Origin of the sequence: Solibacillus sp. NPDC093137 (genome assembly GCF_050280445.1) — a bacterium.
GTDB lineage: Bacteria > Bacillota > Bacilli > Bacillales_A > Planococcaceae > Solibacillus > Solibacillus isronensis_B.
In genome coordinates this window covers 2,254,436-2,311,045 of the sequence record NZ_JBNNVH010000001.1, presented here as the reverse complement: position 1 = coordinate 2,311,045, position 56,610 = coordinate 2,254,436, and the positions used below count along the sequence as shown (strand labels likewise).

Genomic DNA, 56,610 nt, shown 5'->3' with positions numbered 1-56,610 from the left:
AAACAGTGGCGGCAATACCGCTCCAAACAATGAAACCCCGGCTGCACTCGTCACCAAGTTTCCTTCAAGAGGAAATACAGCAGGAATGTCCTTCATAAAGATAAGAAATACTAAAATCGTGGAACCTGTCACCATTAAAGATGTACGGGTTAATGGATGAACTTCAACAGCAACTTTCCCGCTGAAAAAGATAAAGGCAGCATATGTAAAGGCAGATAATATCCCCATAACAAATCCTTTAATCGGAAGGCCTTGCATATCGCCAGTTAAAATATTCGATGCGAAAAATACACCGATTAAAATAAGAACAATGGCCAATAGAGTAATCGGCGCGGGTTTAATTTTATTGAAAACCCATTCGAACAGAATGCCGATCCAAACGAACTGGAACATTAAAATGATGGCCAGTGAAGCAGGTAAATACTGCATCGCACCATAATAAAAAATACTTGTTAAACCGATAAAACATCCGGTAATCATAATTGGAATGATATTCTTTTTAGTCAGTCCTTTAATTCCGTCGCCTTTTAAGAAAGTGATTGACCACAAAAGCAAAAAGGAGATAATCATTTGGACAAGATTGATTTGTCCAAGTGAGTAACCGTGCCCAAACCCTAACTTAGCGAACACAGGTGTAAAACCAAAGCATCCTGCACCAAGCAGTACAAAGAATACGCCTTTATTTATCTTCATTTCTATAAACCTCCGATAGTGCTTGAGAATAACGATTTTATATTAACATATATAACTTACGGTGGCAGAGTTAACGGGTTTTGTAGGGAATAAAAAACTGGGAAAAAACCAAAAGAATGGGCTCTTTTGGTTTTCCTTTTCTTTACATTTAAACATTGTATAAAGCGCCGTCAATTGTGAACGAAGAAGAGCTTACATAAGAGGCTTCATCTGAAAGTAAGAAAGCAATAACATTTGCTACTTCTTCCGGTTCACCATAGCGTTTCATCGGTACAGCATCATTGTAGGCTGCTTGAGCTGCCTCAGCAGCGCCCGGCGCAACATTTGATTCAATTTTACGCATCATTTGTGTATTGATCACACCTGGATTTACCGTATTTACGCGAACATTATACGTTGCTGCTTCTAAAGCGGCTACCTTATTAAGACCCATTACAGCATGTTTAGAGGAATTATATAGTGCCATACTTGGAGAACCGATTAAACCGGCTACAGATGAAGTATTGACTATAGAACCGGATTTTTGCTCTTTCATTACCGGCAATACATATTTCAAACCGAACAGAACACCTTTTACATTAATGCCATATACAAAGTCGAATTCTTTTTCTGTAATTTCTTCAAGAGGTTTTGCTGGGCCTTCAACACCAGCGTTATTCACAAAGCCGTCGATCCGGCCGAATTTCGAAATCGTTTGATCCACATAGTTTTTTACATTGTCTTCTTTTGACACATCTGCTTTTACGATTAAGCTGTTTTCATCTGTAAGTGAGAGTTCTGTTTGAACGGATTTAATCGCGTCTTCGTTTAGATCGACCAATACAACTTTTGCTTTTTCATTAACCAGTTTTCTTACAACCTCTTTACCAATACCTCCTGCTGCGCCAGTGACAATGATGATTTTGTTTTCGAATTTCACTTTCTTCATCTCCTTTTTCTTTCAAATATTTTTTATAAATAATTTAATTCCTATAGAAAGTATGGACTTTCTACTACTTCTCAATCGACTAAAAGAAATGAAATTATTGACAACTAAATTTATAATATGGTAAATTTATCTCGAAATAAAGATACTTTAATTTGAAATAAATTACAAGGAAGAGGTAGCACAATATGAACTTTGAAGAATTAGTAAAATCTCGCCATTCCGCAATGAACTTTATTGAAAATGAACAAATGACAGAAGAGGATTTTAAAAATATATTTGAGCTGACAAAGCTGGCTCCAAGCGCATACAACCTTCAGTTTACGAATTACTTGGTTATTACAGATCAAGAGAAGAAAGAAAGAGTAAAAGAATTAAGCTACAACCAATATAAAATCCATACATCAAGCGGTGTTGTTATTGTTATGGGGAATAAAAACAGCATTGAAATGCCGGAAGTCGAAAAAATCTACAGTCCACTAAAAATGCTGAAAATGATGGATGAAGTGGAATATGATATGACGATGGAATTGATTAAAGGATATAGTGACGGGTTAAAAGACAATCCGCATGAATTAAATTTAGAATTGATGCGAAATGCAGGGATTCATGCCATGCTTTTTATGATGAGTGCCAAGCATTACGGATTTGATACATGTCCAATGCATGTCCATAATGTTGATGAATTAAGAAAAGAGTTCAATATTCCAGATCATTTAGAGCCGGTTATGATGATTACGATTGGAAAAAGCGTTGATAAAGTACGCGCACGAGGTTACCGTAAACCGGTTGGAGAATTTGTGAATTTCAATGGGTATTAGTTAATAAAAATTAGGCGACTGAACATTGATAAGGGATATTCAGTCGCCTTTTATATTGTCCGGATTTCATTCAGAACTCGGATTTATTCCTTCTATTAAATCCGAGTGAGGGCGCCCGATTGCGTAGCCTTGTGCATAATGAACGCCAACTGATTGGATGAATTCATATTCCGGCTTTGTTTCAATTCCTTCAGCAATTACTTTTGTCCCCGATTCGATCGCATAATTTAAAATAACTGTTAAAAGCTGCTGCTGTGCTTTATGCTGATCGATATTTTGAATAAGTGAGCGATCCAGCTTAATAAATTCCGGCTTTAAGTAAATTAATGTTTTTAAACTATTGTAGCCTGAACCGACATCATCAACCGCAATACGATAGCCTTGTGACCGGTAGTGGGAAAGGACCCGTGCAAATTCCTCGAAATCTCCGACAGCACTGCGTTCCGTCAGCTCAAATACAACTTGCTCAGGGGAAATATTCAATTTTTCCAGTAAAGCCCTTGTTTCGCCGCTATGATATTTTTTATCGAGCAAAACATTTGGATGGATATTGATAAACAAAGTGAAATCTTTCGTCGTATTGTAATTGAGCAATTTTTTGTGATAGCGCACGAGCGAAAGATTCCGGCAAAAGCATTCAAACAAAAATACTTTATCCGTTTGTCCAACAAATTCATAGAAAATATCGGCCGTTTGAAAAAGCTTCAGCGCAATAGGGCGGTTCAATGCTTCAAAACCAAATGTCGTATTGTATCTTACATCATAAATAGGCTGAAAATATGTACTCATTGCCTCCTGTGCAATAATATTTTTCAATGCTAATGACCGGGATAGATGACGGATTGTTTTACTCTTTAACAGAAACCGCTGCATCACTTCCTTGAAATCAATTAAATTGTTCGGCTTTGAATTTACGGATGTTTTCATGGAATGCTCCTACCTGTAGTAATGATTCTTAATTTTAAACGGAGATTGTTTCCATACTATAAAGGCAGTGTAAAGATTGGTTTTTTTATTATAGGTAATGGGTACTTGAATTGAAACTAACAGATAGTCCATTTTGTAGATTGAGAGAGCAGAGAAGGTTGGTAAGAAAGTTCTGAATATGAACAATCGGTGAATATCTTCTATATAAAAGCAGTATATGTTGGTATATTAATAAAAAATTAATGCAACTTTTACAAAAGGGGTGAAGAAGATGAAGATTAGTAGCTTGGCACGAAGATTTAGTCCAGAGTTAGATGATAGAAAACGCTCCCAGCTCCGCAAAGAGGCGGGCGAAGCATATAAAAAGCATGCACAGTATACGGATCCAAGTAAAAATCCACTGCTAAAAGTGCTGGAAAACCTCCTTTCCGGTAAAACAGAAAAAGATTTGCTAACACAGGATAATGCCAATCTGGCCGAAAATCTTGCAGTGGTAAATGACTTCACGTATAAACAAACACCAACATTGGATAATGTGCGTCCAGCATCAGCTGTCCCTTCATCTCAAGATTTACTTACAGCAGCAAATGTATCAACTTCCATTCCGCAAATGCCGGCAAACACTCAAAACCAACATTCAGAGCAAGTACAATCAGAGGAAGCAATCTCGTTGGCTAACGAAAATCTTTTCTTTACAATACCGGAAAAGTTCCAACAAGATTTTGCACGTAATCCAGACGAGCAAACAGTATTTGGTCGAGGGTTGGAAAAGCAGTTATTTCAGCGTTCATTCAATATAGCTGCAGAAAAGTATAACTCACATATTGCAATGGTGAATAACGGTTACCGTTTGACAGAGGAATCGGTTTTCTCCCAAATTGCATGACACTAAGCCCGCTCATATGGAGTGGGTTTTTTACATTTAAGTAAATTATAAAATTGCTTTGAAGCAGCACTTAGCAAATCATTCAGTGGTATAATATTTCCAAAGTTGAGAATATGGAGTGGTCTTTTTGGCGAAGAAGCAAGCAAAAACAAATGCAGTTCGTTTAATAGAGCAGAAAAAAATCGCACATGAAATTTTTGAGTATACGATTAACGACGGGGAATCGGTCGATGGATTGACCGTTGCCGGCAAAATAGGCCAGCCTGTCGAACACGTCTATAAAACATTGGTCGCGACTGCAGGAAAGGGCAATTATTTTGTTTTCGTCATTCCGGTTGATGCGGAATTAAATTTAAAGGCTGCAGCAAAAGTGGTAAGGCAAAAGAAAATCGAAATGCTCCCTGTTAAGGAGCTGCTTGGCTTAACCGGTTATATTCGCGGAGGCTGTTCGCCGATCGGGATGAAAAAGCTGTTTCCGACTATTATTGAGGAAGCGGCGACTGCACTAGATTATGTGATTGTCAGTGCAGGCAAAATCGGGATGCAGATCAAGCTTGCACCGGAAGATTTACAAAAGGCAACGAACGGGCAATTTGCATCGATTGTCTCATCATAGAAAGAAGGATTGTTGTGTCGAAGAAATTTAAATGGCAATGGGGAAGTTTTTTTGTAGGAATGATGATCATGGCGCTTGGTATTACAATGACGATTAAAGGGAATGTTGTCGGTACAGCTCCATGGGATGTTTTCCATATTGGTCTTTACAAGCAAATTGGATTGACGATCGGTTCTTGGTCCATTTTAACGGGTCTGACGATTATTATCGGGACATCGATTTATTTGAAACGCATTCCGAAGCTTGCCACGTTTTTAAATATGCTGTTTATCGGTTCATTTATTGATTTGTTCAACTGGCTCTTGCCAGAGACGAGTATTTTTGTACTGGAACTTGCGTATTTTACAGCAGGATTTTTTGTAATGAGCATTGGCTGTGCACTTTATATTGCGGCAAGTCTTGGCGAAGGGCCGCGTGATACGATTATGATGATTATTGCGAGTAAAGGCTATTCTGTGAAAACAGGGCGGCTCGTAATGGAGGTATTTGCGACAGGTGCCGGATGGCTGCTTGGTGGTCCTGTTGGTTTCGGGACGGTTATTTTAGCGCTCGGCACAGGTTATGTTATTCAGCCTTCCTTGTTTTTCTTTAAAAGAAAGCTTGAGGAAATAATCGGAGAGCCGCTTACATAAAATTTTCATTCTCTGTGCTAAAATATAGTGGAAATAGATATCGAAAGGATGAACGCGCATGTCAAACGTATTAAACACCTTTTTAGATGAAAACTTACTGGCACTACAAGCACAAGGTTTATACAACGAAATCGATCCGGTAGAAGGAGCAAACGGCCCGATCATTAAAGTTGGGGGCAAACAGCTTGTAAACCTGTCATCAAACAACTACTTAGGTTTGGCGACGAACGATGAGCTGAAAAAGATTGCTCAGGACACAATCGCCTCATATGGTGTTGGTGCAGGTGCTGTTCGTACAATTAACGGTACGCTCGATCTACACGTAAAACTGGAAGAAACATTAGCGAAATTTAAAGGTACAGAAGCAGCAATCAGCTATCAATCAGGCTTCAATTGTAATATGGCGGCAATTTCTGCTGTTATGGACAAAAATGATGCGATTTTATCGGATGCATTAAACCATGCTTCAATTATCGACGGCTGCCGTTTATCTAAAGCTAAAATTATTCCATTTGCGCATGCGGATATGGATGATTTACGTGCAAAAGCAAAAGACGCAAAAGAATCAGGCCTTTACAATAAAGTAATGGTTATTACAGACGGTGTTTTCTCGATGGATGGCGATATTGCCAAGCTTCCTGAAATCGTGGAAATCGCAAAAGAATTTGATTTAATTACGTATGTAGACGATGCACACGGTTCAGGCGTTACAGGTAAAGGTGCTGGAACAGTGAAGCATTTCGGTCTGCAACACGACATCGACTTCCAAATCGGTACATTGTCAAAAGCAATCGGTGTTGTCGGCGGCTATGTAGCAGGGAAGAAAAATCTGATCGACTGGCTAAAAGTTCGCTCTCGTCCGTTTTTATTCTCAACAGCATTACCACCAGGGGATGTTGCGGCGATTACACGTGCGGTAGAGATGATTATGGAATCAACAGAGCTGCATGACAAGCTTTGGGAAAACGGTCAGTATTTAAAAGATGGCCTAGCAAAACTTGGCTTTAATATCGGGGAATCGGAAACACCGATTACACCATGTATTATCGGCGAAGAAAAGCTGACACAACAATTCTCGAAACGTTTACTTGAAGAAGGTGTGTACGCAAAAGCAATCGTGTTCCCGACAGTACCAAAAGGAACAGGTCGCGTGCGCAATATGCCAACAGCGGCACATACGAAAGAAATGCTCGATGAAGCATTAGCGATTTACGAAAAAGTAGGCCGCGAGTTAGAAGTAATTAAATAAGCGACGTTAAGCTCAGCACTGATTTTGATGGTGCTGAGTTTTGTTATGTTGAGGATTATAAATAGTAAACTGAGGATTAAGTAAGGGTAAGTGAGGATTATTGAGATGAGTTTGAGGATTATTTAACTGAAATTGAGGATTAAATAAAAATGCGGCGAATAAAACACCGCATTTTCGATAGCAGAGCATTCAAAAGTCATTTCAAAACCGTCTGCGCAAACAGACCAAGCTTCGCGACACGCTGTATGGCTTCGCGCAAACGTTCTTCATCGACGAGCAGCCCGACACGAATATAGCCTTCGCCGTATTCACCAAAACCATTACCGGCTGCAACGGCAATATCCGCTCTTTCCAGTAAAAAGTCAGCAAACAGTTCACTCGTATATGGTGCAGGTACATGGAGCCATGCAAAGAACGAGCCTTTTGGTGCTGTGATTTCCCAGCCGATTTTATGGGCTTCTTCAACGAGTACATTGCGGCGGCGCTCATATAATGCACGCAATTCCTCTACACAAGATTGCTCTTCATTCAGTGCAACTGCGGCTGCATGCTGGATCGCAGGGAACTGGCTGCAAAACAGATGGTCCTGAATAATATTGATCGCTTCAATCATTTTTGCATTACCGACAGCAAAGCCGATACGCCAGCCTGCCATATTGTACGATTTGGACAATGTATAAAGCTCAATGCCGACTTCTTTTGCACCGGGTGCCTGAAGGAAGCTTGGCGGGCGTTCACCATCAAAGCCTAGTGCCCCGTAAGCGAAGTCATGGGCAACTGCAATGTTATTTTCTCTAGCGAACTGTACGGTCTGTTCAAAAAAATCATGCGTTGCGACACCGCCAGTCGGGTTGTTCGGATAATTTAAATACATCAATTTGGCCCGGTTTTTAATGTCTGTGGACAATGCTTCGTAGTCTGGCAAAAAGTGATTTTCCTCTTGAAGCGGCATCGTATCAAACTTTACATCTGCAAGTGCGACACCGGATAAGTAATCCGGATAACCCGGATCTGGGAGGAGCATATAATCGCCAGGATTCAAGAGTCCAAGCGGAAGTTCGACTAAACCGATTTTTGTTCCGCCTAAGACGGCCACTTCTGTAGAGGGATCAATGTCGACATTATATTCACGTTTATAGAAGTCCGCAGCTGCTTGCTTGAGCTCTGCAATACCACGGAACGGAGAATATTTATGTGTTTGTGGATCATTTGCCGCATTTTGCAGTGCTTCCACAATATGTGCCGGTGTTGGCTGATCCGGGTTTCCCTGACCTAAATTAATCACATCGCGCCCCTCAGCAAGCGCTTCATTTACTTTGTTTACAAGTGCTGCGAAAAACTGTTGTGGTAATTGCTGAAGCTTTTTCGAGAATTCAATCATTCTTTATCACCTCTGAAAAATAGTAAGGTTAATGTTAGTCTAAAACTTCACTTAAGTAAAGTGAAGATTTTGACAACTTGAAGTGAGATGTTACAATGAGTACGAATATGCGAAAATAGATTCGCACGGAATTTTTAAGGCGGTGGCAGTTATGAAAATCGGTTGTATTCAATTAAATGTTGGTTTTGGCAAGGTAGATGAAAACTATGAACGCGCGGAGAAATTTATTCGCGGAGCGGTAGCAGGCGGTGCTGAAATCGTTGTATTACCGGAAATGTGGAATACGGGCTATGCGCTCGAAAAACTGGAAGAGCTGGCGGACGAAAATGGAGAACGTACGAAATCATTTTTAAGCAATCTTTCAAAAGAATTGGCGGTACATATTGTAGGTGGATCGGTATCGGTGAAACGTGATGATAAGTTTTTCAATACGATGTACACATTCAATCGCGATGGTGAATTAGTCGGCGAGTACAGTAAAGTGCATTTATTCCGCTTAATGGATGAGCATTTGTATTTGGAATCCGGCAGTGATATGAACCGTTTCGCATTAGGTGAGCTCGAAGCGGGCGGAGCAATTTGCTATGATATTCGCTTCCCTGAATGGCTGCGTTCCCATGCGTTGGATGGTGCTAAGGTGCTGTTTGTACCAGCACAATGGCCGACACCACGTATCGATCACTGGAAAATATTACTGCAGGCGCGAGCGATTGAAAACCAGTGCTTCGTCGTTGCGGTAAATCGTATTGCCCGTAAAGTGGAAAATTTCAATGGTCAGTCAATGATTATCGGGCCATGGGGTGAAGTGCTTTGGACAGGTGCAGAGGATGAGGAACTGGCGATTATTGACGTTGATTTTTCAACAGTCGATGAAGTGCGCGGCCGCATTCCTGTATACGAAGATCGCCGTCCGGGTCTTTATGAAAAAGTAATAAAAGAATAAATTTTAAAAGCGTACCGGATGAATGCCGGTGCGCTTTTTTGCATTAAGCAGCAAATTAACTCACTGATACAATAAAAAAATCCCTCTCAACCAAAACAGCCACTACTTTCCACTTGCCATCTCACACGTCTCATTTTAATATAAGAACAAACGTTCGATATAAGGAGATGAGCTTTATGTATGAAAATGCGCCGGAACGTTCGATTATTTGTATTGATATGCGCAGTTTTTATGCAAGCTGTATTGCATCGGTTGAAAATTTAAATGTAATGGAAGTACCGATTGCGATTGTCGGAAATTTTCAGCAAAAGGGAAGTGTTGTACTTGCAGCGTCCCCTCCGATGAAAAAGCGCTTTAATATTCGCACAGGTTCACGATTATACGAAATCCCGCCACATCCGGATATTCGTCTTTTTGAGCCGCGGATGTCATTATTTATACGCATATCAATGGAAATTACACGTCTGTTCAACGAGTTCGTTCCAAAAGAGGCCATTCATGTATATAGCGTCGACGAAAGTTTTATCGATTTAACCGGAACCGAAAAATTATGGGGGCCGCCTGAAGAAACGGCAAAATACATTCAGCAGCTCGTTTACAACCAATTTGAAATTCCATGTGCAGTCGGTTTTGGCCCAAATATGCTGATGGCAAAACTGGCGCTCGACATCGAAGCAAAAAAGACGGGATTTGCGAAATGGACATATAATGATGTACCGGAAAAACTGTGGCCGATCATGCCGCTGTCCACGATGTGGGGAATCGGCAGCCGTACGGAAAGAACGCTGAATCATATGGGCATTTATTCTGTCTACGATTTGGCGCATGCCGATTTAGCGTTACTTGAAAAGCGCTTCGGAATTCTCGGCAATCAGCTGTATTACCATGCATGGGGAATCGATCATTCGACAGTCGGTGCGCCGATTATGCAAGGGCAAATCAGCTTCGGTAAAGGGCAGATGCTGATGCGCGATTATCGCAGTAGAAAGGAAATTTTAGTCGTATTGCTGGAAATGTGTGAAGACGTGGCAAGGCGGGCGCGGGAAGCGAAGAAAATCGGTCGGACGATTTCGTTAGGGCTTAGCTACAGTAAAGATGCCTTCGGGGGCGGATTTCATCGTTCACGTACAATCGATGAGCCGACAAACGATACACTGAAAATTTTCGAAGTGTGCAAGCAGCTGCTCGATGAATTTTATGCCGAACGGCCGGCACGCAAAATTACGATTACATTAAGCAATATTGAAAGTGAATATTCGATGCAGCTCAGCCTGTTCGATGAGATGCGTTGGCGTAACCGCAAGCTCGGAGAAACGATGGACCGTTTACGTACAAAATACGGTACAACAGCGATATTGCGTGCGGTTTCCTATACGGAAGCAGGTACTGCACTGACACGGGCTAAATTAGTAGGCGGGCATAAACAATAGGGAGTGAAGGCGATGAATAGAGATAGAGGAACAATTAAATGGAGCGCAATGATGTTGCCGGAGCATGTCCAACTATTGCGTGAATGGCAGGAAGAGGACGCAATTGTTACCCAACCCCAACTCGACGAAGCCCAGTTAGAACAAATTAACATCAATCTGCAGCGAGCCTACACAGAGCATTGCCCGATCCAACTAAAAGTATGGGAGCAAACTGGCCTCTATACAGTTTCCGGGGCAATCCAAAAAATCAATATCCACGAACAATATGTCAAGCTGGCAAACAGCGAAAGAATTCAGTTCCACCATATTTATGAAGCACTCTTGGATGAGTAGACTTTCCAGTTGTCCAATAAAAATATTGAAATGGGGGAGGCAACTTCAGCGGAAAGCGTCCGACCCGGAATGAAAATTGACCCAATGTTAGAAAGAGAAATTAAATTTCACTTGATTTTACAACCAGAGCCACTCGTATAAAAGTAATCTTTCTATTCGAATATTTCACACGTACAAATGTATTGCTGAAAAAGAATATTTTTAACATATTGTTTTTTAGAAAAGAACACCATATAATAAATTTCATGAAAATGTTTGAACATCAATATTTTTGGATGGTTATATGTATTTTCTACAAGGACATTTGTTTTAATAGATGAGAAATAATAGACGGTATATTCAGCGGTAACAGGCTGAAAACATGTCTTTTAAAGGATAGGGAGGCTTCAGATTGAAGAAAATTATGGTGACCGGTGCTTTAGGTCAAATTGGTTCGGAATTAGTAGAGAAATTACGCCATACGTATGGCACAGATAATGTATTGGCAACAGATATTCGAAAAATTGATCAGCATGAAGGTCCATTTGAAGTATTGGATGTAACAGATGGGAAACGCATGCACACACTTGCCCATGATTTTGGTGCAGACACGATGATACACATGGCTGCATTACTCTCGGCAACAGCAGAAAAAAATCCGGTATTCGCCTGGAATTTAAATATGGGCGGTTTAATGAATGCACTTGAAGTGGCACGTGAACTAGATATGCAGTTTTTCACGCCAAGTTCAATCGGCGCATTCGGTCCTTCTACTCCAAAGGACAATACACCACAAGATACATTACAGCGTCCAACAACGATGTACGGTGTCAATAAAGTAGCTGGCGAATTATTATGCGACTACTACTACACACGCTTTGGACTGGATACACGCGGTGTCCGTTTCCCGGGGCTGATTTCTTATGTAACGCCACCTGGTGGAGGAACGACGGACTATGCCGTAGATATTTATTATAAAGCTATTGCGGAAGGACGCTACACATCGTATATTGCAGAAGGTACGTATATGGATATGATGTATATGCCGGATGCACTGCAGGCCATTGTTGATTTAATGGAAGCAGATCCGGCAAAGCTTTTGCACCGCAATGCATTTAATATTTCGGCGATGAGCTTTGAGCCGTCACAAATCGCAGCCGAAATTAAAAAGCATATTCCAAGCTTCACAATGGATTATGATGTGGACCCGATCCGTCAGGCAATTGCCGACAGCTGGCCAAATGCAATCGACTCATCGGCAGCGATTGAAGAATGGGGCTTCAAAGCTAACTACGATCTGGAAAAAATGACGGTCGATATGCTGGAAAAACTAAAAGTACGATTAGCACAAAACGCGATTTAACTTATAGAAGCGAGTGAAACTGTTGAAAAGCAGTTCACTCGCTTTTTTATATAGGTGCCTGTGGAAAGCCTCGAGGTGGGAGACCCTAAAAGCAAAATTGTAATATTCGTTTCTCTAGTAAAATGAAATAGCTGCATTATTGACAAAATATTTTCATTTTTCAGTATATTATATTAGAATGGTATTGTGGGAGAAATTAGGAGGTGTTTTATTGGTAATGGGGATTGCCGGTAAAGATAATGCCTCATAAAAGGGGGAAATATATAATGATGATGCAAACACCACTCGTTTTAACAGATATGGTCAAGCGTGCAGAGACGTATTATGCACACAAAGAAATTATTTCACGTACAAGTGAAAAGAAGGTTCACCGCCTTACATACGGGCAATGGGTAAAGCGCACAAGAAAGTTAGCGCACGCATTAACAAAGCTGGGCATGGAGCGCGGCGACAAAATTGCGTCATTTGCCTGGAATCAGCACCGCCATTTAGAAGCCTATTTTGCGGTTCCATGTACAGGCGCAATTTTGCATATGGTCAATATCCGCCTGTCACCGGAACATATTGCGTACATTATTAATCATGCAGAAGATAAAATAATTTTAATAGATGAAGATTTAGTACCGCTCATTGAAGAAGTGCAGTCGGAACTGAAAACAATTGAACATTATATCATTATGGCGGATGGGGAACTGCCGGAAACAACATTACCGAACGTACTGTCATACGAGGCATTGCTGGAAGAAGCAGATGAAAACTTTGAGTTCCCGGAAGATTTGGATGAAAATGCGCCGGCAAGCATGTGCTATACAAGCGCAACAACGGGAAATCCAAAAGGGGTCGTGTATACACATCGTTCGCTTGTGCTGCACTCCATGTCAATCTCAATGGTGGATACGATGGCAATCTCGGAACGTGACACAATTTTACCGATTGTTCCGATGTTCCATGTTAACGCTTGGGGGATGCCGTTTGCAGCAGTGAATGTAGGGGCTACGCAAGTATTGATCGGTCCTCAGTTTACACCGGCATTAATATTGGATTTCATTGAGCAATACAATGTAACGAAAACGGCAGGCGTCCCGACAATCTGGCTCGGTGCATTGCAGGAGCAAGAAAAAAGAGCACGTAATTTATCGACATTACAGGAGATTTTCTGTGGAGGATCTGCTTCACCAAAAGGCCTTATTAAAAAGTACGAAGAAATGGGCGTCAACTATATTGTGGTATACGGCATGACGGAAACTTCACCGATTGTTTCGATGTCACGTGATATGTCACATATGAATGACTGGTCATTGGATGAAAAAATTGAAACACGCGCAATGCAAGGCTTAACGGTTCCAGGAATTGAATCGAGCATCGTCAATGAAAATGGTGAAGTAACTTGGGATGGTGAAACAATGGGCGAGCTGCGTCTGCGTGGTCCATGGATTGCGGCGGAATATTATAAAGATGAACGTACAGCGGAAGCCTTTTCTGATGGTTGGCTGTATACAGGGGATATAGCGGTTCGTTCAAAAGAGGGATTCATTAAAATAACAGACCGAACGAAAGATTTAATCAAATCCGGTGGTGAGTGGATATCATCCGTTGATTTGGAAAATGCGCTCATGTCGCATGAAGCGGTATTTGAAGCGGCAGTCATTGCCATTCCACACGCGAAATGGCAAGAGCGTCCGCTGGCATGTGTTGTTCTGAAAGAGGGAGCAAATGCAACTAAAGAAGAGCTGACGGCATTTTTGGAAGGACAATTTGCGAAGTGGTGGCTGCCGGACGATATCGTTTTCTTAAAGGAAATTCCAAAAACATCTGTCGGGAAATTCTTAAAGGCAAAGTTACGTGAAAATGTGAATGAAATTTATCCACAGCTTCAACTATAGTGTGGAATGAAATAAAAAACGGGGACGCATCGAATTACCGAGCGTTCCCGTTTTTCGTCGTCCCGCCTACGAAAAAGCGTTTCATAAGGGAGAGTCCTAAGTTGAAAAGGAAAATAATGAGTGCAACACGAAAGAATGCGACAAAGTATTGCCAAGTCGTTGTACTGTCTATGAACAGCTTTGGCATGCTATCTACTAATACATACGTAAAATAACCGGCAATCGCAATAAAAAACAAACCACCAAAAAAGTCCTTTACATTCATCTTGAACCCCCACTAAATAGATTTAATCAAAGGATACCATATAAAGGAAATATAATATATATAGAAGAAAGTGGGATGCAAAGGTACTGAAAGGAAGAGATGGGGTCCTCCAATTCTTCAAGTCGTTGCATCCTCTTAATAAGTAGTGATTAAATCGCGGCCGATTTCTTCGTTGCCTGTACAAGCGCTTCGATTGTTGCCCAGTCTTGCTCGACGAGTGCCGTAACAATTTTACTGCCGACAATTACTCCATCTGCGATATCGCCAAAGCTTTTTACATGTTCAGTCGTTGAAATACCGAAACCTGCTAACACGGGAATATTGCTCGCTGCTTTCAAGTTTGCAAAATGCCCGGCAAGTTCCGCGGCAAAGCTTGCACGTTCACCGGTAATGCCATTTACCGTTACAGCATAAACAAAGCCTTCACTTGCAGCGGCTAATTTCTTAATACGTTCAGGGGGACTCATCAATGATACGAGCTGGACAAGCGCAATGCCATTTACCTTTAAAGCGTCATGCAATAAAGCACTTTCTTCGTAAGGCATATCCGGTACAATCAGTCCTTGAACACCACTGCGTTTTGCATCCTCTGCAAATGCTTCAATCCCATAAGCTAAAATCGGGTTTAAGTAAGTCATGACAACGAGCGGAATATGGATTTCCTGTGCAAAGCTTTGCAGTTCATCCAGTACTTTTTTCAATGTCACACCTTGTGCAAGTGCACGTTCACCAGCTTGTTCAATCGTTGGTCCATCTGCTACAGGATCGGTAAATGGAATGCCGACCTCAATTGCGGAAACTCCGATTTGCTGAAGCTTTAGTATAGTAGGTTTTAATGTTTCAAGCCCGCCATCGCCTGCCATAATATAAGGAACAAATGCTTTATCTCCTGCTGCTAATACGTTTTCAAGCTGTTTTTGCAATGTCATTTCGCGCCACCTCCAAGTTTATCCATTAATGTGTGAACATCTTTGTCTCCACGACCTGATAAGCAAACGACAACAATTTCATCAGCAGGTCGGTCCTTGGCAAATTGGCTCGCATAGTAAACGGCATGCGCGCTTTCCAATGCCGGTAAAATTCCTTCCGTTTCACATAATAGCTTTACACCTTCAAGTGCCTGTTCATCGGTAACAGAAGGGTAGGCAGCACGACCTGTTTCATGTAAATGACAGTGCTCAGGTCCAACTCCCGGATAATCAAGTCCTGCTGAAATTGAATGGGCTTCTTGAACAAAACCGTTGTCATCCTGTAGTAAATACATGAACGCACCATGTAGGACACCTGTTTTCCCTACGTGAATTGCTGCCGCATGCTTGTCGGTATTGACACCTGAACCTGCAGCTTCCACTCCATATAATGCTACATCCTGATCTTCTACAAACGGATAGAACATTCCGATTGCATTACTGCCGCCACCGATACAAGCAATTACTGTATCCGGAAGACGTCCTTCCTGCTGTAAAATTTGGGCACGTGTTTCATCCCCGATGACACGCTGGAAATCACGGACAATTGTAGGGAAGGGGTGGGGTCCAAGTGCCGACCCTAAAATGTAATGCGTATCTTCTATATGAGTGACCCAGTGACGCAACGCTTCATTAACCGCATCTTTCAATGTAGCAGAGCCTTTTTCTACCGCAACAACTTTTGTCCCGAGCAGCTCCATACGGAAAACGTTCAGTTGCTGACGGCGTACATCTTCTGCCCCCATATAAACGATACATTCCATATCAAGCAATGCACACGCAGTTGCCGTTGCAACACCGTGTTGACCTGCACCAGTTTCAGCAACAATTTTTTTCTTCCCCATACGCTTTGCTAAAAGTGCCTGGCCGATCGCATTATTTATTTTATGTGCGCCAGTATGATTTAAATCTTCACGCTTTAAATAGATTTTCGCACCGCCGACTTTATTCGTTAAACGCTCCGCAAAATATAGGGGAGTTTCACGTCCGACATATTGCTTTAAATAATAATCTAGTTCTTCCTGGAAAGAGGGGTCTTTTTTTGCTTCCTCATATGCAAGCTCCAATTCCTCAAGTGAAGTCATCAATGTCTCGGGCACAAATTGACCACCGAATCGCCCGAATCGTCCTTTTACTGTCGTCATAAAATCAACTCTCCTTTTGCTGTTTCAATAAAATTCGTAATCGCTGCTGAACTTTTTTGACCATCTACTTCTACACCACTTGAAACATCTACTGCAAATGGCTCGACAAGCATAATCGCCAGTCCAACATTTTCTTCATTTAATCCACCTGCCAAAATAACCTTTTCAAGCGGGATTTTTACTTTATCAAGCAGCATCCAGTCAAAGGATTTTCCGCTTCCTCCACGAAAGTCAGTTCCAGGCGCATCGAACAAATAGTAGTCCACATCATACGTCGCTGCTCGTGTCACATCCTCTTCACTTCGAATCGAGAACGCTTTAATTGCCGACAGCCCGATTTCTTGAATCTGTTCGGGTGTTTCATCACCGTGATACTGGATATAATCGAGTCCGACTTCTTTTGCAATTTGACGAATAGTGGCTGGCTCTTCATTGACAAAAACCCCGACTTTTTTGACCGTACTCGGAATTGCCTTTGCCAGTTCCGCTGCTTCCTCTACCGTAATGCGTCGTTTACTGGGCGCAAACATAAATCCGATAAAATCAGCACCTGCTTTGACCGCTGTTTCTACATGTTCAATTTCTTTTAATCCGCAAATTTTTACTTTTGTCATCGATTTTCGCCAACCTTTGCTGTTATGTCGATTTGTAGTGCTTTTAGTGAATTTTTGACATCTCCGCTGCGCATTAATGCTTCGCCGACTAATATTCCTTTTGCGCCAGCATTCGCCACAAACTTTGCATCTTCCGGACCTAAAATTCCGCTTTCACTAATAAATGCTATCGGTGATGGAGGAAGAAGCTGTGCAATTTCAAGTGTTGCTGATAGTGAAACATCGAATGTTTTCAAATTCCGGTTATTCACTCCGATAATGTTTGCCCCAATGGCAAGGGCACGCTTTAATTCATCGGCATCATGTACTTCAACGAGCACTTCCAGCTGTTGTTCTGTCGCATAGGCGTAAAGGGATTTCAGCTGGTCGTCTGTTAATGCTGCAACAATCAACAGGACAACCGATGCGCCGGCAGCCTTCGCGTAGTCGATCTGTACTTCATGAATGATGAAGTCTTTACATAAAACCGGTATGTTTACGGCATTGGCAACGGCATTTAAATCCGCATAGCTTCCTTTAAAAAATGCGCGTTCTGTCAATACGGATATACAGGCAGCACCTGCTTCTTCATATTGTAAAGCTTGCTCAACAGGGTCGACTTCTGTCGCAATATCGCCTTTAGAAGGGGAGGCACGCTTCATTTCCGAAATGACTTGCAATGAATTGGCTGATATTAATGTTTCGTATAAAGAAGGGCGGACCTTATCAATTGTTAAAAACACAGGCTTTGTCGAAAGCAATTGTGGCAGCTCAGTCTTTTTTTGGTCAATAATACGGTCTAAAATCGTCATTTTACGGGTTCCTCCTGCATCTGTTTTTGGCTATAAGAAACGATATTCTCTAACTTTTCATAAGCGCGTCCGGATAAAATACTGTCCTTCGCCATATCGATACCTTCTTTCATTGTCTCGGCAAGCCCATATGCAAAGAAGCCAATGCCGGCGTTTAAAAGAACCGTATCAAAATACACGCTTTGTTTTCCTTTTAGTAAGTCACGCATAATATCCGCATTTTCTGCAGGAGTGCCGCCGCGAATTGCAGAAAGTGGCTGTGAGGCTAAGCCGACATCTTCAGCACGCAGTTTAAATGGAATCATGTCCCCGCGGTCTAACAGTACAAAAGTGTTTTCACCATCCAGTGATGCTTCATCCATTCCTTGTGCACCAGATACGACGATTGCACGCTCACGTCCTAACAGATGGAGCACTTCTGCATAATCGGTCGTAAAGTTTGGTCGGTTAATGCCGACAAACTGTGTTTTTAGCGGAACAGGGTTTGTTAGGGGACCGACTAAATTGAAAATCGTCGGCTTGCCGATTGCCTGTCGTACTTCACCAATCCGTTTTAACTTCGGATGCATATTCGGAGCATGTAAGAAGGCGATACCGTGCTGTTTAAGCAATTCGGATGTTTGCTCGATATTCGGCAACAGCGTAATGCCAAGTGCCTCCAACACATCTGAACTTCCTGAAGCACTCGATACTTTCCGGTTGCCGTGCTTAGCTACTAAAATGCCGCCGCCTGCCAATACAAAAGCGGAAGTCGTACTAATATTGAAGCTTTGAAGTCCGTCGCCGCCCGTGCCGCAGTTATCGATATAAATGCCTTCCGGTACGTCGACAGCAACTGCATGTGATTTCATAACAGAAGCTAAGCCTGCCACTTCATGTGCCGTTTCTCCTTTTGCACTCATCGCCGTTAAAAATGAGGCAATCTGTTCTTTCGGTGTTTGCTCATTAAAAATAAGCTGTGCCGCCTGCTGCATTTCCTCAAAAATTAAGTGCTCTTTTCGCTCAATCTGTTCAATGTATGGAAGTAAAGACATGTTCATCATCCTTTCAGTAAAGAGTGGAATGGCGCTTCTTCATCTGTCTCCGAGTGAAGCTGTGCGACATTTCCTTGAATTATTATCGTCTGTTCAGGTGTTGTGAAATCGACCTGACCATTGAAGCCGATATAGCCGATCAAGCCTTGTGCTGGTAATAGCCCTTTCACGACATCGATGGCATGAAGGGTAGGGCTTAACGTACTTGTTGTAACATTTGCAAGCTGCTGCACCGAATTTTCTGTACTATAGCGTTCGATTGACGGTGCATCATTTGTAACGGAAATATTCCCGTTCCTTACTTGCATGTAGTTTGATTTTGATGTACCGATTACTGTGCAATCATCAAATTCGACATAGTACATATATGGTGCAGCGTGCTCAATGCGCATTTTTCGATAAAGGGAAAGGGCCTCTCCGGAAAATTGTGCGCGATAACGTCCATTCCCCTCTTTTACGACATGTTGTAATATATAGGAAGATTGTTCAGGTGTTGGTGTGGCAAACAGCTGTTCAATCAATTGATCAATGTTCGGTTCTACTTGCTCTGCTTCAATATTTGTATGGAAAACAGCGATTTCATCTGTTAAATGATCAAAAATAACGAGTGTATCGTAAACATGAAACTGCAGTTCAGGTAATGGCTTTTGCAATGCATGAATATAGCCAATTCCGCCACCTGTAAACGGATATTCCGTATGTGATGAGACACGAGGCATCACTTGCTTTAATAGTTGAACCAGCTCGCCTTCATATGTGTAGGCTTTATTGGAATGATGTGCATGATCTAAAAGTTGATCACCTGTCCCGATATACGTTTTACGAGGGTTAACCCCGATGAACGAATAGCGTCCATTGCCATCATATTTAGAGGAACTTTCCAATAAAAACTTCCGTTCACCTTGCAGTCGCTGGAAAATAGAAATTGGTGTCAGTAAATCCCCATTTACTTTTTTCATTGATGTACGAAAATGTTGCTGAACTACCATTTGAACAACTCCTTTTTTGAAATAAACTACGCCTTTACGATTCAGATTATTTAGCAATCTTGTAATTAATTTAAAGCTTTGCTGAACAAAAAAATCGCCCTCAGCAAAAGAATTAACTTTTGCTGAGGACGATCTGCACCGCGTTGCCACCTCGTTTGAAGCAAACCAAAAAACCTTGCTTCCACTTAAACCTGATAACGGCAGGGTACCGTCCGCCGACTAACGCCAGCAGCTTTCATAAGGCCCATTCACATTTACCTTTTGGCGTATTTTCACCAGCCATACGCTCTCTGGACAAAACGGTAAATGCTACTCTTCTTATTCAACAATTTACTCAACTAAGCTCAACTAAACGAAAACGGTGGTCACGCTCCCGCAACCTGCTACCGTAAATAATAATTTGAATATGCTTTATTCTAACACTGAAAAATGAAATGTCAAACAATTCTAAAATATTTTCGCTAAATAAAAAACCAGCTGACGTTTTAAAACCAGCCGGTGAAAAAATCGATATTAAATTAATTTTTTGAAATTCAATCGTTTATTTAAAGTGTACATAATCGGTGCTCCAACCGCCAATACAACAAATTCGCCAAATGCTACAAACAGCCAAGTTTCCCAGAACGGGAAGCCAAGCACGATATTGAGCTGTGCTGCAATGATAAACATTGTAAACGTAAATAGTGTTGTATTAATAATCAGACGAGCCCAAATATTTTTCACAAACTTACAAATGAATATGAAAATTCTGAGTGTAATAATCGTATGTCCGACACCAAATACTAAATCGATTGGACCGATCGAAGACATCAGGAAATTGGAAATAAATACACCTAAAACAACACCTAACATATAGCGCGGGTTAAATGCGACTAAATGGTTAAAAATTTCGGCAATACGGAACTGTACTTGCCCAAAGCTAATTGGCGCAACAAGCATTGTGACAGCAATATATAATGCTGCAATAATGGCACTCGCTGCAATAAAGTTTACCTTCATATGAAATTCCTCCTAGTTTTTTAACGTGGGATGGTTACGAACCACGCAAAGCAACTGCAATCATAGCAATATTGAAAATAAAAGTAAAGATTTATAGGACTTTTTTTCAATAAATACTCAAAAAAATTCTAAAGAGTAAAAACTTCAACAAACCGCGTTGCTTAGCGGTTTGAAGTGTATCAACTAAATTCCGAAATGAGGCACATTACCTAGAATAAATTCAGAAGATTCTAAATGTTATTGACTATCTAAATACGACGCGGTAATATTATTTCAACACACTTCATCCAAATGAAGTTCGGTGCTTTAAATCGATAAAGTAAACTAGGGGGAAATAAGATGAGAAAAAATTTAATGAAGCTGTCCTTTTTATTATTCGGGCTTCTTTTATTATTAGCTGCTTGTGGCGGGGAAGAGAGCGAGACATCTTCGAACGAGACGTCAAATGGCGAGGCTGTAGATACAGCTAAAGCAGATAGCGATAAAACATTTAAAATCGGAACAACACAAATTGTTGAACATCCATCATTAGATGCAGCAAAAGAAGGATTTAAAAAAGCAATTGAAGATGCAGGTATTAAAGCAGAATACGTAGACAAATCTGCGAACAACGATAACAGTGCAAACATGACAATCGCCCAGCAGTTAGTCGGGGATAATGTAGATTTGATTTTCGCAAACTCAACACCTTCAGCACAGGCGGCAAAAAGCGCGACTTCTGATATCCCGGTTATCTTTACATCGGTAACGGATGCAGTAGGTGCGGAGTTGATCGAGTCAATGGCAACACCTGGTGCCAACGTAACAGGTACGATTGATTTACATCCGGAAACAATGCCGAAAACAGTTGCCTTCCTAAAAGAATTAGGGGCAAAAAATGTAGGGATGGTATATAACGCTGGTGAGCAAAACTCAGTTGCACAAATTGCGGCAGTAAAAGAAATTGCAGCAAAAGAAGGCGTAACAATTGTGGAAGCAGCGGTATCTGCTTCATCTGAAGTACGTCAGGCAGCAGAATCACTAGTAGGAAAAGTAGATGCATTTTATATTATTACAGATAATACGGTCGTATCGGCACTTGAATCTGTAATCGAAGTAGCAGATGCAAACAAATTACCGCTTGTTGTCGGTGAGCTTGATTCAGTGGAGCGCGGCGGTTTAGCAGCTTACGGTTTCGAATACTACGATATCGGCTATGAAGCAGGGCAAATGGCAGCACAAATTTTATTGGAAGGTAAAACACCTTCAGAAGTTCCGGCTGCGTACCCGGCTAACTTAAAACTAGTAATCAATAAAGCTACTGCAGAAAACTTAGGCCTGGAAATTAAGCCTGAATGGGAAGCAGAAGTACAATAATTCATTATTTTTTATAAAAAAGCAAGTCAGCCTAAACAGGTAAATGTTTAGGCTGACTTGCTTAAAACTTTTAAAAAAGTCAGGAGATGATTCGAGATGTTTACAGCTATGTTTGGGTCAGTGGAGCAAGGGATCATCTATGCAATTATGGCACTTGGGGTTTATTTAACATTCCGTGTGCTGGATTTTCCGGATTTAACGGTTGATGGAAGCTTTGTAACGGGGGCAGGTACGGCAGCGATGATGATCGTGCTTGGCTATAACCCGGTCCTTGCCACATTGGTCGCAACAGTTGCTGGATTTATTGCTGGATGTATGACAGGAATTTTACACACTAAAGGGAAAATTAATCCTCTTCTTGCAGGGATTTTAATGATGATCGCCCTCTATTCGATTAATCTTCGAATTATGGGATTAAGCTCAGATACCGGTGTAACACGACCAAATATTCCACTATTAAATTCAGAAACAGTTTTTTCGACGTTCGGTTCATTCTGGTCGAATTTAGGTATTGATTCAGCAATTACAAATGTACTGAAATCAATGGGCTTAGCTTCTGTTCCAACAACTTGGGGAATTTTAATTTTAATGGTTGTTGTTACAACGATTATTAAACTAGTAGTAGACTGGTTCTTAAAAACAGAAATCGGTCTCGCGATTCGTGCAACAGGTGACAATAAACGAATGATTCGCAGCTTTTCGGCAAATACCGATTCATTGGTCATTTTAGGACTGGGAATTTCAAACGGTATGGTAGCATTATCGGGTGCATTAATTGCCCAATATACAAAGTTTGCCGATGTCGGATTAGGTATTGGTATGATTGTTGTCGGTTTGGCATCTGTAATTATCGGTGAAGCAATTTTCGGAACAAAGTCGATTGTTCGTGTCACATTTGCAGTTATTGCCGGGGCAATAATTTACCGAATGATTTACGCATTGGCGTTACGTGTAAAATGGCTTGACTCGGGAGATATGAAACTAATTACGGCGGTTATCGTTATTTTAGCGCTAGTAATCCCGCAAATCGTAGGGAAATATAAAGAGAAAAAGAGAAAAGCAAAACGTTTGGAAGAACGTCTCGCATTACAACAGGCAAAAGTAGATATTGAGCAGGGAGGGAAGAGCCTTGCTTAAATTAGATGGCATTAATAAAGTATTTAACGAAGGAACACCCGATGAGAAAATTGCACTGGACAATATTAATTTGCATTTGGCACCTGGTGATTTCGTTACAATTATCGGCAGTAACGGAGCCGGAAAATCGACAATGATGAATATGATTTCAGGAGCGTTAACACCAGATTTCGGCTCTGTCGAAATTAACGGCAATGATTTAACCCGCTTGCCAGAATATAAGCGTGCTGTCCATATCGGCCGCGTATTCCAAGATCCGATGGCAGGAACAGCACCAACGATGACTATTGAAGAAAACTTGGCAATTGCCTATTCACGTAACACAAAGCGTTCATTGCGTTTTGGTGTTGATAAAAAGCGTCGAGAATTTTTCAAAATGTCATTGGAAAAGCTGCATTTGAATTTGGAAAACCGTTTATCGGCTAAAGTCGGGCTATTATCGGGTGGGGAACGCCAGGCATTAAGTTTATTAATGGCGACATTTACGAAGCCTTCAATTTTACTACTTGATGAACATACAGCAGCTCTTGATCCGTCCCGTGCAGAGCTTATTACAAAGCTGACAAAAGAGCTTGTCGAGGAAAGTCGGCTGACAACACTGATGGTCACGCATAATATGCAGCAGGCGCTCGATTTGGGGAATCGCCTCATTATGATGGATAAAGGGCAAATTATTCTGGAGGTCGGTGAAGACCGTAAACAGGACTTGACGATTCCGGATTTAATGCACGAGTTCGAACAAATCCGCGGTGAAAAAATGAATTCAGACCGCGCGTTATTAGGGTAAATGAAAAGTTCCAGAAAGATAAAGCAAAAACTCGATTTTCTCTGAGAGAAAATCGAGTTTTTATATTTCAATAAAAGTATTTATACTAGCAACGCAAACAGCGTACTGTCATTATTTACTTCTTTATACTCGAAACCGTTTGCACGCATACGTTCAATTAATCCTGCGTGGTCTTCGCGATGTGCAAGCTCAATGCCGACCAATGCCGGACCACTTTCTTTATTGTTTTTCTTCGTATACTCAAACGTTGTAATATCATCATTCGGACCAAGCACTTCCGTCAAAAATTGGCGTAATGCTCCTGAACGCTGAGGGAAACTTACGATGAAATAGTGCAGCAGCCCTTCATAAATCAGTGAGCGCTCTTTAATTTCCTGCATGCGTCCGATATCGTTATTTCCTCCAGAGATAATGATGACAACCGATTTTCCGCGAATTTGCTCTGCGTAAAAGTCAAGTGCTGCAACCGACAATGCTCCAGCAGGCTCGGCAATAATAGCGTGTTTATTATATAAATCTAAAATAGTCGTACATACTTTGCCTTCCGGAACGGCGATAATATCATCCAAATAGTGACGGCATACTTCATATGTATCATGCCCAACACATTTTACAGCAGCGCCATCAACGAATTTATCGATCGTGTCCAGTGAAACCGCTGCTCCGTTTTGGAAAGCAGATTTCATGCTGGCTGCACCAGCAGGCTCTACACCGATAACTTTACTCGAAGGGGATAAGTTTTTAATGTAGGAAGAGACGCCTGACATTAAGCCCCCACCGCCGATACTGCCAAATACATAATCGATCGGTTCTTCGATGTCATTCATAATTTCGACCGCCACTGTTCCTTGGCCAGCCATTACATCTGCATCATCGAATGGATGAATGAAAATGCGGTTCTCCTGCTCACAATAGGCAAGTGCGCTTTCCGCAGAGTCGTCAAATGTATCTCCTGCCAGTACAATTTCTACAAAGCTTCTGCCAAACATCCGTACTTGATCGATCTTTTGTTTCGGAGTTGTTTTCGGCATAAAGATTGTCGCTTTAATTTCCAGCTTTGCGCACGCATACGCAACACCTTGTGCATGGTTGCCGGCACTTGCACAGACGACACCTGAAGTACGAGCCTCATTTTCGATTTTTTTAATTTTATAATAGGCACCACGTAATTTAAATGAGCGAACATGCTGCAAATCTTCACGCTTAAAGTAAATTTTTGCCCCATACTTTTCTGATAAATATTCGTTTAATTGCAGGGGTGTATGTACAACAACATCTTTTAAAAAATGATGTGCGATTAATACGTTTTCGACTGCAATCGTATTCGGTTGAGTAACTCCCATTTCCATGTAACCTCCGTCATCTGATTAAAGATTATATTATTCTATCATAAATTTATGTCGTAATGGCGTAAAAATTCTGTAAATTATGAAAATTCATCAATACGTCATAATGAAAGCGGTTTAATAGAGAAATCGAGCATCGATTCAGACAAGATTTCCTTAAAACTGAAACGCGCACTATATCTCTTTGAAGTGCATATCAACGAACGGAACAGGAAAAGCTTATGTATGAACCAAGTCTTAAGTCACCTCCCAATGTTTATTTGAAAAACAAAGGGGAAAAATAAATTATTGTGGCAGGAAAATTTTGCGCATAGGAAAAACTTATTGGCAACGTCCAAAATCATTTTAGGAGGAATAGCTATGACTAAAACAGCGATTATTACAGGTGGAGGCAGCGGGTTAGGACAAGCAACAGCTATCCGTATGGCACAGGAAGGTATTAATATTGCGGTAGTGGATGTCAGTGAAAAAGGCGGAAACGAAACAGTTGAACAAGTGAAAGCACATGGCGTAGACGCTATTTTCATTAAAGCGGATGTATCAAAAGCTGAAGAAGTAAAAAATTATGTTGATGAAACAGTTAAGCATTTTGGAGCGATTGATTACTTCTTTAACAACGCAGGAATTTCCGGCAGCGGTAAATTCTATTTAGATACCACGATTGAGGAAATTGAACAAATTGTCGGTATCAACTTGTTAGGGGCACTTTATGGTGTACGCTATGTGGCCGAAGTAATGCTGAAAAACGGTGGCGGTTCTATTGTAAATACGGCATCAAGTGCCGGTGTAATTGGACAGGATTCCGTTGTTACATATTCAGCAACGAAACACGGAATTGTCGGGTTAACAAGAAGTATGGTAGCGGAATACGCAAAAGACGGGCTACGCGTTAATGCCATCGCACCAGGGCCGACTGAAACACCAATGGTAAAAGCCTTTTATGAAGCAAATCCGCAAATGAAGGAAAATGCTACTGGTGGAATCCCTCAAAAACGCTTAGGTACACCAGAGGAAGTAGCAGAGCTTGTAACCTTCCTGCTAACTTCAAAAGCAGAGTATATTAACGGGGAAGTCATTCGAATCGATGGCGGCTTCACAAGCACGAAGTAAATAGTAAAAAGGGCTGCCCGGAACGTCAGTAGAGAATCTGACTTTCCGGCAGCCCTTTCTTTTTTAATTAAAATAAAAGATGCGCAATTGCTGCGATAATTGGAATTGAAATGATTGTACGGGTTAAGAAAATGATAAATAGATCCCAGATTTTTAATGGAAGCTTCGTACCTAAAATCAGTCCGCCGACTTCTGACATGTAGATTAACTGTGTAACCGATACTGTCGCGATGAAGAAACGTGTCATTTCTGATTCAATGCCAGCACCTAAAACTGAAGGTAACAGCATGTCCGCAAAACCGACAATCATCGTTTGTGCAGCTTCACCGGCTTCAGGAATTTGCAGAAGCGCCAAAATCGGCTCAAATGGCATTCCTAGTATACGGAAGAAACTTGTAAACTCTGCTAACACTAATGCAATTGTTGCGAACGCCATAATAATCGGTGTAACCGCAAACCACATTTCCAGTACATTAATAAATCCATTTTTGATCATTTTACCTAAGTTACGGTTAGAATCGGCTTTCGATAAAGCATTGTGCAATCCAAAAGAAAATACATTATATCCATCTTGTACATCTTCACGGTTTGCAGGCACTTGAGAGCCATCAATTAAAGTATCCGCTTTTTGTTTTAACGGGTAAATACGAGGCATAATGAATGCTAAAATTAAACCACAAATAATGACAGAAGCATAGAACTCGATGAAGTAATCACCAATGCCGATTGTTTCAACTACAACTAAACAGAAAGTAATCGATACGACCGAAAAAGTTGTTGCGATTGTTGCAGCTTCACGGCCTGTATAATTTTTTTCTTCATATTGCTTGCTTGTAAGCAATACGCCGATTGTGCCATCACCAACCCAAGAAGCTAGACAGTCAATGGCAGAGCGTCCTGGGATCTTGAATAGGGGGCGCATAATTTTCACCATCATTGAACCGAAGAACTCGAGTAAACCGAAGTCTGTTAATAAAGGCAACAATAAACCGGCAAATAAAAACAGTACAAACATGAAAGTTACAAGACCGGATGCCGGATCAAGCAGCACGCCTGTTGTAACGTCACTTGTTAAACTCTCAGGTCCGATTTGGAACACATACATACTCGCAAAAATGACTGCAAGCACACGCATAATTGTCCAGAACCAGTTTACACGGAATAATGAATCAGCGAGTGTACGTTGCTCTTTTTTTTGCGGAATAAACTGCATTACGACAGATCCTGCCGCCGCAATAATAAATACGATGAATGCGAACCAGTGAATGAATGGTTCCACTTTACCTGCCAAAAAGTTCGCAAGGATCGCAATTGGTACTTTTATGCCGTCTTCTGTACCAATCGGTGTAATAAATAGAAAGACACCAAGTGCAGAAAGGGCAATAAATAGAAACCAAGTATAAGAAGAAAATTTTGTTTTCATATATGATAACCTCTTTGATTGTTAGTTTGAATATTTATACACTATAAAACGTGTTTATTCATTTGTCTACTGTTTTACATAAAGATTAATATTTCTGAAAACTATACCGATTAAAAAATGAATATAATTAGGCGGGCGAAAGGTTTAAACGTAATAAACATCATATTTTTGAAGAAATAAGCTAAAATTGAACCGAATAAAAATACAAGAAATGAATACGAGAAAAAAGGGCGCCTGCAAATTCCAAAATATGCAAACGTCCTTGAAATTATAAATATACATTAATCATTGAATGTTACAGTATAAAATCTTTCGTGGCTTAACCAGTTATCTAGTGAGACATCTCCGGTATCTACCCGTTTTTCTGCGTCTTGTATCATCCAGGCAGTTTGAGAAGCATGCGCTTTTAAAGCTTTTAACTTATCTGCTTTGACAGACGAGATTTCGATTGTAACATCCGGCTCACCGTTTTTCTCGACTGTGTCATTCGCAAATGCACAAGCTAAAATACGAGGGCGATACTGCTTATCGATACGACGTACCGCTTCGACAACAGCGCGCCCAGTTGCTTCATGATCGGGATGGACAGCAAAGCCAGGTAAAAATGTGAAGATTAGTGATGGATTCAGCTCGACAATCAAATCATTAACGAGCTTGACCATTTTCTCATCGTCTTCAAATTCAACTGTTTTGTCACGTAAACCCATCATACGCAAATCACCGATACCCATTGCCTCACACGCTTCCATCAACTCTTTTCTGCGGATTTCCGGCAATGACTCGCGCGTTGCAAATGGAGGATTTCCTAAGTTTCGTCCCATTTCGCCTAATGTTAAACAAGCATATGTAACAGGAACTCCCATGTTATGGAATAAGCGTAGTGTACCTGCAACTGAAAAGGCTTCATCATCCGGGTGCGGATAAACGACTAAAACGTGACGTTCTTCTTTTAATGTCATATAAGCGACCTCCTTAATAAGCAAATGGCGTTTCGCTGATTTCTAATGCAACCGCCAGCTTTCCAGTATTATCTAAACCAGCCATTAGTAATCGGCCCTGATCGTCCAGTTCAAAATGTGTAATTCCTTGTGCGTAAACCCAGCCATGCGGCATTTTAAGTCCGACACGGTGTGGGGCGTCTCCTACAACCTTTCCCAATTCATAGCGGATTTGTACATTGCGGATAAATGCGCCTGCATTGAAAAAGCCTTCATTGTAATGTGTTGCATAAGAGCCGTTTGTAGTTTCTAGATGAATAAAAACGTCTTTGTTCGCAAAAGAATTAATTAACTCCTGGAGCTCGTTAGTATTTACTTCCTTCATCACTCTTATTAACTCCTTTCGAATCTTTCTATTAATAGTATAGTCAAATATATTCGACTGTGAAACGAAAAAGTCACACAAGAATTGAGTTCTTGTGTGACGCCAAATCAATTACGCCTCAGCGTAATTGCGTCCGGATTCGGCTTTGCGCTGACGCAAAGACCTCATTACCGGATCTGTGACATCCGCCGGAGGCAAAACTTCTACTTGTAGAAGTTTTTATGCATGTAGATAGTTTGGAATTGTTGTAACAGTAATTTCAGGTGCACCGAAACGTGGTTTTGCCCCGTGCATTACTGGTCCAACATGTTCATTTAAAGCCCATCCGTGTTTAATCGCCGCTGAAACGAATTCTTTCGCTTCAATAACCGATTCCTCAACAGAAAGACCATTTGCTAAGTTTGCACAAATACTCGCTGCAAAAGTACAGCCTGCCCCATGATTATAAGTAGAAGAAACTTTTTCTGTTTCTAATAATTTAAATTCTACTCCATTATAGAACAAATCAACGGCTTTATCATGTACTAAGGCTTTTCCACCTTTAATTACAACATTTTTTGCGCCAAGCTCATGAATTTTCACAGCGGCAGCTTGCATTTGCTCGATTGTTTTCGGCGTTGTTGTGCCTGCCAGCTGTCCTGCTTCGAAAAGGTTAGGTGTGACAACTGTTGCATAGGGTAATAAATATTTAATCATTGCTGTCGTGTTGCCAGGGTTCAATACTTCATCTTCGCCTTTGCAGACCATTACAGGATCGATGACAATTTTATCTGTGCCGGCAGCTTGAATCGCTTTTGAGGCCATTTGAATAATTTCTTCAGTTGAAAGCATGCCTGTTTTAATGGCATCGACACCTGTTGAAAGGGCTGTATCGATTTGCTTTTGTAATAATTCTGTCGGTAGCGGTGTGACTGAGTGGCTCCAAGTTTTCGGATCCATTGTCACAACTACTGTCAATGCGACCATTCCGTATGTGCCATGTTCTTGAAAGGCTTTTAAATCGGCCTGCATACCTGCGCCTGCAGAAGTATCAGAACCTGCAATTGTTAAAGTTTTTTTAAGTGTCATATAGCATATCTCCTTAAAGTGAAAATTCGAATTATAATTAGGTTAAGTATAACGCCTAGCTGACTATATAAAAATAGTCAGAAAACGAAAAATCTATAATGCCAGATAAATCACTTGAACTTCTGCAGCAAATTCACTAGCGTATAAAATGAGGTGGAAATTATGATGGAACAGTTGACGAATAGTTGGAAAGATTTATTGGCTCGAGAAGCAGAGCAGCCGTACTATAGACTTCTTGAGACATTTTTAGAGAGACAATACAGGGAAGAGACAGTTTATCCAAAGAAGGAGAATATTTTCAATGCCCTCCAGTTAACGGATTACGAAAATGTAAAAGTAGTCATATTAGGACAAGATCCGTATCATGGTCCGAATCAGGCACATGGATTAAGTTTTTCAGTTGAAAAAGGGCAAAAATTGCCGCCGAGTCTAAAAAATATGATGAAGGAACTGCAGCAGGACATTGGCTGCGAAATCCCGGAACATGGGGACTTAACGTCGTGGGCAAAGCAGGGTGTATTATTATTGAACACCGTTTTAACTGTACAGGCAGGCAAAGCCAATTCCCATAAAGGCCAAGGTTGGGAACAGTTGACGAATACTATTATTGAACATCTCGCAAAACGTGAACAGCCAATTGTATTTTTATTATGGGGAAAACCGGCGCAAAGTAAACGGATTTTAATTGAACAGATTTCAGATAAACATATTATTTTGCAATCGCCTCATCCGAGTCCATTAAGCGCACACCGCGGCTTTTTCGGAAGCAAACCTTATTCAAAAACAAATAAAGCACTACTGTCTTTAGGACAGCAGCCTATTGACTGGTGCTTAGCGAAGAAATAGGGAAACAAGCTAAACTTTTGCCTGAAAGCATGGTAAAGTAATGATAGAAAGAGAGGGAACGGCAAATGAAAGTAGATTGCTTTAAATGCCAGCATTTTCGTGTGACATGGGATCAGTTTAATCCGCGCGGTTGCACAGCATATGGCTTTAAAACGAAGCAGCTGCCATCTCTCGTTGTAAAACAGTCTTCGGGAATGGACTGCTTAAAATTTGTACCGAAAAATAGAGAAGGTGGGCAAATGCGATGATTACGTATGAATCGATTGTTAAGCAAATTGAAAAATTGACAACAGAAGCAGCACATGCGGCAACAGAACAACAAGCCCGTGAAAAACTTGCGGCAATTCGTGCGCTATGTGATGTCGTTTTAGACGAAAAAATCAGTTCGCCAAAACCTGCTTCCATAAATAGCATGAGTACAACGATCTCGTCACCCGTATACACGCAACCGGTCGCAATTCCAGCACAAAAGCTTGAAGAAGACGATGCAAACGGCGACTCATTGTTTGACTTTTAACAGAGAGATACGCCTGTTCGGAATAAAATCCCCCTATTTATAGGGATGAAACTTGTATTAGAAAAAGAAAGAGGTAAAAGAAATGAAAGGTTCAATTATATCTGGCGCAATTCACGGTTTTTTAGCAGTTGCATTAGGCGCATTTGCAGCACATGCACTCGAAGATTTACTGGATGATTACAGTGCCGGTATTTGGGATACAGCAATCCAGTATCAAATGTTTCATGCAACAGCACTTATTTTGGTCGGTATTTTAATGTCAAAAGCTATTTTCGGTGAAGTAAAGCAGTTGAAAATTGCGATGTTCTGCTTTAATGCAGGTATTATAATCTTCGCGGGAAGCTTGATGGTATTAGCTTTAACAGGAATCGGTGTATTAGGTGCCATTACTCCTATCGGTGGGGTATTCTTTTTAGTGGGCTGGATAATGGTTATAACAGCAGTAGTAAAAAAGACTCAATAAAATTTATAGCATATACTTCTTAAAAAGGAAGTATATGCTTTTTTTATTATTTTATTAGGAATATCAAATCTTTTATCTAAATTATTTGAATTTATTGTATAGTTATAAAGTAAGAGAGTGAAGGGGTAAGGAAAATGGACCAATTATTATTAAAGTTAGAAGATAATTTTGAAGAGATGGTAATTATTCGACGCTATTTACATGAGCATCCGGAACTATCCCATCACGAAGTACATACACCTGCATACATTGCCAAGTTCCACCGTGAATTAGGCTTGGAAGTTCGAGAATATGTTGGAGGGCGCGGAGTTGTAGCCACATTAAAAGGGGCAAAATCTGGAAAGACGGTAGCATTACGTGCCGATTTTGATGCATTGGCAATTCAGGAACTAAATGATTTTCCTTATAAATCAAAAAATGATGGAGTGATGCATGCATGCGGTCATGATGGTCATACGGCAACATTACTCATTTTGGCGAAAGCATTGACAGAAATGCGGGAACATCTATCCGGCAATATCGTGTTTATCCATCAGCATGCAGAAGAGCTTGCTCCAGGAGGGGCAAAGGCAATGATCGAAGATGGCTGTTTAGACGGTGTGGACGTAATTTTCGGTACACATTTATGGGCACCGACTCCTTTAGGAGAAGTGCTTGTACGAGAAGGAGCCATTATGGCAGCGGCAGATCGATTTGGAATTGTGATTCAAGGAAAGGGCGGACACGGTGCAGAACCACAGCATTCGGTTGACGCAATCGTTGTTGGTGCACACTTTGTCACTCAGTTGCAGACAATTATTTCGCGCCGTATTGCACCGCTTGAATCAGGTGTAGTGACGGTCGGACAATTTGAAGCGGTCAATCCGTTCAATGTCATAGCCGATACAGTGAAAATTCAAGGAACTGTACGTGCGTTTGATGAACAAGTTCGAAAACAGATGAAAGAGGAAATCGAATTATTATTGAAAGCGACATGTTTAGGAATGCATGCTGACTATCGTTTTGAATACTTCGATGGGTATCCGCCTGTAGTCAATCATGTAGCGGAAACACAATTTGTTGCACAAATTGCAAACGAAACACCAGGTGTTGAAAAGGTCACAGTTTGTCCTCCATTTATGATTGGGGAAGATTACGGCTACTATATGCAGCATGTTCCAGGAACTTTTTTCTTTACAGGAGCAAAGGATCCGGAATGGGAAACAGTTTATCCGCATCATCATGCCCGGTTTGATTTTGATGAACGGGCAATGCTTATCGCTGCAAAAGTTTTAGGACAGGCAACATTGGAATTTCTTTTAAATGAACAACGAGAAGAGGAATCAACATGAGTGTAGGGAAAAGGTTAAATGCTGCACTAATTATAATGATCATATTAATTATGATTACAGTCGTACTTAACTATATGAGTTTGAAAAATATACAGGGAAATATGGATGAAGCACTCGACTACAGGGTAGAGCAGATTCGTTCCGTAGACAAAATCCGTTTTAATGTCGCGATGCAAGGAATGTATGTGCGGGCACTTGTTTTTGATGGAAAAGAAGAATCTGCCGAAAGCTTTAAGCAGTACAACGAATTACTGGATCAGGAGATTGAATATTTAAGTACGCTAGTATCAGGTGATACGATGACAGAACAGATGGAACAAATCATTAAGTACCGAGATGACTTTAATTACGGTTACCTTGATATGATGGATGCTTTCGAACGGGGCGATCAAATACTCGCAAACGGTTTTATTAATACAAAACTGCGCGCAGCAAATGACGGAATGTTCGATGCAACAGCTCAAATGGTTGAGCATCAGGAAAAAGAACTTGATGCAATTAAAACGAAAGCCGGTGATGCGATTGGTTTCTCCGTTTTAGTTGCAGGAATTGCTTTAGCAATCAGTGTTCTTATTGGCGTACTTGTTATGATTTATATTCGTAAAACAATTATTTCCCCTTTAAATGGAATTGTGAATGAAGCGAATCTTATTGCAGCAGGGGATTTATCGCAGCAAGATATTATAGTGAAAAAAAAGGACGAAATTGGCCAGCTGGGCAACGCGTTCAATTCGATGAAAAATAATTTATCGAATCTGATTAAAAATATTCAGGTTAATTCAGAGCAAGTAAATGCGGCAGCACAGGAGCTTTCGGCAAGTACCGAAGAAATATCGGCGACGACGGAAGATGTAACGGTGCGTGTAAATGATACAGCTGAAAGAGCTCAAATTTCTGCACATGCATCAAATGAAAGTGCACGTGCTATGGAAGAAACAGCAGCAGGTGTACAACGAATTGCGGAATCAACGCAAAAATTGCTTGGGAATTCGGTTGATGCGACACAGACAGCTAAAGACGGTGGGCAAATTATTTATGATGCCCAACAACAAATGAGCATTATTAGTTCATCCACAAACTCTGTAAATGCTCTAGTGCAAAAACTGGCACAACAAACAGAAGAAATTAATAACATTTCCCAACTAATCACATCGATTACGGATCAGACGAATTTATTGGCATTAAATGCAGCGATTGAAGCCGCACGTGCCGGAGAACATGGAAAAGGGTTCGCTGTTGTAGCCGATGAAGTGCGGAAGCTGGCAGAGCAATCCAAATCATCCGCCAACTCAATTGTTAACTTAACACTTGAAATTAAAGCGGATACAGAAAATGTTGAACGTGCCGTATCGGATTCGTTAGTTTCTGTGGAAGATGGTGTGAAGATTATTGCAAATGCTGGGGAATCATTTACAACGATTGTAGATGCAGTGACACAAATGTCGATGCAAATCCAGGAAATTTCAGCTACTTCCGAAGAGCTTTCTGCAAGTGCAGAGCAGGTGACAGCATCGGTTAATGAAATTGCCCAAAGTTCAACTGAATCAAGCGGCAACTTAGAGATGATCGCGGCAGCAGTAGAGGAACAGACCGCTACAATGCAGCAAGTAAATGCAGTTGCCGTGACATTAAGCGATAATGCACAAACACTCCAACAGGAAATTTTGCAGTTTAAAGTATAATCCATTCCATAAGGGTGAAATGAGTGGAAACCTGCTTGAAAAAGAGTTAAGTACTCGTAGTAAGAAGCTGATATTTCTATTTACAGCAAAAAACGTCATTTTTCTCCTGAGAAAAATGACGTTTTTGAGTTATGTCTGCTGCTTTTCTGCAACAAAAAAAAGGCGCTTAAAAAAGGCGCCTTACTTATTTAAGGTTGTTGTGTGAAATAACTTAATTCTTCATCGAATTCCGCATAGTCAAAGTAAATCATCGGGAACAGGAAGCGGTGGTTATTTTTTAAATCACGTAAAATTACATGGTCACGGCCGGCTGCTTCCACAACCCCACGGACCGCCCGTGTATTACTGCCAGCTACCGCATTATCAAATGAAAAATAAAACGTACCTGGTTTACCTCTGTTTAATCGTAAAATATTCTCGATATAGGATTCCTCACGTGGAAAGCCTACTCCTTGCATACCTGGTATACCCGAAGTCATCGGAACCGTCGCAGGATTCATTTGTTGCATTGGAGACGTCCAATAATAAGTCAATTTTGCATCCTTTCATAAAGAAATTTAATATACTGCAGTCATCGGCGCAAGAAACAGTAAACGAAGAAATGGCTGCTGTTTCTCTGTGTTCACAATAAGCAGGACACTTGCTTCACCTTCTGCCGCACTGTAACCGAAGAAAGAAGGGCGGCATGTAAACCTTTTATTTGAAGTTTAGGCGTTCGATGTGACCTCCTTTTTCGACTTAGTATATGCATAAATAAAAAAGTTGAACACCAAAAACAGTGTTGTTTTTTGAACAGGCGACATACTATAGGTTAATTAGTTCGGATATATGTAATAAATTTCAATGTATTGGGAAAGATAAAGTAAATAAATAAGAGATTGTTGCCGGTGTTGACGAAAAGCGCAGGAGTGGAACATCATGAAAATAGGAGTTTGGTTAGGCATAATAATTAGCGCATTATTGTCTTTTGCGGTTGCAATATTTTATGAACAGCCGATTCATTGGTATTTATTGGTTCTTCTAATCATCATCGGTTTCTTCATTAATACAATCATTATAATTTTAAAGTTGCAGGATGAATCAAACGTAAAAGATGAGCCGAAATAAATCGGCTCATCTTTTACGTTTCAGGAAAAAATAAACCCGTTCCACACTTTTGAAATTGGTTAAGCCAAACATCAAGTGGGGGAACGGGTTAAGACATTAAATTGCTAACAGTTTTTCTAGTTTTTCATTGTCCAGCAAGTTTCCTACTAGGAACTCACCGAATTCGCCGTAACGAGCTGAAACTTCATCAAAGCGCATTTCATAAACGATTTTCTTGAATTGAAGCATATCATCAGAGAATAATGTAACGCCCCACTCATGATCGTCTAAGCCGACAGAACCAGTTATAATTTGTTTGATTTTACCTGCATAGCTGCGGCCGATTAGACCGTGGTCATACATCAATTTTTTACGATCTTCCATTGAAAGCATGTACCAGTTGTCATTGCCTTCACGTTTTTTATCCATTGGATAGAAGCATACGTATTTTGATTTTGGCAGTTCAGGATATAAACGCGCACGAACATGCGGGTTTTGATATGGATCTTCATCTGACTTACCAGCTAAATAGTTCGATAATTCGACTACAGAAACGTAAGAATACGTTGGAATTGTAAAATCGGCAATCGCCAATTTCGCGAATTTTGTTTCGATTTCATTTAGTTCTTCAGGTGTTTCACGTAAAGTCATAATCATGAAATCCGCTTTTTGGCCAATAATTGAGTAAAAAGCATTCGAACCTGTATCTTTATTTAAGTCTTCTAAAAATGCGATAAATTCTTTTGTAGCGGCTTCGCGTTCTTCGGCCGAAACCAATTTCCATGATGCCCAGTCCATTGAGCGGAATTCATGTAATGCGTACCAGCCGTCTAATGTAATTGCTGCTTCATTCATCTGTTCAAACACTCCTTGTAAATGAAAATGATTCACAAGTAGTGTAGCATAGTTTCAGGAAAAAATATCATTTCAAAACCGTAAATTCCGTCAATTCACCAATTTGACATGACTTTAAAATACGGTATGCTAAAGTGAGGAAAAATTAGGCTAGGAGTATAAAATATGAATGATATTTTGCAGCAAACAGTGTGGCGTTTTATCGATCAGTCGATCAGCGCGAATAAACGCTCGCCATTAGAGTCCTTTGCAATGGATGATACACTATGTCATCTAGTCGGTCAGAAAATGACCAATTCGACAATACGAACTTGGGTCCATCATGATGCAGTAGTTCTCGGAATTCAAGATCATCGCTTACCTTATATAGAGCATGGAATGGAAACATTGAAGAACAGTGGTTATGATCCGATTGTCCGCAATTCTGGAGGACTGGCTGTCGTATTGGATGCAGGGGTTTTAAATATATCAATTGTATTAAATGAGGACAAGCCTCTAAGTATTAATAATGCATTTGAAATGATGGTTGCATTGATTCGTCAGTTATTCCCTGAAATTGCAACCAAAATAGAAGCATATGAAATTGTTGGTTCTTATTGTCCAGGTTCATATGATTTAAGTATAGATGGTCAAAAGTTTGCCGGTATTTCACAGCGTCGCATGAAAAACGGGATTGCTGTTCAGATTTATTTATGTGTTGAAGGCAGCGGCAGTGAGCGTGCGGAACTGATTAAACGTTTTTATGAAAGTGGTCTGCAAGGCGAGAAAACGAAATTCGAGTATCCGGATATCAAGCCGGAAGTCATGGCTTCACTTCAACAACTGACAGGGCAAAACCTGACAGTATTTGAAGTGAATGAAAGACTTCGCAATCTATTGAGGCAAAAGAATGGCCAGCTATTTGAACTGCCATTGCAGCAAGAGGAAATGGAATTGTACAACTTCTATTTAGACCGCGTGTTCAAGCGCAATGAATCGATGCTAAGTAAATAATTAAATAAAAAGCAGGCGAGGTGCTAATATAGCGCTTCGCCTGAATCATTTAACGATGTTTGGGAAATCAAGTTGCCGTTACGCTCCATTTTGAATGTTGGAGTGGCCTCAGTATCTGTTTCTAGTGCTACAAGTCGTCTTGCGCGGTTCATAATAGAAACAAACTGCTCGTAATCTTCTTTAATCGCTTTATTCTCTTTTTGCAGTGCTGCAAGCTGTTGCTCGAGCTGGTTTTTCTGTTCCGTTAATAGTGATGTCAATTTGCGCCATTTCAATAAATCCTGCTCATTTGAATTTGAATGCTGCAGTTGTACTAAGTATGCAATGACGATATCGAGTGATAATGCCGATAATGGTATCGATGTTGGCTGATTTTCATTTGACGGCAGTAAGTATACTGGTGTTGTTCTGCGTTTTGTAGCCGTATTCATCATGCGCATACGTTCTTTACGTTCTTTTTTTGCTTGTGCCAAATCTTCTTCATAAATACGTCGGACTACGGCATTCCAGCGAAATCCGCAAGCTGCTGCTGTTCGATTCAGTAAATCCCCAGCTTCTTCAAATGCATTTAATTGTGTACTTCCTTCTTTTACATGGCGTAAAACAGCCTCTGCTAACAGCTCATCATTCTCTTTCACCCATGCATCTTGTCTTGTTTTTGTCATCAAAAACTCCCCCTGATTAATAATAGTTTTGTTGTTGTAAATCTATCATGTCCAAAGGGGAAAACATTTATTCAATATATCGTAAATTGTTGCTAGAATGATGAGAAATATGTTCCTAGCAGAACTTTGACCGGAATTGCTAGGATAATGCTTGAACGAAATAAGCAAAATGAGATACAATAGCAAATAGGTTAAAACAGCGAAAATAGCTCATAGAGAGGTGTTGACACTATGGCAAACTTATTCCACGTTTGCGATGAATGTCAGGCCGTTAATTTAAAGACGTTAATTCCAAAATTAAAGGAAATTGATCCAGAAGCAACGATTGAAATTGGCTGTCATTCATACTGTGGCCCAGGCCGCAAAAAAACATTTACATTTGTAAATAACCGACCAGTCGCCGCATTAACTGAAGAGGAGTTAATGGTAAAGGTACTGGACAAATTGAAAAAGTAACAGCGTAAAAAGGACGCGTTCTGAAATATATTCAGAACACGTCCTTTTTGCGTTTTCGGCGGATTCATTTCTATTTCAATGACAACTCACTTATAATGATGTTAAGAGATAAGGAGGTGGGCTATGTTGATGACATATGCAAAAACAAAACTGCAAGAGGAAAAAGTTTTTAAAGACCCTGTCCATCGCTATATTCACGTTCGGGATCAAGTCATCTGGGATTTGGTCAAAACAAGAGAATTTCAAAGACTGCGCCGTATCAAGCAGCTTGGTACGACGTATTTAGTGTTCCACGGAGCTGAACATAGCCGATTCAATCACTCATTAGGAGTATATGAAATTGTCCGTCGTATTGTGGATGATGTATTTAAAGGAAGAAAAGAATGGGATGAGTCTGAGCGGTTACTCGTATTATGTGCCGCATTACTGCATGATTTAGGGCACGGTCCGTTCTCCCATGCATTTGAGAATGTATTTGAAACAGACCATGAATATTTTACACGTCAAATTCTGCTGGGGGATACAGAGGTAAATGCCGTACTCCGTCGAGTGGCGGATGACTTCCCTGAAAAGGTTGCGCAAGTAATTGAAAAAACGTATCCAAATGAATTGGTTGTCAGCCTGATTTCCAGTCAGATCGATGCTGACCGTATGGATTACCTGCAACGCGATGCGTATTACACAGGCGTCAGCTACGGGCATTTTGATATGGAGCGCATCATGCGTGTTATGCGTCCGCGTGATAATGGAGTTGTTATAAAAGAAAGCGGAATGCATGCGGTCGAGCACTACATCATGAGCCGCTACCAAATGTATTTGCAAATATATTTTCACCCGGTATCAAGAAGTGCGGAAGTCGTGCTGAACCATATTTTGAAACGGGTAAAAGTGCTGTGCAAAAATGATTATCCATTTAAATATGAACCGACGCCTTTCGTATCCTTTTTCAGAGGGAATGTTACATTGGAAGACTATATTGCACTTGATGAAAACATCATGATGGCGTATTTCCAATTTTGGATGGAAGAAGATGATGAGATTTTACGGGATCTATGCCGAAGATTCGTCAACCGGAAACTGTTCCAATATACGAATTTGAATCCTTACAAGCAGCCGGAAGTATATGCACAGCTGCAACGACTATTTTTACAGGCGGGCATTGACCCGGAATATTATTTAGTACATGATTCTACATCAGATTTACCGTATGATTTTTACCGCCCTGGTATTGAAGGGACGAAGAAGCCGATTTATTTACTTATGCAGGACGGGATGCAGCGTGAACTATCGGAAGAAAGCCAAATTGTTGAAGCAATTGCCGGTCGTATCAAGGTGGACCATAAAGTGTATTATCCGGAAGAGCTATTTACAGACGAGCGGATCCCGGCCACGTTGCGTAATGAAATTAAGCAGCTTATTGAGGAAGTTTAATGTAAGCAGGATGGCCGGCACATAGACGGAAAACCCGCTAAGTTACAAATATCAATACCCGCAAAATTAAAAACACCTCATTTTCCCTAGGGAAGATTGAGGTGTTTCATATTTATTAATTAACTGAAATTCACACTACTCAACCATTATTGGTCGCTATAGCGTACGCCACCTTTTGCGAAGTGGTTTTTAGACATTTCTTCAATAATAATTGATACATTTTCTACTGGTGCGTCAACTGTTTTAGAAACAGCTTGTGTAACTTCTTCAACGAGCGCGCGTTTTTGTTCATCTGTGCGGCCCTCAACCATTTTAATTGTAACGATTGGCATATTGTCGCCTCCTAGTTAAAATATAGTGTATAGTATTTATATTAGCGTATTTGGAGGGATTTACAATGGCAAATGAAGAAAAATCGAAACCGAAAATGGGTTTTACAATAATAAAAAATGATCCTACCGATGGGCATAAAGGATTCGGTATTGGTTCACTTTCTTTGGAAAACGTTTCACCGGTCATTGTCGATGTCACGGAAGGAACAGCAATTGTTGATATCGGAGCAATGCATGCGAAAAGTGAAGTAGAGCGCGGCATTAAGTTTACGATGAACCGTGAAGACTCAGCAGGCGGAAAAGATTACTGGCTCGTATGGGTTACAATTGACCATAAAGAGTCAGGTGCTTATTTTGCGGGGGTAACGGCTTGTGAAATGGTCGTAAACCGTGAAAAACGTCGTGGCTACAAAATCTTGGCAGAACATGTAAACAGAATGGATAAATCGATGAAGCGTCACATAATTGTGGACCATATGGATGCGCCATCAAAGAAAATACTGGCTGACTTCCTGAAAAGCCACAATGAAGAAATATGGAACAACAGTGAAGAAAAATTAAAACAGGACTTGGCATAATACTGCAATATTTAACGGAATCTATATTTTATTAGAAATATTACGCAATTCAGTGAACAATATGTGACATTTCAAAAACTACAAAAATCCATGGTTGAAACTGGTTCTAAAAGAAAGTAAACTGAATTTAAAGCTTGCGAAATAGTAGGCTAGGACATGTGGGAAATGAAACAGGTTGAGCAGTATGCGGCATTTGAACCTTCCCAAGCCGAATGCCCCATGGTTCTCAACCTTTCATTCACCACAAATAGAAAAGCTCTTTCGTGTCACGGACTAGAACCGGATACGAAAGAGCTTTTTTAATTAAAATTTATTCCCAAAAGTTGCGCAATGCTTCAAAAGGCAATGATTCAAAGAAATTTCCCCAAGAATCCTGATTGAAGAGATCAAATGATGCACAAGATTCTTTTGGTATATCTTCTGTTTTCATGTAAATAATGCGCTGGCTTGAGCATGACTCATGCGCCAGTTTACCTGTACGAATATCGACAGTCACAGGCTCTACACCGCTTGGCATTGTAAATGTTTCGTTCGCCTTTCCATCAAGTGCTGTTTCCATAAAATCAATCCACACTTGCTTAGATGCGGCCATATCTGCCTGAACAGATAAAGTTTTACCTTGGTCATAGCCATTCCATACACCTGCAGTTAAACTCGGTGTAAAACCGATCATCCATTGGTCACTGTTTGTCGTTCCTGATTTGGCTGCATATGTGTGACTCATACGTGAACGCAATGATAACCCGGTTGCCGGAGAGTAATCACTGAATACAGGATCGAACATACCTGTCATCATTTGCGTTAAAATGAAAGCATCCTGTTCGGAAATGACTTGTTCTTCTTCAGGTTTCTTATATTTGTAAACGACTTTTCCTTTTGCATCGGTAATGGACAATACAGTAGTCGGTTGTCGTTTCTCTCCGCCCGCAGCAATGATGTTATAGGCATTTGTTAAATCATACAACGAGTTTTCTGCTGTTCCAAGTGCAATGGATGGTACATCTTTTTCGGAATAGTTTAGCCCGAAACGTTTCTGAACATCGCGGAAAGACCGGTAGCCGATGTTTTCCAGTGCTTTAACAGCATAAATATTGTCGGAAATCGCCAATGCCTGCGCCAGGGAAAGTTCGTGATCAGCGTATTTTTTATTAACGTTTTGCGGTGTATAAGTTGCTCGTCCACTATCATACGTAAAAGTTGTTTCACTTACATCCAGGAAGGACATCGGATTGAAATCCTTTTCCAGTGCTGCCGCATACAGTATCGGCTTGATGGCAGAACCCGGCTGACGGTTACCTAACGCAACACGGTTAAACGAACTTACACTGTAATCACGACCGCCGACAAGTGCTGTAACAAAACCTGTATCAGCTTCCATGCTTACAAAGCCAACTTGCAATTCGCTGTTTGGCATATTCGTTTTGATCGCATTTTCCGCCGCGCGTTGATGTGCCTGGTTGAGTGTAGTTTGAATCGTCCAGCCACCTTCACTAATACTCAGGTTTTTTTCTTCTAAAATATCGCTTGCTTCTTCCCATACAACATCCAGGAAGTAAGGAGCAATTGATTTTGTCGCAATCCACTCATCGCTTTTTAGGGCAACCTGCTCAGAAGTGGCACGGGTTTTTTCATCGTCTGTAATTTTCCCCTGATCATTCATTAACCGCAAAATCACTTGCTGACGATTTGTCGCCTTTTCCAAGTTATTAAGCGGCGAATAATACGTCGGTCCTTTTGGCACGCCTGCAAGCATTGAAGCTTCGGCCAATGTCAGATCCTTTGCGGATTTGCCGTAGAAGTAACGGCTTGCTGCTTCGGCCCCGTACATTCCGTGTCCGTAATAAACCGTATTTAAATAGCCTTCTAAAATTTCTTCTTTTGAATAAAATAACTCCAATCGATATGCAAAAAGGGCTTCGTTTAATTTCCGGTTCCAAGTTTTTTCATGGGTTAAATATAGATTTCGTGCATATTGCTGTGTCAGCGTACTGGCACCTTGCACTTTACTGCCGGCTTTAATATCCGCCAAAACGGCACCTGCAATCCGGGAAAAGTCAAAACCGCTGTGCTCGAAGAAATCTTTATCTTCTACCGCAACAGTAGCATCAATTAGGTAAGGCGAAATTTCATCAAGGTCTGTCCAGTAACGACGCTCCTTTGTAAAATAGTCACCTATCTGATTATGATTGCTATCTAAAAAAATTGAAGCTTTCGGAACGGTAAGTGGCGGTGCTCCGGCAACTTGTGCATATATACGTAATGAAAGGAACATAACAGCGAAAAAACATAAAAGGGCAATCATAAAGAGTCCGATTTTTTTTGCGAAATTTTTTCGCTTTTTTCGTTTTTTAAATTGCTGTCTTTTCAAGTTTTTCCACCTCATTTCTTATTTAATTGAGAGCAAAATAAATTTAACGAATTACAAAAAGTAATAAAAATTCTATTGCACTTTTAATGAAAACAACTATACTTTTTCGTAGCGTATATTACGTGTTTTGTCGTATATGCAGCTTTTACAAAAGCAATCCATAATGTCGAATTATGTCAGTTGCACTTAATTATACGAAAATAGCGAAACAAAAGTTTCATATGTTAGATTTAGTATGAGCAACTTCTTCTATCGCTATGCATTCTAAATTAAGAAATCGATTTAAAATACACAATTTAAAAATAGAGAAAGGTATGGGTGAATGTAAATGAGATTTGATGAAACTTATGCAGGGAATATGTTTATTAAAAGCCACCAAAACTATGAAGAAAGTAAAGCTGTTTTATACGGCATGCCAATGGACTGGACAGTAAGTTACCGTCCCGGCCAACGTTTTGGTCCGGCCCGAATTCGTGAAGTATCGGTTGGTTTAGAGGAATATAGCTTTTATTTGGACCGTGAGCTGGCAGATGTACCTTTTTTTGATGCGGGAGATATTCCATTGCCTTTCGGTAATCCGGAAAAATCATTAGCAGAAATTAAGACGTTTGTCCGCCAAGTACTGGCAGATGATAAAATTCCAGTAGGGATGGGCGGGGAGCATTTAGTATCACTGCCGGTTATGGAAGCTGTCTATGAAAAGTATGCAGATTTAGCGATCATTCATTTTGATGCACATACAGATTTACGTACAGATTATGAAGGGGAGCAATACTCTCACGCAACACCAATTCGTAAAATCGCGGATACAATCGGACCTGAAAATGTTTATTCATTCGGAATTCGTTCTGGCTTAAAAGAAGAGCTGCAATGGGCAAAAGAAAACGGCATGCACATTTCATTATTTGAAGTATTCGAGCCGTTAAAGCAAGTGCTGCCTACATTAAAAGGACGCAATGTTTATGTAACGATCGACATTGACGTACTGGACCCTGCACATGCACCTGGGACAGGCACTGTTGATGCTGGTGGTATTACACCTAAGGAACTATTAGCATCAATTCATGAAATCGCACGCTCTGAAGTAAATGTTGTTGGCTTTGACCTAGTTGAAGTGGCACCAATTTATGATCACTCAGAAATTACAGTAAATACTGCTGCAAAATTAATTCGCGAAATGATTTTAGGCTGGGTGAAATAGCAGGGGTTTAAGTTCATAATTTACACAAATAAATATCATATCAAAGTCGTTGGCGATTGCTGGCGGCTTTTTATTATTAGGAATATAGTGGTGACAATTATTTCCATGCGCATTATGATTAGTGTGGAAGGGAGGTATAGTTATGAGTTTAATTTTACGTTTAAGTAATGGTGAAAAGATAGAGATGAAAGCCAGTCTTAAGGAATTTGAAGAAATGTATTTACAAGATGACGGTTACTTTCATTATGGTTTTATAAGATTCGTGTTAAATGATGGAAAAGAAGAGCAGTCAGAATTAATATTTACAAACCACATTGTTTCTATAGAAGAAGTAAAGTGATATTCCAATCGGTTGTGGCTTTTTATTATCAAAATCGTATTATGTTCTCATTTTATATATGCTTACAATTGTAGGTAGATGGGAGGTGATATTATGGTTGATAAAGTATGGCTTAAAGCATTGAAAGAAGTTAATACTCAAGCTTAACCGCTAATGTTAATTTAAAGGTACTCGACGGAGTATCTTTTTTTGTAGAAGTTTCATTTAGACAAATACTGTAAGTTTGAAAAAATGTACCATGTTACAGTTCGATATTTACAGGGTAAAGAATAGTATGATGCCGCATGATAAGTGCTTTCGTTGACTCGGGTATTTCAAAGTATCCCGCTAATAAGGGTGCATATATATTTTTAATAAAACTGAAAATAATACATAGGGCGTTGCATTATTTACGGGGGTCAACTGCCAGAGCGAGCTTCAGAAGGAAGGGTAATAAGGCGCTGTAACATTATGTGGAGAACTTTGCATTTTGTTCGGCTACTCAGAGCCAAGTTAGAAATAGGAGTGTTTATGTTGGAAAAGGGTTATTTTATATTAATTATTTCATTGATCTTCAATGTACTGTTATTAGGAACAGGAAGTTATGTGGTGAAAAATATCGGCGGATTAGAATTTATTAAAGCAAAAATGCAGTCAACGCCTTCTCCCAAAACGGATTCCGCCTATTACTTTACGAAAAAAAGTGTCTTTGAACAGTCATCAAGTAGTAATATTGATAAAGTGTTCATAGGTGACAGTATTTCCGATTATGGAGAATTCCAGGAATACTTTCCCGATGAAGTTGTGCTGAATCGAGGAATTCGGAATGATTGGACAGGAGGGGTATTAAACCGTATTCAGGAAGTAGTGGACCGCAACCCAAAAGAGGCTTATTTAATGATCGGTGTCAATGATCTCCGTTACAAAACAGAAGACGAAGTATATAAACGTAATGTCGAGAAAATCGTGAATTCGTTTGAAGGAAAAGATACAAAACTCGCGATACAATCAATCCTGCCTGTGAATAATGGGTTGTTCGGAAATGAAGTGACAAATGATCAAGTGAAGCGGTTTAATATTATTTTGCAACAGATCGCGGAAGATAAAGGAATTGAGTATATCGATCTGCACTCAAGTTTTACTGATAAAAACGGGCAACTGGATAAGCAATATACAGGAGATGGGCTCCATTTAAATGGGAAAGGATATAAAGTTTGGGTCGATAGGCTTCGCTCAAAATAAAATGAAATATATAAAAAGCTGGACCTCGTGAGATGAGGTCCAGCTTTTTACGTCGATATAGGGGTCCTTTTTTTCTGGATTGAAAACCCACCAAGCAGTATTGTCCCGTTCGGTAACCACTTTTTTATTAAAATTGAAACAATGATAGGAATGAATATCCCAATCGTTGTGTAACCAATAAGCCCGTACGTCAAATAATCATTTAAAATAATATCTGCAAATATATGCAAATACATAATGGTAAGCGAGTGATTTTCTATTTTCTGCAGCCAATTGAGCGATAGTTTTGCTGCAAGCAACTGGAAGCAACCTACTAATACGATTGTAAATGATATGGGAATGACCAAATCCAAAATAAAATGCTCATACCGTAAGAACTTCATACTCAGTCGATAATCGATGATATTGAACCGATCAAGCAACAACGTCGTCGCACTCAGGAATACCGCCGCACCCATCCATCGTTTTGATATATCCATCCATAATTCTTTGAAATAATATCCGATTGCAAAATAGACGATTGCCATCATCGCAACATCGATGTTCCAAATCATTGGAATCGATTGCGCTGCTTCAGAGGGCTTGCCGCTGATGACTTTCATAGCGATGATGCTCTCAAAATGTGCGATAACATAAAAGAGTCCTAGAATTATAAACTGTTTCACCCGAGTGAAGTAAGTTGTCAACCACATGAATAATAAATATGTGAAGAATAATGTCGTTACAAACCAGAAAACACCATATGCTCCGCGAATAAAACGCCCCCCTATGGCAAGTGTCCATAAGTCATTAAGATACCATTCTATATCCCAATTGCCTGAAAAGATCTCCATTCCATAACGGACTAGTGTAATACTGACAAGGAAAAATAGGTAAGGGAAGATTAATTGCATGAAACGCTTGTGAATTGTCAGCTTTATTTCCTTTTTATCTAAAATCGGCTTGAAGAATAAACCACTTAATATGAAAAATGCCGGCATATGAAACCAATAAATATATTTTGCGAGTGGAAATTCAAGCTCTCCTGGATAATGCCCGATGACGACAAGAATCATTAAGAATCCCTTCGTAATATCCACCCACGTTATCCGTTTTTTGTTCATCAATAACACCTCTAAAAAAATATGCTGTTATTATATACCCTTTACTAATGTTAAAAGTGGAATGTAACAGTAAAGATATGTAATTGATATATAAACGGGAAATCACGGATATAAAGGATTCTTGTGGTGTTTGAATTCATAAATTTTAAAAAGTGGAAATCTTAGGTATGGGTAAATAAGAAAAAGGTGTGTTAAAAGTTACTTCGACTTTTAACACACCTTTTTAATTTCGCTGTTTAATTTGATTATAATGGCAGATTGGAACATTTGCCTGATGTTTTGCTTTCAATAAGGCTTTATTTGAAAATCGGTAAAGCTCTTTAACAGTTTGTCCGTTTTGCGGAAATGAGCAGATTCCAATCGCAAGAGTCAGTTGACAGGATGGATAATTTTCAAAAGTAAGCTGCTGTACAGTTTTATTAATTGAATAGGCTAAAGTAATCGCTTCTGCAGGTGCCATTTGTGGCAGCACTACATAAAACTCATCACTATCAATTCGTCCGATAAGTGCCTTTTCCGGAAGCTGGTCTTTTATTAGTTGAGAGATTTGTACAAGTATTTCATCGCCGGCTTTATAGTGATACATATAATTCAATTCGCGAAACTGGCGAATATCGATATGAAGCAGTTCAAAAGGTATTTTTGCATTCACATAAGACAATAACTTCTGTTCAATCGCAATATTATTAGGCAGTTGTGTAAGCAAATCCGTTTTCTTTAGCGCATAGATTTGTTTAATTTGTTTATTTTTATCGTCAAGCTGCATTAATATTTTTCGGACTGCATAAAAAGTAAAGGTCGAAACAACAAAGTAAAGTATTAAATAGAACAGATTATTTACTTCGAATCGGTCATAAATAAGTAGGATGATAATGTGTTCGATTGTTATGATGAAAAAATAGATCGGTAAATTTTGAAACGTAATGGGACGTTTTAATGTAAAATAGCATGCAACGACGCTCATTACTAAAGTATTCAGCATGATAATGAAAGACAATATTGATGTGTACAATAAAACATACCGACTAATTACAATCATAAAACCTGTAATGAAAATTGAAACAGGTCCCCCAAGCAAACCACTGAATAGCACAAAAATAATCCGATTGTTTATTAGCATGCCGTGTGCATAGGGAGTAGCCAATGCAGTCAAAATAAAGGCGGCACATCCGAATGTCACACCGACGATGATGGACTTATATTTATGGATGAAAGGGTTATCTTCATATTGAATGAAAGGCCAAAAAATTAAAATCGTAAAGCAAAACAGAATCGAAAAGTTGATTGTCAGCTCAAAAAACATGGCATCACCCACCTTGGTAATATAACACTACCCGTTATTTTAAATTATTTATATGGAAATAAGAAGATAGTTTTGTTTTTGCCTGCTGTTTTGCTGTAAATACATTTTCCAGGAGTTCCAAAGATGTTTGTCCATTATCAGGATAGGAACTGATTCCTACAGTTACGGAAATATGAATAGATAAATCTTTGGATACTTCGAACTGCTGTTGGGCAATCATATTAATTAGATTATTGGCCTCTACAATTGCTACAGCAGGAGGCACATCCTTTAAAACGAGAAGAATTTCCTCACCGCCCAACCGGCCAACATAAGCCCCATTCTTATTTGCATATTCCATCAAGTGTTGGGCAAGTTGTTTAATAACAAGATCACCTGCAGAAAAACCATACTGCAAATTGAGCATTTTAAAATTCCGAATATCCATGAGCATTAAATTGAAATTGGATTTCTTTTTAATCATGTTTTTAATATGCTTTTCATTCTCTTTATTGTTCGGCAACTGTGTTAAAAAGTCGATCTTATTCAAATGAGTCGTCTGTTTTACCGTATCATTGGCAAGTTTGATTTGGCGAATAACAATGTAAATGAAATAAAATGAAAAAATCGTAAATATGCCATAAAGCAATAAATACTCAAAGCTTTTATTATGGAAACAAAACCCGAGAAATAATGCAATTAATGTTTCAATAAAACAAGCCCAAAAAAATAAAAATATATTTTTATTGGTCATTTTATATTTCCTTGTGATAAAGAACAATGTCAGAACAAGAACAAGAAAATTAATATTCAGGATCATCGGTACCAATTCCAGATATGGCAGGAAAAACAGTCCGATTCCTATGATCAGACCACTGATCAGAATAGCAAATGGCCCGCCTAATAGACCACTGTACAACACCGGAATGTATTGAATGTACATCATGAAATCATTCGTAAGGTGAACTGCCGAGAATGTCAAAACAAGGCCTGTTATACCAAATTTCACTCCGATTACATAAGGACGTGTGCGATGAATGAACGGTGTTTGTTTAAAGTGGTTAATAAATGGCCAATAAATTAAAAGTGTAAACGTAAATAATATACAGAAGTAAGATAATATTTCAATTAACATAATAAGCTCCTTTATACTTTAATCATTACAGTTCTGAACGAAAATTACTATAAAAATAGTGGAATTAAATAAAAATTGTTCAAATCAAGTTGATTGTAGGAGTAAGCGCAAAGTTAAGTTCGTTGTTGCTTAAAGATAGTTACTTATCCTATAATAAAAAGGTTATAGAAATATATGTATAGGAGCTGACTGCTATGGCGAACGAGAGCGGGAAAACAGTCAAAATCAAACTAGTTTCCTCAATCATTCCAACCGAGGGCGAGCTTGAACAATATGAAATGTGGCTTGAAGGCAGTTGTGTAGAAAAAGGGAACAGTCATTATTTGCGCTATGAGGAAGTTCAGGAGGATCTGCAAATTCAAACGACGATCAAACTCAATGAAGCGAATTCGTTTATTATGCGAAAAGGCGGTGTGAACATGCGGTTGCCTTTAAATCCGGACTTACGCGAGAATGGTCATTATGATAGCCCATTCGGTTCATTACCTCTTGTTACCGATACACATCAGTTAGCCATTGAAGTAGTACAAAGCGAAAAAGTGTCAGGGCAATTTAAAACGCAATATGACCTTATCATAGGTGGCAATTCAGTTGGCCATTACAAATTAGACATTGAATTTACGGAGGTATAACTATGAATGCAGTAGAACAATTACAGCAATCGATTAAAGCAGCATTAAAAGCAGCAATCGATCAAGCAGGCCTAGTAGAAGCAGGCACGGAAATCAACATCCATTTAGAAACACCAAAGGATAAAGCAAACGGTGACTTTGCAACAAATATCGCAATGCAATTAACTAAACTGGCGAAAAAGCCGCCACGTGCAATTGCAGAAGCGATTTTAGAACATTTAACGACTGAAGGCACAGACATCGAAAAGATTGAAATTGCAGGACCAGGTTTCATGAATATTACAGTTCGTAAAGACTTCTTGGCGAGTGTTGTTACAGCAGCATTTGAACAAGGCGAAAACTATGGTCGTTCAACTGCAGGCGCAGGAGAAAAAGTACAGGTCGAGTTCGTTTCAGCTAACCCGACTGGTGACTTGCATTTAGGCCATGCGCGCGGTGCATCTGTAGGGGATTCATTATGTAATGTATTGGATTTTGCTGGTTTTGACGTATCACGTGAATATTATATTAATGATGCCGGTAACCAAATTAATAACTTAGCGTATTCTTTGGAAGCTCGTTATAAGCAAGCATTAGGAATGGAAGCTGAAATGCCGGAAGACGGATACCACGGTCCTGATATTATCGGAATTGCCGGTAAGCTGGCTGAAGAATTCGGTGCAACAATTTTGGACAAATCTGATGAAGAACGCTTTAAATTTTTCCGTGAGCACGGCTTGAAACTGGAATTGGCGAAACTGCAAAATGACCTTAAAAACTTCCGTGTTGAATTCGATGTTTGGTATTCAGAAACTTCTTTATATGAAAACGGTAAAATCGATGTAGCATTAGACAAACTAAAAGCAAATGGCCATGTTTTTGATGAAGAAGGCGCGACTTGGTTCCGTTCAACAACATTCGGTGATGACAAAGACCGCGTATTAATTAAAAACGATGGTTCATACACATATTTAACACCGGATATTGCTTACCATGAAGATAAATTACGTCGCGGCTTTGATAAGCTGATCAATATTTGGGGTGCTGACCACCACGGTTATATTCCACGTATGAAAGCGGCAATCGAAGCACTTGGCTATGACCGCGGTACATTGGAAGTAGATATTATCCAAATGGTTCAGCTGTACAAAAACGGCGAGAAATTCAAAATGAGTAAACGTACAGGTAATGCTGTAACGATGCGTGAATTAGTAGAAGAAGTAGGCTTGGATGCTGTTCGTTATTTCTTCGTTAAAACAGCAGGGGATTCACATATGGACTTCGATTTAGACTTAGCGGTATCACAATCGAACGAAAACCCGGTATATTACGCACAGTATGCACATGCTCGTATTTCATCAATTTTGCGTGCAGCAAACGAGCAAGGTTTCGAAGCATCATTGGAAAACCTGAACTTGCTAACAGCAGAAAAAGAAGAAGATGTGCTTAAAAAAGTCGGCGCATTCCCGCAAATCGTGGCAGATGCAGCGAAACACCGCACACCACACCGTATCGCAAACTATATTCAAGACTTGGCTGCTGCATTCCATAGCTTCTACAATGCAGAAAAAGTATTGAACCAAGATAATAAAGAGCTGACAGAAGCTCGTTTAGCATTGATCACAGCAGTAAAAACTACATTAGCGAATGCACTGAAACTAATCGGCGTAAGCGCACCGGAAAAAATGTAATTTAACTTTTTAAAGCACTCTATTTCTATTTAAGGGAATAGAGTGCTTTTTATTTGAAATTGCCGTTGTTCTATTTGAAAAGCGATTCGTTCTACTTTAGATGCAACAGTTCGCCTTTCGCGTCGTAACTTTTCACATTATGGCGAATAGGTTCTCCTTTTTTCCGCAAACGTTCCACTTTCACCGGCAAAACTTTCAATTGTCGTGAAAATAGACCGCATGGAATCCCTATAAGGGGACTGGGGATATCTATTGACTTGTAATTTCCCGAAACGTACTATTAAATTTGACTTCTATATACAGGACAATAAATATGAGGTGGTGCTTTTCATGAGCAAGGAATTATTTATTCAAACAGACGAGCAGCAACAATGGCTGAAAAAGCTCGAAACAATAGCAGAGAGCGTGAAAGAACATGCTCAGCAAACAGATGAACAAGCGACATTTCCATTTGAAAATTTCCGGAAGCTGAGAGAAATCGGCTATACAAAAATAACATTGCCAAAGGAATATGGCGGAGATGGCTTTACAGTATATGATGCGCTACTACTGCAGGAAACTTTGGCGAGCTATTGCGGAAGCACGGGGCTGGCTGTATCGTGGACAATTCAAAATGTAGGCGAAATATTTGAAAATCGCTACTGGGATGAACAAAAGCTCGACTGGTTTGGCAAAGAGATCGCAAATGGCGCGACAGTCAATCGCGCGGTAAGTGAGTTTGCGATGGGAAGCCCGGTTCGTGGGGGTCGTCCGGGGACTTCAGCAAAACGTGATGGTGATTATTATGTAATTAATGGACGTAAAAACTATACGAGCGGTGCACCGGACCTCGATTATTTTTTAGTGTCTGCATGGATTGAAGATGAGGGTCATTTAGGATTTTTCCTCGTTCCGAAATCGGCCGAAGGGGTATCGGTCGAAAATACGTGGGACGTTGCGTCAATGCGCGGTACGGGAAGCGATGATTTAGTACTTGATAATGTACGTGTTGATCAAACAAACTTAGTGGAAATCCCGAACTATTCAACCGGATTTAAGCTGAACGGCTGGCTGCTCCTCATCCCGGCAACTTATTTAGGGATTGCCCAGGCTGCCCGCGATTACGCGGTCGACTTTGCGAATAGTCATTCCCCGAACAGTATTCAAGGAACAATTGCCCAGTTGCCAAACGTCCAAACGCTGATCGGAGAAATGGATTTGGCGTTGACGAAAGCACGCTTTACAATTTACGGTGTTGCGGGGCTTTATAATGATCCGATTAAAAAGTCGACATTAGTTAATGAAATCAATATTGCGAAACATGTCGTGACAAATACAGCAATCGAAGTTGTAGATAAAGCGATGCGTCTAGTTGGGGCAAAAAGCCTGCAAAGATCAAATCCGCTTCAACGCTATTACCGTGATGTCCGTGCAGGTCTGCACAATCCGCCAATGGATGACATTACGATTAAACGTTTAGCTGAAACGGCAATTGAAAAAGCTTAAAAGCAAAGGGGTGAGCAGTTCTTTTATTCATAATTTCAGCGGAATAAGAAGAATTATCTGAAACTTTGGCGATTGAGCACACATTTTTCTGAATATCAGCTATAATAGAGCTATTAATTTTATATGGACGATAAAGGTTCTTGCTCACTGATAGAGTAAGGAGTAAAAGGGAAATCGGTGCAATTCCGATGCGGTCCCGCCACTGTAAATGCTAGTTGAGAGCAGCATGCCACTGAAAAACTTTCGGGAAGGCGCTTATCAACGTTATGCATAAGCCAGGAGACCTGCCTTTATAATGCCCTAAAATAAACCTACGAGGATAGGATGTGGCGGATAAATTCTTTTTCCATTGAATTTTATTTGCATACGTAAAGCTTCCTTCATTTTTAGTAGGAAGCTTTTTATTTTTGTAGAAAATTATACAACGAAATTTTTGGAGGTTATTATTTTGAAAAAATGGCAACTGTTATCTTCCGCAGCATTACTTACATTAACATTGGCGGCATGCAACTCGGAAAAAGCAACAGATGAACAATCAGCAAAAGGCAATACAGAAGTAACTGAAGCAGCACAATTCCCGGTAACTATAAAAGATGCCTTGGACAAAGAAATCACGCTTGAAAAAGCACCAGAGCGCATTATTACATTGGCTCCATCCAATACGGAAATTTTATTCGGACTAGGGTTAAACGATGAAATTATCGCTGTGAACGACAATGATACATATCCTGAAGAAGCATTATCTAAAGAATCAGTTGGCGGCATGGAGTTCAATTTAGAACAAATAATCGGTCTGCAACCCGATTTAGTCTTAGCACATGAATCCGGAATGTACAGCTTCAATGAACAGGCAATTGCGCAGCTTGAATCAGTAGGAATTCCAGTATTCGTTGTAAAAGATGCGAAAACATTTGAAGAAACGTACGAAACGATTGAACAAATCGGGCAGCTGACAAATAAAGAACAAGCAGCCAAAAAAATGATTGCATCAATCAAAGAAGGCATCGAAGAAATTGAAGTGAAAGTAGCCGACCTGGAAGAAAAGTCCGTGTTCATCGTTGTTGGTACAGATCCGGACCTTTATGCAGCAGGCGAAGAGACATTCATCAGTGAAATGCTGGACGTGTTAAATGCAGAAAATGCTGTTCCTGAACTAGGGTGGCCGATGTACAGCTCAGAGCAATTCGTAAACAGCAATCCGGACGTTATTTTAGTAACGTATGAAAGCGACATGGCGGCAATCGAGAAAAACGATGCATATGCCGAAATGGATGCAGTAAAAAAAGGCAATGTGAAATTAGTTGATGGCGATACGACAAGTCGACAAGGTCCGCGTATTGTGGAAGGTATTGAATCAATTGGTGCGGCGATTTATCCAGAGGTATTTAATGAATAAAAAATATTCAATCGCCTATGCACTATCGATTGGATTACTTTTAAGCAGTATTTGGATCGGCATTTCATTCGGGTCTGTTAATATTCCGTTCTCAACTTTATGGGATAAAACGACAGATCCGGTTGCATACAGTATTTTATGGAAAATCCGAATGCCCCGCGTCATTTTAGCCGCATTAATCGGGGCATCATTAGCGATAGCTGGAGCAGCATTTCAAGGGTTACTTAAAAACCCTTTGGCAGATCCGTATACATTAGGAATTTCATCAGGAGCCTCTGTAGGTGCAGTCATGACAATCTTTTTAGGGATTTCAATACCAGTGCTCGGTGTCTTCACATTGCCTGTATTCAGTATGGCCGGGGCCGCATGTACGATGATCATCGTCCTGACATTTGCCCGACTAGTGGACCGTTCGATGAAAATGGAAACACTGATTTTGACGGGGATTATTTTCAGTTCGTTTTTGGGGTCCTGCATTTCCTTAATGGTTGCACTTACAGGTGAACAGCTAAGAGAAATTATCGGATGGCTTCTTGGAAGTGTGTCGATGCGAGGGTGGCCATATGTCCAGATGGTCCTGCCATTTATGGTGATCGGTACGGTGATTATTTGGCTAACTCGACGTGAACTGAATGCGATGATTTATGGAGAAGAGCGTGCCCAGTATTTAGGGGTAAATGTTAAGCGCAGCAAGTATATGATTTTGGCGGGCGGTTCCATTTTAACAGGAGCGGCTGTTGCTGCATCCGGGACAATTGGATTTGTAGGGTTAGTAGTACCTCATATGATACGCCTGCTGATCGGAGCAGACCATCGACATTTATTGACATTGTCGTTTTTGAACGGTGCAAGCCTGCTCGTCATTTGTGACTTAGTATCGCGTACAATTATAGCCCCTATCGAACTGCCGATTGGTGTTATTACTTCCTTTATCGGCGCGCCTGTCTTTGCCTATATTTTCTTCAAGCAACGTAGAAAGGTTGTTGCATAATGTTAAAAGTAAATAACTTATCAGGTGGTTACGGCGGGAAAACGATTATAAAAAATATGACGTTTCACGTGGAAAAAGGAAGAATTCTCGGGATTCTTGGTCCGAACGGCAGCGGGAAATCGACATTACTGAAAA

At 40.2% G+C, this 56,610-nt stretch carries 60 protein-coding genes, 2 riboswitches and 1 other annotated feature (2 of these 63 only partly in view); of the genes, 35 read left to right on the top strand and 25 right to left on the bottom strand.

Annotation, left to right across the window (positions count from 1 at the left end; all coding sequences use genetic code 11):
* Together ACQKN3_RS11555 and ACQKN3_RS11550 are read right to left on the bottom strand one after the other, a co-directional pair.
* Window positions 1–693, bottom strand: partial view of an EamA family transporter gene (locus tag ACQKN3_RS11555; RefSeq protein WP_427711487.1) — the 5' portion only. The gene continues 237 nt to the left of window position 1, outside the view; only the first 693 of its 930 coding nucleotides appear in the window; the start codon lies at window positions 691–693; its stop codon lies off the left edge, out of view.
* Between the two features lie 148 nt (window positions 694–841).
* A complete protein-coding gene (locus ACQKN3_RS11550) occupies window positions 842–1,621 on the bottom strand; it encodes an SDR family NAD(P)-dependent oxidoreductase (protein ID WP_251689938.1) in 780 nt (259 codons plus the stop codon).
* Window positions 1,622–1,806: 185 nt separating this feature from the next.
* On the opposite strand from ACQKN3_RS11550, the gene ACQKN3_RS11545 reads away from it, so the two are divergent.
* Window positions 1,807–2,439, top strand: coding sequence for a nitroreductase family protein (locus ACQKN3_RS11545; protein ID WP_251689937.1), 633 nt, complete (start codon window positions 1,807–1,809; stop codon window positions 2,437–2,439).
* Between the two features lie 66 nt (window positions 2,440–2,505).
* On the opposite strand, the gene ACQKN3_RS11540 is transcribed toward ACQKN3_RS11545, so the two are convergent.
* Window positions 2,506–3,366 (bottom strand): EAL domain-containing protein, encoded by an 861-nt coding sequence (locus tag ACQKN3_RS11540; protein ID WP_427711484.1) that lies wholly within the window; start codon window positions 3,364–3,366, stop codon window positions 2,506–2,508.
* Between the two features lie 271 nt (window positions 3,367–3,637).
* Between ACQKN3_RS11540 and ACQKN3_RS11535 the strand changes: the two genes are divergently transcribed.
* The 4 genes from ACQKN3_RS11535 to ACQKN3_RS11520 all read left to right on the top strand — a co-directional run bounded on the left by ACQKN3_RS11535 (window position 3,638) and on the right by ACQKN3_RS11520 (window position 6,749).
* A complete protein-coding gene (locus ACQKN3_RS11535; RefSeq protein ID WP_427711482.1) occupies window positions 3,638–4,252 on the top strand; it encodes a hypothetical protein in 615 nt (204 codons plus the stop codon).
* A gap of 127 nt (window positions 4,253–4,379) precedes the next feature.
* Window positions 4,380–4,868, top strand: a complete 489-nt coding sequence (gene ybaK / locus ACQKN3_RS11530; protein ID WP_251689934.1) for a Cys-tRNA(Pro) deacylase — start codon at window positions 4,380–4,382, stop codon at window positions 4,866–4,868.
* A 14-nt stretch (window positions 4,869–4,882) separates the two neighbouring features.
* Window positions 4,883–5,500: a YczE/YyaS/YitT family protein gene (locus ACQKN3_RS11525; RefSeq protein WP_340799992.1), complete on the top strand. Its 618-nt coding sequence runs from the start codon at window positions 4,883–4,885 to the stop codon at window positions 5,498–5,500.
* Between the two features lie 58 nt (window positions 5,501–5,558).
* Window positions 5,559–6,749 carry a glycine C-acetyltransferase gene (locus ACQKN3_RS11520; RefSeq protein WP_251689932.1) on the top strand — a complete coding sequence of 397 codons (1,191 nt, stop codon included), beginning with the start codon at window positions 5,559–5,561 and terminating at the stop codon, window positions 6,747–6,749.
* A 196-nt stretch (window positions 6,750–6,945) separates the two neighbouring features.
* On the opposite strand, the gene ACQKN3_RS11515 is transcribed toward ACQKN3_RS11520, so the two are convergent.
* Window positions 6,946–8,130 carry a pyridoxal phosphate-dependent aminotransferase gene (locus tag ACQKN3_RS11515; protein WP_427711479.1) on the bottom strand — a complete coding sequence of 395 codons (1,185 nt, stop codon included), beginning with the start codon at window positions 8,128–8,130 and terminating at the stop codon, window positions 6,946–6,948.
* Between the two features lie 151 nt (window positions 8,131–8,281).
* On the opposite strand from ACQKN3_RS11515, the gene ACQKN3_RS11510 reads away from it, so the two are divergent.
* From ACQKN3_RS11510 to ACQKN3_RS11490, 5 genes are all read left to right on the top strand, one after another.
* On the top strand, window positions 8,282–9,073 hold the full coding sequence (locus tag ACQKN3_RS11510) for a carbon-nitrogen family hydrolase (RefSeq protein WP_427711477.1): 792 nt from the start codon (window positions 8,282–8,284) through the stop codon (window positions 9,071–9,073).
* A gap of 176 nt (window positions 9,074–9,249) precedes the next feature.
* Window positions 9,250–10,503 (top strand): UV damage repair protein UvrX, encoded by a 1,254-nt coding sequence (locus ACQKN3_RS11505; RefSeq protein WP_427711475.1) that lies wholly within the window; start codon window positions 9,250–9,252, stop codon window positions 10,501–10,503.
* 12 nt (window positions 10,504–10,515) lie between these two features.
* Complete coding sequence (locus tag ACQKN3_RS11500) at window positions 10,516–10,836, top strand: YolD-like family protein (RefSeq protein ID WP_251689929.1); 321 nt, start codon at window positions 10,516–10,518, stop codon at window positions 10,834–10,836.
* A 391-nt stretch (window positions 10,837–11,227) separates the two neighbouring features.
* Entirely contained in the window at window positions 11,228–12,178 is a 951-nt protein-coding gene (locus ACQKN3_RS11495) for an L-threonine 3-dehydrogenase (RefSeq protein ID WP_427711473.1), read from the top strand.
* 269 nt (window positions 12,179–12,447) lie between these two features.
* A complete protein-coding gene (locus tag ACQKN3_RS11490; protein WP_427711660.1) occupies window positions 12,448–14,061 on the top strand; it encodes a long-chain fatty acid--CoA ligase in 1,614 nt (537 codons plus the stop codon).
* 34 nt (window positions 14,062–14,095) lie between these two features.
* Here ACQKN3_RS11490 and ACQKN3_RS11485 read toward each other — a convergent pair whose 3' ends face one another.
* The 8 genes from ACQKN3_RS11485 to ACQKN3_RS11450 all read right to left on the bottom strand — a co-directional run bounded on the left by ACQKN3_RS11485 (window position 14,096) and on the right by ACQKN3_RS11450 (window position 20,866).
* Window positions 14,096–14,326 carry a sulfate permease gene (locus ACQKN3_RS11485; protein WP_251689922.1) on the bottom strand — a complete coding sequence of 77 codons (231 nt, stop codon included), beginning with the start codon at window positions 14,324–14,326 and terminating at the stop codon, window positions 14,096–14,098.
* 149 nt (window positions 14,327–14,475) lie between these two features.
* Window positions 14,476–15,255, bottom strand: coding sequence for a tryptophan synthase subunit alpha (gene trpA, locus ACQKN3_RS11480; RefSeq protein WP_427711471.1), 780 nt, complete (start codon window positions 15,253–15,255; stop codon window positions 14,476–14,478).
* On the bottom strand, window positions 15,252–16,439 hold the full coding sequence (trpB, locus tag ACQKN3_RS11475) for a tryptophan synthase subunit beta (protein ID WP_251689920.1): 1,188 nt from the start codon (window positions 16,437–16,439) through the stop codon (window positions 15,252–15,254). The genes trpA and trpB overlap by 4 nt, the downstream gene beginning before the upstream one ends.
* Window positions 16,436–17,053 (bottom strand): phosphoribosylanthranilate isomerase, encoded by a 618-nt coding sequence (locus ACQKN3_RS11470; protein ID WP_427711469.1) that lies wholly within the window; start codon window positions 17,051–17,053, stop codon window positions 16,436–16,438. Before ACQKN3_RS11470 ends, trpB begins: the two co-directional genes overlap by 4 nt.
* Entirely contained in the window at window positions 17,050–17,844 is a 795-nt protein-coding gene (trpC, locus tag ACQKN3_RS11465; protein ID WP_251689918.1) for an indole-3-glycerol phosphate synthase TrpC, read from the bottom strand. Before trpC ends, ACQKN3_RS11470 begins: the two co-directional genes overlap by 4 nt.
* Window positions 17,841–18,878 (bottom strand): anthranilate phosphoribosyltransferase, encoded by a 1,038-nt coding sequence (trpD, locus tag ACQKN3_RS11460; RefSeq protein ID WP_427711467.1) that lies wholly within the window; start codon window positions 18,876–18,878, stop codon window positions 17,841–17,843. The genes trpC and trpD overlap by 4 nt, the downstream gene beginning before the upstream one ends.
* A 5-nt stretch (window positions 18,879–18,883) precedes the next feature.
* Window positions 18,884–19,867: a metal ABC transporter ATP-binding protein gene (locus ACQKN3_RS11455; RefSeq protein ID WP_427711465.1), complete on the bottom strand. Its 984-nt coding sequence runs from the start codon at window positions 19,865–19,867 to the stop codon at window positions 18,884–18,886.
* A 121-nt stretch (window positions 19,868–19,988) separates the two neighbouring features.
* Window positions 19,989–20,202 (bottom strand) — a binding site (T-box leader).
* Window positions 20,203–20,380: 178 nt separating this feature from the next.
* Complete coding sequence (locus ACQKN3_RS11450) at window positions 20,381–20,866, bottom strand: QueT transporter family protein (protein ID WP_427711463.1); 486 nt, start codon at window positions 20,864–20,866, stop codon at window positions 20,381–20,383.
* Between the two features lie 6 nt (window positions 20,867–20,872).
* Window positions 20,873–20,917, bottom strand: a riboswitch (PreQ1 riboswitch).
* A gap of 288 nt (window positions 20,918–21,205) precedes the next feature.
* Here ACQKN3_RS11450 and ACQKN3_RS11445 point away from each other — a divergent pair.
* From ACQKN3_RS11445 to ACQKN3_RS11435, 3 genes are all read left to right on the top strand, one after another.
* Window positions 21,206–22,222: an ABC transporter substrate-binding protein gene (locus tag ACQKN3_RS11445; protein ID WP_251689914.1), complete on the top strand. Its 1,017-nt coding sequence runs from the start codon at window positions 21,206–21,208 to the stop codon at window positions 22,220–22,222.
* Between the two features lie 96 nt (window positions 22,223–22,318).
* Window positions 22,319–23,359 carry an ABC transporter permease gene (locus ACQKN3_RS11440; protein WP_427711461.1) on the top strand — a complete coding sequence of 347 codons (1,041 nt, stop codon included), beginning with the start codon at window positions 22,319–22,321 and terminating at the stop codon, window positions 23,357–23,359.
* Window positions 23,352–24,146, top strand: a complete 795-nt coding sequence (locus ACQKN3_RS11435; protein WP_427711459.1) for an ABC transporter ATP-binding protein — start codon at window positions 23,352–23,354, stop codon at window positions 24,144–24,146. Before ACQKN3_RS11440 ends, ACQKN3_RS11435 begins: the two co-directional genes overlap by 8 nt.
* Window positions 24,147–24,226: 80 nt before the next feature.
* Here ACQKN3_RS11435 and ilvA read toward each other — a convergent pair whose 3' ends face one another.
* Window positions 24,227–25,495, bottom strand: coding sequence for a threonine ammonia-lyase IlvA (gene ilvA / locus ACQKN3_RS11430; RefSeq protein ID WP_251689912.1), 1,269 nt, complete (start codon window positions 25,493–25,495; stop codon window positions 24,227–24,229).
* Window positions 25,496–25,852: 357 nt separating this feature from the next.
* On the opposite strand from ilvA, the gene ACQKN3_RS11425 reads away from it, so the two are divergent.
* Entirely contained in the window at window positions 25,853–26,602 is a 750-nt protein-coding gene (locus ACQKN3_RS11425; protein WP_251689911.1) for an SDR family NAD(P)-dependent oxidoreductase, read from the top strand.
* Between the two features lie 67 nt (window positions 26,603–26,669).
* Here the strand turns inward: ACQKN3_RS11425 and ACQKN3_RS11420 are convergent, their stop codons facing one another.
* The 4 genes from ACQKN3_RS11420 to thiD all read right to left on the bottom strand — a co-directional run bounded on the left by ACQKN3_RS11420 (window position 26,670) and on the right by thiD (window position 30,416).
* Window positions 26,670–28,025 (bottom strand): YjiH family protein, encoded by a 1,356-nt coding sequence (locus tag ACQKN3_RS11420; RefSeq protein WP_427711456.1) that lies wholly within the window; start codon window positions 28,023–28,025, stop codon window positions 26,670–26,672.
* Between the two features lie 281 nt (window positions 28,026–28,306).
* A complete protein-coding gene (bshB2, locus tag ACQKN3_RS11415; protein ID WP_427711454.1) occupies window positions 28,307–28,984 on the bottom strand; it encodes a bacillithiol biosynthesis deacetylase BshB2 in 678 nt (225 codons plus the stop codon).
* 13 nt (window positions 28,985–28,997) lie between these two features.
* Window positions 28,998–29,348: a YojF family protein gene (locus ACQKN3_RS11410; RefSeq protein WP_008404569.1), complete on the bottom strand. Its 351-nt coding sequence runs from the start codon at window positions 29,346–29,348 to the stop codon at window positions 28,998–29,000.
* Between the two features lie 219 nt (window positions 29,349–29,567).
* Window positions 29,568–30,416: a bifunctional hydroxymethylpyrimidine kinase/phosphomethylpyrimidine kinase gene (thiD, locus tag ACQKN3_RS11405; RefSeq protein WP_427711452.1), complete on the bottom strand. Its 849-nt coding sequence runs from the start codon at window positions 30,414–30,416 to the stop codon at window positions 29,568–29,570.
* 162 nt (window positions 30,417–30,578) lie between these two features.
* Here thiD and ACQKN3_RS11400 point away from each other — a divergent pair, with 162 nt between their 5' ends.
* The 6 genes from ACQKN3_RS11400 (at window position 30,579) to ACQKN3_RS11375 (ending at window position 35,255) form a co-directional block, all read left to right on the top strand.
* Window positions 30,579–31,262, top strand: coding sequence for a uracil-DNA glycosylase (locus ACQKN3_RS11400; RefSeq protein ID WP_251689907.1), 684 nt, complete (start codon window positions 30,579–30,581; stop codon window positions 31,260–31,262).
* 65 nt (window positions 31,263–31,327) lie between these two features.
* Entirely contained in the window at window positions 31,328–31,510 is a 183-nt protein-coding gene (locus ACQKN3_RS11395) for a uracil-DNA glycosylase (protein WP_251689906.1), read from the top strand.
* Entirely contained in the window at window positions 31,507–31,779 is a 273-nt protein-coding gene (locus ACQKN3_RS11390) for a YwdI family protein (RefSeq protein ID WP_251689905.1), read from the top strand. The genes ACQKN3_RS11395 and ACQKN3_RS11390 overlap by 4 nt, the downstream gene beginning before the upstream one ends.
* An 82-nt stretch (window positions 31,780–31,861) precedes the next feature.
* Entirely contained in the window at window positions 31,862–32,242 is a 381-nt protein-coding gene (locus ACQKN3_RS11385; RefSeq protein WP_427711449.1) for a DUF423 domain-containing protein, read from the top strand.
* 134 nt (window positions 32,243–32,376) lie between these two features.
* Entirely contained in the window at window positions 32,377–33,573 is a 1,197-nt protein-coding gene (locus ACQKN3_RS11380; RefSeq protein WP_427711447.1) for an amidohydrolase, read from the top strand.
* Window positions 33,570–35,255 carry a methyl-accepting chemotaxis protein gene (locus ACQKN3_RS11375; RefSeq protein ID WP_427711445.1) on the top strand — a complete coding sequence of 562 codons (1,686 nt, stop codon included), beginning with the start codon at window positions 33,570–33,572 and terminating at the stop codon, window positions 35,253–35,255. Before ACQKN3_RS11380 ends, ACQKN3_RS11375 begins: the two co-directional genes overlap by 4 nt.
* 188 nt (window positions 35,256–35,443) lie before the next feature.
* Here the strand turns inward: ACQKN3_RS11375 and gerQ are convergent, their stop codons facing one another.
* Entirely contained in the window at window positions 35,444–35,764 is a 321-nt protein-coding gene (gene gerQ, locus ACQKN3_RS11370) for a spore coat protein GerQ (RefSeq protein WP_251689901.1), read from the bottom strand.
* Between the two features lie 409 nt (window positions 35,765–36,173).
* Here gerQ and ACQKN3_RS11365 point away from each other — a divergent pair, with 409 nt between their 5' ends.
* Window positions 36,174–36,362 (top strand): hypothetical protein, encoded by a 189-nt coding sequence (locus ACQKN3_RS11365; protein WP_008404557.1) that lies wholly within the window; start codon window positions 36,174–36,176, stop codon window positions 36,360–36,362.
* Window positions 36,363–36,458: 96 nt separating this feature from the next.
* On the opposite strand, the gene hemQ is transcribed toward ACQKN3_RS11365, so the two are convergent.
* A complete protein-coding gene (hemQ, locus tag ACQKN3_RS11360; RefSeq protein WP_251689900.1) occupies window positions 36,459–37,196 on the bottom strand; it encodes a hydrogen peroxide-dependent heme synthase in 738 nt (245 codons plus the stop codon).
* A gap of 165 nt (window positions 37,197–37,361) precedes the next feature.
* On the opposite strand from hemQ, the gene ACQKN3_RS11355 reads away from it, so the two are divergent.
* The gene (locus tag ACQKN3_RS11355; protein ID WP_427711442.1) at window positions 37,362–38,189 is read left to right on the top strand and encodes a lipoate--protein ligase family protein; all 828 of its coding nucleotides are present in this window, start codon (window positions 37,362–37,364) and stop codon (window positions 38,187–38,189) included.
* A gap of 23 nt (window positions 38,190–38,212) precedes the next feature.
* On the opposite strand, the gene ACQKN3_RS11350 is transcribed toward ACQKN3_RS11355, so the two are convergent.
* Window positions 38,213–38,854, bottom strand: coding sequence for an RsfA family transcriptional regulator (locus tag ACQKN3_RS11350; protein WP_251689898.1), 642 nt, complete (start codon window positions 38,852–38,854; stop codon window positions 38,213–38,215).
* A gap of 231 nt (window positions 38,855–39,085) precedes the next feature.
* On the opposite strand from ACQKN3_RS11350, the gene ACQKN3_RS11345 reads away from it, so the two are divergent.
* Entirely contained in the window at window positions 39,086–39,310 is a 225-nt protein-coding gene (locus tag ACQKN3_RS11345) for a DUF1450 domain-containing protein (RefSeq protein WP_008404549.1), read from the top strand.
* A gap of 123 nt (window positions 39,311–39,433) precedes the next feature.
* Window positions 39,434–40,741 (top strand): HD domain-containing protein, encoded by a 1,308-nt coding sequence (locus tag ACQKN3_RS11340; RefSeq protein ID WP_251689897.1) that lies wholly within the window; start codon window positions 39,434–39,436, stop codon window positions 40,739–40,741.
* 146 nt (window positions 40,742–40,887) lie between these two features.
* Here the strand turns inward: ACQKN3_RS11340 and ACQKN3_RS11335 are convergent, their stop codons facing one another.
* Window positions 40,888–41,073 (bottom strand): 2-hydroxymuconate tautomerase, encoded by a 186-nt coding sequence (locus ACQKN3_RS11335; RefSeq protein ID WP_079524602.1) that lies wholly within the window; start codon window positions 41,071–41,073, stop codon window positions 40,888–40,890.
* A gap of 65 nt (window positions 41,074–41,138) precedes the next feature.
* Between ACQKN3_RS11335 and ACQKN3_RS11330 the strand changes: the two genes are divergently transcribed.
* Window positions 41,139–41,651: a YwhD family protein gene (locus tag ACQKN3_RS11330; RefSeq protein WP_427711439.1), complete on the top strand. Its 513-nt coding sequence runs from the start codon at window positions 41,139–41,141 to the stop codon at window positions 41,649–41,651.
* A 156-nt stretch (window positions 41,652–41,807) separates the two neighbouring features.
* Window positions 41,808–41,954 carry a hypothetical protein gene (locus tag ACQKN3_RS11325; protein WP_251689895.1) on the top strand — a complete coding sequence of 49 codons (147 nt, stop codon included), beginning with the start codon at window positions 41,808–41,810 and terminating at the stop codon, window positions 41,952–41,954.
* A gap of 7 nt (window positions 41,955–41,961) precedes the next feature.
* Here the strand turns inward: ACQKN3_RS11325 and ACQKN3_RS11320 are convergent, their stop codons facing one another.
* Window positions 41,962–44,019, bottom strand: coding sequence for a transglycosylase domain-containing protein (locus ACQKN3_RS11320; RefSeq protein WP_427711437.1), 2,058 nt, complete (start codon window positions 44,017–44,019; stop codon window positions 41,962–41,964).
* A gap of 328 nt (window positions 44,020–44,347) precedes the next feature.
* On the opposite strand from ACQKN3_RS11320, the gene speB reads away from it, so the two are divergent.
* The 3 genes from speB (at window position 44,348) to ACQKN3_RS11305 (ending at window position 46,781) form a co-directional block, all read left to right on the top strand.
* The gene (gene speB, locus ACQKN3_RS11315) at window positions 44,348–45,220 is read left to right on the top strand and encodes an agmatinase (RefSeq protein ID WP_251689893.1); all 873 of its coding nucleotides are present in this window, start codon (window positions 44,348–44,350) and stop codon (window positions 45,218–45,220) included.
* 142 nt (window positions 45,221–45,362) lie between these two features.
* Window positions 45,363–45,560: a hypothetical protein gene (locus tag ACQKN3_RS11310; RefSeq protein ID WP_251689892.1), complete on the top strand. Its 198-nt coding sequence runs from the start codon at window positions 45,363–45,365 to the stop codon at window positions 45,558–45,560.
* A 510-nt stretch (window positions 45,561–46,070) separates the two neighbouring features.
* Entirely contained in the window at window positions 46,071–46,781 is a 711-nt protein-coding gene (locus ACQKN3_RS11305; protein ID WP_427711434.1) for a GDSL-type esterase/lipase family protein, read from the top strand.
* A 47-nt stretch (window positions 46,782–46,828) separates the two neighbouring features.
* On the opposite strand, the gene ACQKN3_RS11300 is transcribed toward ACQKN3_RS11305, so the two are convergent.
* The 3 genes from ACQKN3_RS11300 to ACQKN3_RS11290 form a co-directional block, all read right to left on the bottom strand.
* Window positions 46,829–47,884 (bottom strand): acyltransferase family protein, encoded by a 1,056-nt coding sequence (locus tag ACQKN3_RS11300; RefSeq protein ID WP_427711432.1) that lies wholly within the window; start codon window positions 47,882–47,884, stop codon window positions 46,829–46,831.
* Between the two features lie 223 nt (window positions 47,885–48,107).
* A complete protein-coding gene (locus ACQKN3_RS11295) occupies window positions 48,108–49,187 on the bottom strand; it encodes a diguanylate cyclase domain-containing protein (protein WP_427711430.1) in 1,080 nt (359 codons plus the stop codon).
* Window positions 49,188–49,221: 34 nt separating this feature from the next.
* Window positions 49,222–50,301, bottom strand: a complete 1,080-nt coding sequence (locus ACQKN3_RS11290) for a GGDEF domain-containing protein (RefSeq protein WP_427711428.1) — start codon at window positions 50,299–50,301, stop codon at window positions 49,222–49,224.
* 194 nt (window positions 50,302–50,495) lie between these two features.
* On the opposite strand from ACQKN3_RS11290, the gene ACQKN3_RS11285 reads away from it, so the two are divergent.
* From ACQKN3_RS11285 to ACQKN3_RS11260, 6 genes are all read left to right on the top strand, one after another.
* Window positions 50,496–50,933, top strand: coding sequence for a DUF1934 domain-containing protein (locus tag ACQKN3_RS11285; protein WP_251689887.1), 438 nt, complete (start codon window positions 50,496–50,498; stop codon window positions 50,931–50,933).
* 2 nt (window positions 50,934–50,935) lie between these two features.
* Window positions 50,936–52,603 carry an arginine--tRNA ligase gene (gene argS / locus ACQKN3_RS11280; RefSeq protein WP_427711425.1) on the top strand — a complete coding sequence of 556 codons (1,668 nt, stop codon included), beginning with the start codon at window positions 50,936–50,938 and terminating at the stop codon, window positions 52,601–52,603.
* Between the two features lie 330 nt (window positions 52,604–52,933).
* On the top strand, window positions 52,934–54,088 hold the full coding sequence (locus ACQKN3_RS11275) for an acyl-CoA dehydrogenase family protein (protein ID WP_427711423.1): 1,155 nt from the start codon (window positions 52,934–52,936) through the stop codon (window positions 54,086–54,088).
* Window positions 54,089–54,205: 117 nt separating this feature from the next.
* Window positions 54,206–54,394: riboswitch (cobalamin riboswitch) on the top strand.
* Window positions 54,395–54,536: 142 nt separating this feature from the next.
* The gene (locus ACQKN3_RS11270; RefSeq protein WP_427711421.1) at window positions 54,537–55,484 is read left to right on the top strand and encodes an ABC transporter substrate-binding protein; all 948 of its coding nucleotides are present in this window, start codon (window positions 54,537–54,539) and stop codon (window positions 55,482–55,484) included.
* A complete protein-coding gene (locus ACQKN3_RS11265; RefSeq protein WP_427711419.1) occupies window positions 55,477–56,475 on the top strand; it encodes a FecCD family ABC transporter permease in 999 nt (332 codons plus the stop codon). The genes ACQKN3_RS11270 and ACQKN3_RS11265 overlap by 8 nt, the downstream gene beginning before the upstream one ends.
* A protein-coding gene (locus tag ACQKN3_RS11260) for an adenosylcobinamide amidohydrolase (RefSeq protein WP_427711417.1) crosses the window boundary here: on the top strand, window positions 56,475–56,610 show its 5' end (the start). It continues 1,331 nt past the right edge of the window; the window shows 136 of its 1,467 coding nt (coding positions 1–136); it begins with the start codon at window positions 56,475–56,477; its stop codon lies off the right edge, out of view. Before ACQKN3_RS11265 ends, ACQKN3_RS11260 begins: the two co-directional genes overlap by 1 nt.

What these genes read in the sequence shown, in the direction of transcription:
- ACQKN3_RS11400 (WP_251689907.1), top strand. Translation starts at nt 30,579, where the DNA reads ATGATGGAACAGTTGACGAATAGTTGGAAAGATTTATTGGCTCGAGAA.
- trpA (WP_427711471.1), bottom strand. Translation starts at nt 15,255, where the DNA reads ATGACATTGCAAAAACAGCTTGAAAACGTATTAGCAGCAGGAGATAAA.
- speB (WP_251689893.1), top strand. Translation starts at nt 44,348, where the DNA reads ATGAGATTTGATGAAACTTATGCAGGGAATATGTTTATTAAAAGCCAC.
- trpD (WP_427711467.1), bottom strand. Translation starts at nt 18,878, where the DNA reads ATGTCTTTACTTCCATACATTGAACAGATTGAGCGAAAAGAGCACTTA.
- ACQKN3_RS11265 (WP_427711419.1), top strand. Translation starts at nt 55,477, where the DNA reads ATGAATAAAAAATATTCAATCGCCTATGCACTATCGATTGGATTACTT.
- ACQKN3_RS11290 (WP_427711428.1), bottom strand. Translation starts at nt 50,301, where the DNA reads ATGTTAATTGAAATATTATCTTACTTCTGTATATTATTTACGTTTACA.
- ACQKN3_RS11420 (WP_427711456.1), bottom strand. Translation starts at nt 28,025, where the DNA reads ATGAAAACAAAATTTTCTTCTTATACTTGGTTTCTATTTATTGCCCTT.
- ACQKN3_RS11410 (WP_008404569.1), bottom strand. Translation starts at nt 29,348, where the DNA reads ATGAAGGAAGTAAATACTAACGAGCTCCAGGAGTTAATTAATTCTTTT.
- trpB (WP_251689920.1), bottom strand. Translation starts at nt 16,439, where the DNA reads ATGACGACAGTAAAAGGACGATTCGGGCGATTCGGTGGTCAATTTGTG.
- ACQKN3_RS11510 (WP_427711477.1), top strand. Translation starts at nt 8,282, where the DNA reads ATGAAAATCGGTTGTATTCAATTAAATGTTGGTTTTGGCAAGGTAGAT.
- ACQKN3_RS11380 (WP_427711447.1), top strand. Translation starts at nt 32,377, where the DNA reads ATGGACCAATTATTATTAAAGTTAGAAGATAATTTTGAAGAGATGGTA.
- ACQKN3_RS11540 (WP_427711484.1), bottom strand. Translation starts at nt 3,366, where the DNA reads ATGAAAACATCCGTAAATTCAAAGCCGAACAATTTAATTGATTTCAAG.
- ACQKN3_RS11455 (WP_427711465.1), bottom strand. Translation starts at nt 19,867, where the DNA reads ATGGTAGTTCAGCAACATTTTCGTACATCAATGAAAAAAGTAAATGGG.
- ACQKN3_RS11515 (WP_427711479.1), bottom strand. Translation starts at nt 8,130, where the DNA reads ATGATTGAATTCTCGAAAAAGCTTCAGCAATTACCACAACAGTTTTTC.
- ACQKN3_RS11355 (WP_427711442.1), top strand. Translation starts at nt 37,362, where the DNA reads ATGAATGATATTTTGCAGCAAACAGTGTGGCGTTTTATCGATCAGTCG.
- ACQKN3_RS11545 (WP_251689937.1), top strand. Translation starts at nt 1,807, where the DNA reads ATGAACTTTGAAGAATTAGTAAAATCTCGCCATTCCGCAATGAACTTT.
- argS (WP_427711425.1), top strand. Translation starts at nt 50,936, where the DNA reads ATGAATGCAGTAGAACAATTACAGCAATCGATTAAAGCAGCATTAAAA.
- ACQKN3_RS11395 (WP_251689906.1), top strand. Translation starts at nt 31,328, where the DNA reads ATGAAAGTAGATTGCTTTAAATGCCAGCATTTTCGTGTGACATGGGAT.
- ACQKN3_RS11500 (WP_251689929.1), top strand. Translation starts at nt 10,516, where the DNA reads ATGAATAGAGATAGAGGAACAATTAAATGGAGCGCAATGATGTTGCCG.
- ACQKN3_RS11350 (WP_251689898.1), bottom strand. Translation starts at nt 38,854, where the DNA reads ATGACAAAAACAAGACAAGATGCATGGGTGAAAGAGAATGATGAGCTG.
- ACQKN3_RS11425 (WP_251689911.1), top strand. Translation starts at nt 25,853, where the DNA reads ATGACTAAAACAGCGATTATTACAGGTGGAGGCAGCGGGTTAGGACAA.
- ACQKN3_RS11365 (WP_008404557.1), top strand. Translation starts at nt 36,174, where the DNA reads ATGAAAATAGGAGTTTGGTTAGGCATAATAATTAGCGCATTATTGTCT.
- ACQKN3_RS11325 (WP_251689895.1), top strand. Translation starts at nt 41,808, where the DNA reads ATGTGGGAAATGAAACAGGTTGAGCAGTATGCGGCATTTGAACCTTCC.
- ACQKN3_RS11440 (WP_427711461.1), top strand. Translation starts at nt 22,319, where the DNA reads ATGTTTACAGCTATGTTTGGGTCAGTGGAGCAAGGGATCATCTATGCA.
- ACQKN3_RS11505 (WP_427711475.1), top strand. Translation starts at nt 9,250, where the DNA reads ATGTATGAAAATGCGCCGGAACGTTCGATTATTTGTATTGATATGCGC.
- ACQKN3_RS11470 (WP_427711469.1), bottom strand. Translation starts at nt 17,053, where the DNA reads ATGACAAAAGTAAAAATTTGCGGATTAAAAGAAATTGAACATGTAGAA.
- ACQKN3_RS11550 (WP_251689938.1), bottom strand. Translation starts at nt 1,621, where the DNA reads ATGAAGAAAGTGAAATTCGAAAACAAAATCATCATTGTCACTGGCGCA.
- gerQ (WP_251689901.1), bottom strand. Translation starts at nt 35,764, where the DNA reads ATGCAACAAATGAATCCTGCGACGGTTCCGATGACTTCGGGTATACCA.
- ACQKN3_RS11340 (WP_251689897.1), top strand. Translation starts at nt 39,434, where the DNA reads ATGTTGATGACATATGCAAAAACAAAACTGCAAGAGGAAAAAGTTTTT.
- ACQKN3_RS11390 (WP_251689905.1), top strand. Translation starts at nt 31,507, where the DNA reads ATGATTACGTATGAATCGATTGTTAAGCAAATTGAAAAATTGACAACA.
- trpC (WP_251689918.1), bottom strand. Translation starts at nt 17,844, where the DNA reads ATGACGATTTTAGACCGTATTATTGACCAAAAAAAGACTGAGCTGCCA.
- ilvA (WP_251689912.1), bottom strand. Translation starts at nt 25,495, where the DNA reads ATGGAAATGGGAGTTACTCAACCGAATACGATTGCAGTCGAAAACGTA.
- ACQKN3_RS11490 (WP_427711660.1), top strand. Translation starts at nt 12,448, where the DNA reads ATGATGCAAACACCACTCGTTTTAACAGATATGGTCAAGCGTGCAGAG.
- ACQKN3_RS11345 (WP_008404549.1), top strand. Translation starts at nt 39,086, where the DNA reads ATGGCAAACTTATTCCACGTTTGCGATGAATGTCAGGCCGTTAATTTA.
- ACQKN3_RS11535 (WP_427711482.1), top strand. Translation starts at nt 3,638, where the DNA reads ATGAAGATTAGTAGCTTGGCACGAAGATTTAGTCCAGAGTTAGATGAT.
- ACQKN3_RS11335 (WP_079524602.1), bottom strand. Translation starts at nt 41,073, where the DNA reads ATGCCAATCGTTACAATTAAAATGGTTGAGGGCCGCACAGATGAACAA.
- ACQKN3_RS11450 (WP_427711463.1), bottom strand. Translation starts at nt 20,866, where the DNA reads ATGAAGGTAAACTTTATTGCAGCGAGTGCCATTATTGCAGCATTATAT.
- ACQKN3_RS11300 (WP_427711432.1), bottom strand. Translation starts at nt 47,884, where the DNA reads ATGAACAAAAAACGGATAACGTGGGTGGATATTACGAAGGGATTCTTA.
- ACQKN3_RS11295 (WP_427711430.1), bottom strand. Translation starts at nt 49,187, where the DNA reads ATGTTTTTTGAGCTGACAATCAACTTTTCGATTCTGTTTTGCTTTACG.
- ACQKN3_RS11330 (WP_427711439.1), top strand. Translation starts at nt 41,139, where the DNA reads ATGGCAAATGAAGAAAAATCGAAACCGAAAATGGGTTTTACAATAATA.
- bshB2 (WP_427711454.1), bottom strand. Translation starts at nt 28,984, where the DNA reads ATGACATTAAAAGAAGAACGTCACGTTTTAGTCGTTTATCCGCACCCG.
- thiD (WP_427711452.1), bottom strand. Translation starts at nt 30,416, where the DNA reads ATGACACTTAAAAAAACTTTAACAATTGCAGGTTCTGATACTTCTGCA.
- ACQKN3_RS11445 (WP_251689914.1), top strand. Translation starts at nt 21,206, where the DNA reads ATGAGAAAAAATTTAATGAAGCTGTCCTTTTTATTATTCGGGCTTCTT.
- ACQKN3_RS11385 (WP_427711449.1), top strand. Translation starts at nt 31,862, where the DNA reads ATGAAAGGTTCAATTATATCTGGCGCAATTCACGGTTTTTTAGCAGTT.
- ACQKN3_RS11305 (WP_427711434.1), top strand. Translation starts at nt 46,071, where the DNA reads ATGTTGGAAAAGGGTTATTTTATATTAATTATTTCATTGATCTTCAAT.
- ACQKN3_RS11485 (WP_251689922.1), bottom strand. Translation starts at nt 14,326, where the DNA reads ATGAATGTAAAGGACTTTTTTGGTGGTTTGTTTTTTATTGCGATTGCC.
- ACQKN3_RS11375 (WP_427711445.1), top strand. Translation starts at nt 33,570, where the DNA reads ATGAGTGTAGGGAAAAGGTTAAATGCTGCACTAATTATAATGATCATA.
- ACQKN3_RS11285 (WP_251689887.1), top strand. Translation starts at nt 50,496, where the DNA reads ATGGCGAACGAGAGCGGGAAAACAGTCAAAATCAAACTAGTTTCCTCA.
- hemQ (WP_251689900.1), bottom strand. Translation starts at nt 37,196, where the DNA reads ATGAATGAAGCAGCAATTACATTAGACGGCTGGTACGCATTACATGAA.
- ACQKN3_RS11520 (WP_251689932.1), top strand. Translation starts at nt 5,559, where the DNA reads ATGTCAAACGTATTAAACACCTTTTTAGATGAAAACTTACTGGCACTA.
- ACQKN3_RS11275 (WP_427711423.1), top strand. Translation starts at nt 52,934, where the DNA reads ATGAGCAAGGAATTATTTATTCAAACAGACGAGCAGCAACAATGGCTG.
- ACQKN3_RS11310 (WP_251689892.1), top strand. Translation starts at nt 45,363, where the DNA reads ATGAGTTTAATTTTACGTTTAAGTAATGGTGAAAAGATAGAGATGAAA.